Source organism: Escherichia sp. WS1450 (assembly GCF_046487395.1).
GTDB classification, from domain to species: Bacteria; Pseudomonadota; Gammaproteobacteria; order Enterobacterales; family Enterobacteriaceae; genus Escherichia; species Escherichia coli.
In genome coordinates, this window is the sequence record NZ_JBJQJO010000001.1 from 115,344 (window position 1) to 172,066 (window position 56,723).

The 56,723-nt window shown below is 50.5% G+C and carries 58 protein-coding genes (1 of these 58 only partly in view); 24 read left to right on the forward strand and 34 right to left on the reverse strand.

Features of this window, described 5'->3' with window-relative positions; translation table 11 throughout:
* Window positions 1-34: 34 nt before the first annotated feature.
* Window positions 35-1,132, reverse strand: a complete 1,098-nt coding sequence (gene nemA, locus ACJHYR_RS00580; protein ID WP_042028998.1) for an N-ethylmaleimide reductase — start codon at window positions 1,130-1,132, stop codon at window positions 35-37.
* A 36-nt stretch (window positions 1,133-1,168) separates the two neighbouring features.
* Window positions 1,169-1,768: a DNA-binding transcriptional regulator NemR gene (gene nemR, locus ACJHYR_RS00585; RefSeq protein ID WP_001032943.1), complete on the reverse strand. Its 600-nt coding sequence runs from the start codon at window positions 1,766-1,768 to the stop codon at window positions 1,169-1,171.
* 103 nt (window positions 1,769-1,871) lie between these two features.
* On the opposite strand from nemR, the gene ACJHYR_RS00590 reads away from it, so the two are divergent.
* The 3 genes from ACJHYR_RS00590 to sodC all read left to right on the forward strand — a co-directional run bounded on the left by ACJHYR_RS00590 (window position 1,872) and on the right by sodC (window position 3,658).
* The gene (locus ACJHYR_RS00590; RefSeq protein ID WP_000840481.1) at window positions 1,872-2,111 is read left to right on the forward strand and encodes a DUF1289 domain-containing protein; all 240 of its coding nucleotides are present in this window, start codon (window positions 1,872-1,874) and stop codon (window positions 2,109-2,111) included.
* Window positions 2,112-2,159: 48 nt separating this feature from the next.
* A complete protein-coding gene (locus tag ACJHYR_RS00595) occupies window positions 2,160-3,056 on the forward strand; it encodes an aldo/keto reductase family oxidoreductase (RefSeq protein WP_000250656.1) in 897 nt (298 codons plus the stop codon).
* Between the two features lie 80 nt (window positions 3,057-3,136).
* On the forward strand, window positions 3,137-3,658 hold the full coding sequence (sodC, locus tag ACJHYR_RS00600) for a superoxide dismutase [Cu-Zn] SodC (protein WP_001306106.1): 522 nt from the start codon (window positions 3,137-3,139) through the stop codon (window positions 3,656-3,658).
* On the opposite strand, the gene ACJHYR_RS00605 is transcribed toward sodC, so the two are convergent.
* The 3 genes from ACJHYR_RS00605 to ACJHYR_RS00615 are packed head-to-tail and all read right to left on the reverse strand — an operon-like array spanning window position 3,659 to window position 6,767.
* A complete protein-coding gene (locus ACJHYR_RS00605) occupies window positions 3,659-5,671 on the reverse strand; it encodes an FUSC family protein (protein ID WP_021564404.1) in 2,013 nt (670 codons plus the stop codon).
* Window positions 5,671-6,528: an HlyD family secretion protein gene (locus ACJHYR_RS00610; RefSeq protein WP_001300356.1), complete on the reverse strand. Its 858-nt coding sequence runs from the start codon at window positions 6,526-6,528 to the stop codon at window positions 5,671-5,673. The genes ACJHYR_RS00605 and ACJHYR_RS00610 overlap by 1 nt, the downstream gene beginning before the upstream one ends.
* A gap of 2 nt (window positions 6,529-6,530) precedes the next feature.
* The gene (locus ACJHYR_RS00615) at window positions 6,531-6,767 is read right to left on the reverse strand and encodes a DUF1656 domain-containing protein (protein WP_000670998.1); all 237 of its coding nucleotides are present in this window, start codon (window positions 6,765-6,767) and stop codon (window positions 6,531-6,533) included.
* 200 nt (window positions 6,768-6,967) lie between these two features.
* Between ACJHYR_RS00615 and slyA the strand changes: the two genes are divergently transcribed.
* Window positions 6,968-7,402 carry a transcriptional regulator SlyA gene (gene slyA / locus ACJHYR_RS00620; RefSeq protein WP_000445640.1) on the forward strand — a complete coding sequence of 145 codons (435 nt, stop codon included), beginning with the start codon at window positions 6,968-6,970 and terminating at the stop codon, window positions 7,400-7,402.
* Window positions 7,403-7,448: 46 nt separating this feature from the next.
* Here the strand turns inward: slyA and slyB are convergent, their stop codons facing one another.
* Complete coding sequence (gene slyB, locus ACJHYR_RS00625) at window positions 7,449-7,916, reverse strand: outer membrane lipoprotein SlyB (protein WP_059328071.1); 468 nt, start codon at window positions 7,914-7,916, stop codon at window positions 7,449-7,451.
* A gap of 273 nt (window positions 7,917-8,189) precedes the next feature.
* On the opposite strand from slyB, the gene anmK reads away from it, so the two are divergent.
* From anmK to pdxY, 5 genes are all read left to right on the forward strand, one after another.
* Window positions 8,190-9,299 (forward strand): anhydro-N-acetylmuramic acid kinase, encoded by a 1,110-nt coding sequence (gene anmK, locus ACJHYR_RS00630; RefSeq protein ID WP_000835077.1) that lies wholly within the window; start codon window positions 8,190-8,192, stop codon window positions 9,297-9,299.
* 97 nt (window positions 9,300-9,396) lie between these two features.
* Window positions 9,397-9,726, forward strand: a complete 330-nt coding sequence (mliC, locus tag ACJHYR_RS00635) for a C-type lysozyme inhibitor (RefSeq protein WP_000061974.1) — start codon at window positions 9,397-9,399, stop codon at window positions 9,724-9,726.
* A gap of 58 nt (window positions 9,727-9,784) precedes the next feature.
* A complete protein-coding gene (pdxH, locus tag ACJHYR_RS00640) occupies window positions 9,785-10,441 on the forward strand; it encodes a pyridoxamine 5'-phosphate oxidase (protein ID WP_001282319.1) in 657 nt (218 codons plus the stop codon).
* Between the two features lie 128 nt (window positions 10,442-10,569).
* A complete protein-coding gene (tyrS, locus tag ACJHYR_RS00645) occupies window positions 10,570-11,844 on the forward strand; it encodes a tyrosine--tRNA ligase (RefSeq protein ID WP_001295400.1) in 1,275 nt (424 codons plus the stop codon).
* 61 nt (window positions 11,845-11,905) lie between these two features.
* Window positions 11,906-12,766 (forward strand): pyridoxal kinase PdxY, encoded by an 861-nt coding sequence (pdxY, locus tag ACJHYR_RS00650; RefSeq protein ID WP_001302086.1) that lies wholly within the window; start codon window positions 11,906-11,908, stop codon window positions 12,764-12,766.
* A 43-nt stretch (window positions 12,767-12,809) separates the two neighbouring features.
* Here the strand turns inward: pdxY and gstA are convergent, their stop codons facing one another.
* From gstA to blr, 12 genes are all read right to left on the reverse strand, one after another.
* On the reverse strand, window positions 12,810-13,415 hold the full coding sequence (gene gstA / locus ACJHYR_RS00655) for a glutathione transferase GstA (RefSeq protein ID WP_000765742.1): 606 nt from the start codon (window positions 13,413-13,415) through the stop codon (window positions 12,810-12,812).
* Between the two features lie 105 nt (window positions 13,416-13,520).
* Window positions 13,521-15,023 (reverse strand): dipeptide/tripeptide permease DtpA, encoded by a 1,503-nt coding sequence (gene dtpA, locus ACJHYR_RS00660; protein WP_000100942.1) that lies wholly within the window; start codon window positions 15,021-15,023, stop codon window positions 13,521-13,523.
* A 610-nt stretch (window positions 15,024-15,633) separates the two neighbouring features.
* Window positions 15,634-16,269: an endonuclease III gene (gene nth / locus ACJHYR_RS00665; RefSeq protein ID WP_001587106.1), complete on the reverse strand. Its 636-nt coding sequence runs from the start codon at window positions 16,267-16,269 to the stop codon at window positions 15,634-15,636.
* Entirely contained in the window at window positions 16,269-16,964 is a 696-nt protein-coding gene (rsxE, locus tag ACJHYR_RS00670) for an electron transport complex subunit RsxE (protein ID WP_059328072.1), read from the reverse strand. Before rsxE ends, nth begins: the two co-directional genes overlap by 1 nt.
* Window positions 16,965-16,967: 3 nt before the next feature.
* Window positions 16,968-17,588: an electron transport complex subunit RsxG gene (gene rsxG / locus ACJHYR_RS00675; protein ID WP_000920788.1), complete on the reverse strand. Its 621-nt coding sequence runs from the start codon at window positions 17,586-17,588 to the stop codon at window positions 16,968-16,970.
* Window positions 17,589-17,591: 3 nt separating this feature from the next.
* The gene (rsxD, locus tag ACJHYR_RS00680) at window positions 17,592-18,650 is read right to left on the reverse strand and encodes an electron transport complex subunit RsxD (protein WP_410233034.1); all 1,059 of its coding nucleotides are present in this window, start codon (window positions 18,648-18,650) and stop codon (window positions 17,592-17,594) included.
* Entirely contained in the window at window positions 18,651-20,873 is a 2,223-nt protein-coding gene (rsxC, locus tag ACJHYR_RS00685) for an electron transport complex subunit RsxC (RefSeq protein ID WP_332214323.1), read from the reverse strand.
* Window positions 20,866-21,444 (reverse strand): electron transport complex subunit RsxB, encoded by a 579-nt coding sequence (gene rsxB, locus ACJHYR_RS00690; protein ID WP_000991806.1) that lies wholly within the window; start codon window positions 21,442-21,444, stop codon window positions 20,866-20,868. The genes rsxC and rsxB overlap by 8 nt, the downstream gene beginning before the upstream one ends.
* Entirely contained in the window at window positions 21,444-22,025 is a 582-nt protein-coding gene (gene rsxA / locus ACJHYR_RS00695; RefSeq protein WP_000133193.1) for an electron transport complex subunit RsxA, read from the reverse strand. The genes rsxB and rsxA overlap by 1 nt, the downstream gene beginning before the upstream one ends.
* A 76-nt stretch (window positions 22,026-22,101) precedes the next feature.
* The gene (locus tag ACJHYR_RS00700) at window positions 22,102-22,542 is read right to left on the reverse strand and encodes a DUF2569 domain-containing protein (protein ID WP_001587103.1); all 441 of its coding nucleotides are present in this window, start codon (window positions 22,540-22,542) and stop codon (window positions 22,102-22,104) included.
* A gap of 85 nt (window positions 22,543-22,627) precedes the next feature.
* Entirely contained in the window at window positions 22,628-22,843 is a 216-nt protein-coding gene (gene ydgT / locus ACJHYR_RS00705; protein ID WP_000217950.1) for a transcription modulator YdgT, read from the reverse strand.
* Window positions 22,844-23,115: 272 nt separating this feature from the next.
* Window positions 23,116-23,241: a division septum protein Blr gene (gene blr, locus ACJHYR_RS00710; RefSeq protein WP_001296096.1), complete on the reverse strand. Its 126-nt coding sequence runs from the start codon at window positions 23,239-23,241 to the stop codon at window positions 23,116-23,118.
* A gap of 242 nt (window positions 23,242-23,483) precedes the next feature.
* On the opposite strand from blr, the gene ACJHYR_RS00715 reads away from it, so the two are divergent.
* Window positions 23,484-24,524, forward strand: coding sequence for an oxidoreductase (locus ACJHYR_RS00715; protein ID WP_001587102.1), 1,041 nt, complete (start codon window positions 23,484-23,486; stop codon window positions 24,522-24,524).
* 35 nt (window positions 24,525-24,559) lie between these two features.
* Here ACJHYR_RS00715 and add read toward each other — a convergent pair whose 3' ends face one another.
* From add to malX, 3 genes are all read right to left on the reverse strand, one after another.
* The gene (gene add, locus ACJHYR_RS00720) at window positions 24,560-25,561 is read right to left on the reverse strand and encodes an adenosine deaminase (protein ID WP_000567475.1); all 1,002 of its coding nucleotides are present in this window, start codon (window positions 25,559-25,561) and stop codon (window positions 24,560-24,562) included.
* 103 nt (window positions 25,562-25,664) lie between these two features.
* On the reverse strand, window positions 25,665-26,837 hold the full coding sequence (malY, locus tag ACJHYR_RS00725) for a bifunctional maltose regulon transcriptional repressor/cystathionine beta-lyase MalY (protein ID WP_001599940.1): 1,173 nt from the start codon (window positions 26,835-26,837) through the stop codon (window positions 25,665-25,667).
* Window positions 26,838-26,846: 9 nt separating this feature from the next.
* The gene (gene malX, locus ACJHYR_RS00730) at window positions 26,847-28,439 is read right to left on the reverse strand and encodes a PTS maltose transporter subunit IICB (RefSeq protein ID WP_000125609.1); all 1,593 of its coding nucleotides are present in this window, start codon (window positions 28,437-28,439) and stop codon (window positions 26,847-26,849) included.
* 174 nt (window positions 28,440-28,613) lie between these two features.
* Here malX and malI point away from each other — a divergent pair, with 174 nt between their 5' ends.
* From malI to uidC, 6 genes are all read left to right on the forward strand, one after another.
* Window positions 28,614-29,642, forward strand: coding sequence for a mal regulon transcriptional regulator MalI (gene malI / locus ACJHYR_RS00735; RefSeq protein ID WP_072837382.1), 1,029 nt, complete (start codon window positions 28,614-28,616; stop codon window positions 29,640-29,642).
* A gap of 111 nt (window positions 29,643-29,753) precedes the next feature.
* Window positions 29,754-30,521: a 7-alpha-hydroxysteroid dehydrogenase gene (gene hdhA, locus ACJHYR_RS00740; protein WP_000483344.1), complete on the forward strand. Its 768-nt coding sequence runs from the start codon at window positions 29,754-29,756 to the stop codon at window positions 30,519-30,521.
* Between the two features lie 220 nt (window positions 30,522-30,741).
* The gene (uidR, locus tag ACJHYR_RS00745) at window positions 30,742-31,332 is read left to right on the forward strand and encodes a DNA-binding transcriptional regulator UidR (protein WP_000969092.1); all 591 of its coding nucleotides are present in this window, start codon (window positions 30,742-30,744) and stop codon (window positions 31,330-31,332) included.
* Between the two features lie 390 nt (window positions 31,333-31,722).
* The gene (gene uidA, locus ACJHYR_RS00750) at window positions 31,723-33,534 is read left to right on the forward strand and encodes a beta-glucuronidase (protein WP_000945913.1); all 1,812 of its coding nucleotides are present in this window, start codon (window positions 31,723-31,725) and stop codon (window positions 33,532-33,534) included.
* The gene (gene uidB, locus ACJHYR_RS00755; RefSeq protein WP_072837381.1) at window positions 33,531-34,904 is read left to right on the forward strand and encodes a glucuronide transporter; all 1,374 of its coding nucleotides are present in this window, start codon (window positions 33,531-33,533) and stop codon (window positions 34,902-34,904) included. Before uidA ends, uidB begins: the two co-directional genes overlap by 4 nt.
* A 38-nt stretch (window positions 34,905-34,942) precedes the next feature.
* Window positions 34,943-36,208 (forward strand): glucuronide uptake porin UidC, encoded by a 1,266-nt coding sequence (gene uidC / locus ACJHYR_RS00760; RefSeq protein WP_001590165.1) that lies wholly within the window; start codon window positions 34,943-34,945, stop codon window positions 36,206-36,208.
* 44 nt (window positions 36,209-36,252) lie between these two features.
* Here uidC and ACJHYR_RS00765 read toward each other — a convergent pair whose 3' ends face one another.
* Both ACJHYR_RS00765 and manA read right to left on the reverse strand, forming a co-directional pair.
* Complete coding sequence (locus tag ACJHYR_RS00765; protein ID WP_001043337.1) at window positions 36,253-37,761, reverse strand: YdgA family protein; 1,509 nt, start codon at window positions 37,759-37,761, stop codon at window positions 36,253-36,255.
* A gap of 100 nt (window positions 37,762-37,861) precedes the next feature.
* Window positions 37,862-39,037, reverse strand: a complete 1,176-nt coding sequence (gene manA / locus ACJHYR_RS00770; RefSeq protein WP_001170694.1) for a mannose-6-phosphate isomerase — start codon at window positions 39,035-39,037, stop codon at window positions 37,862-37,864.
* Between the two features lie 198 nt (window positions 39,038-39,235).
* On the opposite strand from manA, the gene fumB reads away from it, so the two are divergent.
* Window positions 39,236-40,882, forward strand: coding sequence for a class I fumarate hydratase (gene fumB / locus ACJHYR_RS00775; protein ID WP_000066642.1), 1,647 nt, complete (start codon window positions 39,236-39,238; stop codon window positions 40,880-40,882).
* Between the two features lie 142 nt (window positions 40,883-41,024).
* Complete coding sequence (fumC, locus tag ACJHYR_RS00780; protein ID WP_001099102.1) at window positions 41,025-42,428, forward strand: class II fumarate hydratase; 1,404 nt, start codon at window positions 41,025-41,027, stop codon at window positions 42,426-42,428.
* Here fumC and tus read toward each other — a convergent pair.
* The 3 genes from tus to rstA all read right to left on the reverse strand — a co-directional run bounded on the left by tus (window position 42,425) and on the right by rstA (window position 45,455).
* The gene (gene tus, locus ACJHYR_RS00785) at window positions 42,425-43,354 is read right to left on the reverse strand and encodes a DNA replication terminus site-binding protein (RefSeq protein WP_024211325.1); all 930 of its coding nucleotides are present in this window, start codon (window positions 43,352-43,354) and stop codon (window positions 42,425-42,427) included. The genes fumC and tus overlap by 4 nt on opposite strands.
* 76 nt (window positions 43,355-43,430) lie before the next feature.
* On the reverse strand, window positions 43,431-44,732 hold the full coding sequence (rstB, locus tag ACJHYR_RS00790) for a two-component system sensor histidine kinase RstB (protein WP_000732505.1): 1,302 nt from the start codon (window positions 44,730-44,732) through the stop codon (window positions 43,431-43,433).
* Between the two features lie 3 nt (window positions 44,733-44,735).
* Window positions 44,736-45,455 (reverse strand): two-component system response regulator RstA, encoded by a 720-nt coding sequence (gene rstA, locus ACJHYR_RS00795; protein ID WP_001092504.1) that lies wholly within the window; start codon window positions 45,453-45,455, stop codon window positions 44,736-44,738.
* 128 nt (window positions 45,456-45,583) lie between these two features.
* Between rstA and ACJHYR_RS00800 the strand changes: the two genes are divergently transcribed.
* A complete protein-coding gene (locus tag ACJHYR_RS00800; protein WP_000524861.1) occupies window positions 45,584-45,919 on the forward strand; it encodes a GlpM family protein in 336 nt (111 codons plus the stop codon).
* On the opposite strand, the gene folM is transcribed toward ACJHYR_RS00800, so the two are convergent.
* The 3 genes from folM to ydgH form a co-directional block, all read right to left on the reverse strand.
* Window positions 45,916-46,638 (reverse strand): dihydromonapterin reductase, encoded by a 723-nt coding sequence (folM, locus tag ACJHYR_RS00805; RefSeq protein ID WP_000520798.1) that lies wholly within the window; start codon window positions 46,636-46,638, stop codon window positions 45,916-45,918. The two genes, ACJHYR_RS00800 and folM, sit on opposite strands and share 4 nt — an antisense overlap.
* Before the next feature lie 36 nt (window positions 46,639-46,674).
* Window positions 46,675-48,057, reverse strand: coding sequence for an amino acid permease (locus ACJHYR_RS00810; RefSeq protein WP_000412379.1), 1,383 nt, complete (start codon window positions 48,055-48,057; stop codon window positions 46,675-46,677).
* Between the two features lie 185 nt (window positions 48,058-48,242).
* On the reverse strand, window positions 48,243-49,187 hold the full coding sequence (gene ydgH, locus ACJHYR_RS00815) for a DUF1471 family protein YdgH (protein WP_000769322.1): 945 nt from the start codon (window positions 49,185-49,187) through the stop codon (window positions 48,243-48,245).
* A 523-nt stretch (window positions 49,188-49,710) separates the two neighbouring features.
* On the opposite strand from ydgH, the gene pntA reads away from it, so the two are divergent.
* Window positions 49,711-51,243, forward strand: coding sequence for a Re/Si-specific NAD(P)(+) transhydrogenase subunit alpha (gene pntA, locus ACJHYR_RS00820; RefSeq protein WP_001520575.1), 1,533 nt, complete (start codon window positions 49,711-49,713; stop codon window positions 51,241-51,243).
* Between the two features lie 10 nt (window positions 51,244-51,253).
* Window positions 51,254-52,642 (forward strand): Re/Si-specific NAD(P)(+) transhydrogenase subunit beta, encoded by a 1,389-nt coding sequence (gene pntB, locus ACJHYR_RS00825; RefSeq protein WP_000014036.1) that lies wholly within the window; start codon window positions 51,254-51,256, stop codon window positions 52,640-52,642.
* 24 nt (window positions 52,643-52,666) lie between these two features.
* On the opposite strand, the gene tqsA is transcribed toward pntB, so the two are convergent.
* Window positions 52,667-53,701: an AI-2 transporter TqsA gene (gene tqsA, locus ACJHYR_RS00830; protein WP_059328076.1), complete on the reverse strand. Its 1,035-nt coding sequence runs from the start codon at window positions 53,699-53,701 to the stop codon at window positions 52,667-52,669.
* 411 nt (window positions 53,702-54,112) lie between these two features.
* On the opposite strand from tqsA, the gene mdtJ reads away from it, so the two are divergent.
* Both mdtJ and mdtI read left to right on the forward strand, forming a co-directional pair.
* Window positions 54,113-54,478, forward strand: a complete 366-nt coding sequence (gene mdtJ, locus ACJHYR_RS00835; protein ID WP_024242570.1) for a multidrug/spermidine efflux SMR transporter subunit MdtJ — start codon at window positions 54,113-54,115, stop codon at window positions 54,476-54,478.
* Window positions 54,465-54,794 (forward strand): multidrug/spermidine efflux SMR transporter subunit MdtI, encoded by a 330-nt coding sequence (gene mdtI, locus ACJHYR_RS00840; RefSeq protein ID WP_024242571.1) that lies wholly within the window; start codon window positions 54,465-54,467, stop codon window positions 54,792-54,794. The genes mdtJ and mdtI overlap by 14 nt, the downstream gene beginning before the upstream one ends.
* A 38-nt stretch (window positions 54,795-54,832) precedes the next feature.
* Here mdtI and ACJHYR_RS00845 read toward each other — a convergent pair whose 3' ends face one another.
* The 3 genes from ACJHYR_RS00845 to asr all read right to left on the reverse strand — a co-directional run bounded on the left by ACJHYR_RS00845 (window position 54,833) and on the right by asr (window position 56,238).
* Window positions 54,833-55,654: a trypsin-like serine peptidase gene (locus tag ACJHYR_RS00845; RefSeq protein ID WP_001260850.1), complete on the reverse strand. Its 822-nt coding sequence runs from the start codon at window positions 55,652-55,654 to the stop codon at window positions 54,833-54,835.
* A 99-nt stretch (window positions 55,655-55,753) separates the two neighbouring features.
* Window positions 55,754-55,837: a hypothetical protein gene (locus ACJHYR_RS00850; RefSeq protein WP_000233090.1), complete on the reverse strand. Its 84-nt coding sequence runs from the start codon at window positions 55,835-55,837 to the stop codon at window positions 55,754-55,756.
* A 92-nt stretch (window positions 55,838-55,929) separates the two neighbouring features.
* Window positions 55,930-56,238 carry an acid resistance repetitive basic protein Asr gene (gene asr / locus ACJHYR_RS00855; protein ID WP_001362115.1) on the reverse strand — a complete coding sequence of 103 codons (309 nt, stop codon included), beginning with the start codon at window positions 56,236-56,238 and terminating at the stop codon, window positions 55,930-55,932.
* A 270-nt stretch (window positions 56,239-56,508) separates the two neighbouring features.
* Here asr and ACJHYR_RS00860 point away from each other — a divergent pair, with 270 nt between their 5' ends.
* The gene (locus ACJHYR_RS00860; protein WP_001351109.1) at window positions 56,509-56,613 is read left to right on the forward strand and encodes a KPN_01571 family protein; all 105 of its coding nucleotides are present in this window, start codon (window positions 56,509-56,511) and stop codon (window positions 56,611-56,613) included.
* A gap of 48 nt (window positions 56,614-56,661) precedes the next feature.
* Here ACJHYR_RS00860 and ACJHYR_RS00865 read toward each other — a convergent pair whose 3' ends face one another.
* A protein-coding gene (locus ACJHYR_RS00865; protein WP_000091836.1) for an MFS transporter crosses the window boundary here: on the reverse strand, window positions 56,662-56,723 show its 3' portion. Its footprint extends 1,192 nt past the window's final position; the window shows 62 of its 1,254 coding nt (coding positions 1,193-1,254); its start codon lies off the right edge, out of view; it ends in the stop codon at window positions 56,662-56,664.

Here is a 56,723-nt window from a genome sequence, read left to right on the forward strand (position 1 = left end):
ATAGCGGCGGCTTTGCGCCGCTCGCAATGTTGGATTACAGCGTCGGGTAATCCGTGTAGCCTTCCGCACCGCCGCCATAGAAACTTTCAGCACGCTGTGGATTAAGCTCAGCTTTGCGCTGCAAGCGGGCGACCAGATCCGGGTTCGCAATCCAGTCACGACCAAATGCCACCGCATCAATTAACCCTTTGCCGATCAGCGTTTCGGCTTTTTCTACCGTGTATGCACCTGCGCCGATAATCGGACCGTGGAAACGGGCGCGTACTTTTTCGCGGAACGCATCAGTATACGGTTCACCCCCCGCCCAATCTGGTTCTGACATATGCAGATAAGCAATGCCGCGTTTACCCAGTTGTTCAATCAGATACAGTGCATCGGCTTCTTCATTCGGGCCGTTATCCGTGTTCTGGAAAGTACCGATTGGCGAAACGCGAATGCCAATGCGATCGGCCCCCCATTCTTCAATCCCTGCATCGACCACTTCCAGCACCAGTCGCGTGCGATTTTCCACACTGCCGCCGTACTGATCGGTACGATGGTTTGAAGAAGGAGAAAGGAACTGATGCAGCAAATAACCGTGAGCAGAGTGGAGCTCTACCAGATCAAAACCGGCTTCACGCGCGTTAGCAATGGCCTGACGGAAATCATTGACGATACCCGGAATCTCTTCCAGTTCAAGCGCACGCGGCATGGATGTTTCAACACGGATCGCCTGACCATTTTCATCGCGCAGAGAAGTACGTGTTCCCGCGCTAAGTGCGGAAGGCGCTACCGGTGCCTGACCGCCAGGTTGCAGGCTGGCGTGAGAAATGCGTCCGGTGTGCCACAGCTGTACGGCCATATGACCATTTTCAGCATGAACGCCAGCGGTAATTTTTTTCCATGCGGCAATTTGTTCCGGACTATGGATGCCAGGTGCACCAGCATACCCTTTTGCCTGGGCAGAAATTTGCGTGGCTTCGCTAATAATCAAACCGGCACTGGCACGTTGGCGATAGTATTCCGCCATCAACGGGGTAGGGATGTCACCCGGTTCAATACTGCGCAGACGCGTCAGCGGTGCCATAAAAATACGGTTTGCCGCCGTGATCGCGCCCACTTTCAGTGGGGAATACAGTTTTTCAGATGACATAAAGGCTCCCGGTCGTCTGGTGATAAAAAATGCCTGCTAAACGGCAGGCGTCGCAATAATGGTTTTTACATGTGCCAGCGCGTTTTCCAGTGGCTCGGAATTGCGCGAAATTTTGGCCTGCAGATTCGCACCCAGCCATAGTGCGTAAAGCACTTGTGCCTGTTGCAGCGGTTCGCCACAAAAGGTTAAACAATGGCTATCACGGCCATTTTCCAGCGCCTGCGAGAGCAGAACGATCACGCCGCGAGCGCCTTTATCCATCGCGCTACGCATATCTTCTGACAGATCACACACTTCGGCAGAGAGTTTTACTGTCAGGCAACCACTGATGGTTCCATGTTGGCAAAACTGGTTCAGTGTTTGCTGGTAATAAGCCAGTATGCGGTCGCGGTAGTTACCTTCGCCGGATTGCAGCAACTCAGTCAGTCGCTGGTGATATGCGGCGTAATGGCGCTCAAGCATGGCAACGCCAAACGCTTCTTTAGAGCGAAAGTAGTGATAGAAGGACCCTTTCGGCACTTCAGCGGTTTTTAGTAATTCGCTTAGCCCCATCCCGGTGAATCCACGTTGCAGGCAAAGTTGCTCGCCCGTCGCCAGGAGATGTTCGCGAGTATCATGTTCGGTGTGTTTGTTCATGCGTTGGAGTGTAGTAGACCAGTCGGTCTAGTGCAAGCAAAGTTGCTACTTTGGGCATTAACAGCTTCAATAATGGTAATAATCTTATTTTGAGGAGGGCGAAGTGGCGGAGCAATTAGAGTTCTTTCCCGTCCAGAGCCCGTGCCGGGGAATTTGCCAGTCTGACGAACGCGGGTTTTGTCGCGGCTGTTTTCGTAGTCGGGATGAGCGTTTTAACTGGAATAAAATGAGCGATGGCGAAAAACAAGAGGTGCTGCGCCTTTGTCGGCAGCGATTAATGCGCAAATTACGCGCAAATAAGCCAGCGTCATCAGACGAACCGGAGCAACCATCACTCTTTTGAGCCTAATCTTGCGTATACTCCTCTCATATCTGATAAGAGGAAGCGATTATGGTTCAGCGTATTACTATTGCGCCGCAAGGCCCGGAGTTTTCCCGTTTTGTGATGGGCTACTGGCGATTGATGGACTGGAATATGTCCGCCCGCCAGCTGGTCAGTTTTATTGAAGAGCATCTGGATCTCGGCGTGACCACCGTGGACCATGCTGATATTTATGGTGGCTATCAGTGCGAAGCGGCGTTTGGCGAGGCGCTGAAACTGGCTCCTCACCTGCGTGAACGGATGGAAATCGTCAGTAAATGCGGTATCGCGACGACCGCGCGTGAAGAAAACGTCATTGGTCATTACATCACTGACCGCGATCACATCATTAAGAGCGCCGAACAGTCGCTAATTAATCTCGCGACCGATCATCTGGATCTGCTGTTAATCCACCGACCAGACCCGTTAATGGATGCCGATGAAGTGGCGGACGCGTTTAAACATCTGCATCAGAGCGGCAAAGTGCGCCATTTTGGCGTATCCAACTTCACGCCCGCGCAATTTGCCCTGTTGCAATCACGCCTGCCGTTTACCCTTGCCACTAATCAGGTGGAAATATCCCCGGTACATCAGCCGTTACTGCTGGATGGCACGCTCGACCAACTGCAACAACTGCGTGTTCGTCCGATGGCGTGGTCCTGCCTTGGTGGTGGTCGTCTGTTTAATGATGATTATTTCCAGCCGCTGCGTGATGAACTGGCTGTGGTGGCGGAGGAGTTAAACGCGGGCTCGATTGAACAGGTGGTTTACGCCTGGGTATTACGTTTACCGTCGCAGCCGCTGCCAATTATCGGCTCAGGTAAAATTGAGCGCGTACGGGCAGCTGTCGAAGCAGAAACACTGAAAATGACCCGTCAACAATGGTTTCGTATCCGTAAAGCGGCACTGGGTTACGACGTACCGTAAGCACTTTTAGGAATAGCCGCCGTTCAAAAATGTGTCACTAGTTTACACTTATTCAGGAATGCACAATGAACGGAGGTCCTATGAAACGTTTTAGTCTGGCCATTCTGGCGCTGGTTGTTGCGACCGGCGCACAAGCTGCCAGTGAAAAAGTCGAGATGAACCTCGTCACGTCGCAAGGGGTTGGGCAGTCAATTGGTAGCGTTACCATTACTGAAACCGATAAAGGTCTGGAGTTTTCGCCCGATCTGAAAGCATTACCTCCCGGTGAACATGGCTTCCATATTCATGCCAAAGGAAGCTGCCAGCCAGCCACCAAAGATGGCAAAGCCAGCGCCGCGGAATCCGCAGGCGGGCATCTTGATCCACAAAATACCGGTAAACATGAAGGGCCAGAAGGTGCCGGGCATTTAGGCGATCTGCCTGCACTGGTCGTCAATAATGACGGCAAAGCCACCGATGCCGTCATCGCGCCTCGTCTGAAATCACTGGATGAAATCAAAGACAAGGCGTTGATGGTCCACGTTGGCGGCGATAGTATGTCCGATCAACCTAAACCGCTGGGTGGTGGCGGTGAACGCTATGCCTGTGGTGTGATTAAGTAATTAAGAGGCCAGCGTACCTTGCGGCGGTGCTTGCTCAAGTTGCGAAAGCGAGCAGTACAGCCGCCAGACAATTGCCGCCAGCTCACGGGCGGCAGGTTGATGATGACGGGCAAGGCTGTCGCAAATCCGCTGTAATTCTTCAAGTGTGGCCGCCAGTGATTTTTGCTGAACGCCACGCTCACTCATCACTCCCCGCAACAGTGAAATACAGTTATCCCGTACTCGCGATAACGGATCGGAACGCGATTCCCAGTCGCGCAATTGCCAGACAACATGAGAACAGTTCAGCAGCACCACACCCCAGCGTAATAACCAACGGCGAGCCAGCGCATCCTGGCTGTTACTCAACTGACTGACGTGATGATAAGTGAGCGATTCAAATTCGCTTTCACTCAGTGTTGGATGGCGGCTTAGCTGATCGACAAAATCCCGGCGCAGCGCGCGAATATGACGACGGCTTTTACGAGCATCCGACCCTGGACGCAAAATGGCGAACGCTAACCACGCCAACGCGACGCCAACGATTTTTGCCAAATTATCGTTAAGAAAATCAGCAAAATCATACACCGGGGGATTAGTGACAGCGATAAACGAACCCATAAAAACAATCAGTTGCCCCCACAGTGCGGCAAATTTGGGCATCTGCAATTTAAGAAGCTGCATTGTCGCCAGCAGTGGAAAGAGAAACAGTAAAAATTGCCACAGATCGCTAATCTGGACCATCAGGCCAAATTTGACCACAAAGCTGAATAGCGAAAGTAACACCAGCGTGCGCATCAGCAGTGACAACGACTTAAACGGTGCTGCGACGGCGGAGTAGAGTACGCAGCTAATTGCTGCCAGCGTTAATGCATTGGCACCGGCATCCCATTGCGATGCAATACTCCATGCGCCAATCATCATCAACGTACAAAATGTACGCAGTCCGCTCCACATAGCTTCGGCGTTATCGGTATGACGAGCCAGGCCGGATGTCCGTGGGAGTCTGGTATGATCATCCACACCGCTTTGCAGACGATGTAATTCCTGACTACTTTGCAGATAAAGGCGGCAAAAATAACGTAGTCGCTGCCAGAAGGCGACGTGCCGGTAGTCGGCGACGTTGGTCGGGCGTAGCGGGGCGATAATACGTGCGACGGTGTAAACATCTGTTTGCGAACTGGCGAGCGCCGTTAGCAACTGTTCGAGAATTTCTCGCGAGGCACCTGGCGGTGAGGGCCAGTTGAGCAACATACGTCGCAGGCTGGAGATGACACTGGTCATACGTAATTGCTGGTGGAGCAGCGCATTAAGGCGTGCGTTTTGCTGGCGAAAACGATAGTGGCTCCAGAAAGCCTGGATACGGAGCAAATTCATGGTCAGTATCTGTCCAATCACCCCCTCATGTGCTGCACGAATGGCATCGGTTGTTTCAGGCTGCCAGAGTAAACTGGCATGTTCCAGTAATCGGGCGTGCATGTTTTTCAATGCGGTTAAAAGGGCAGTAGCATCGGAACTGCTCGGCAGGATCATCATCATCATGCCGCCGCACAAAATACCGACAATCACCTCGCAAACGCGCGCCTGAGCGATATCCCACAGCTGGCTGGCCTCAGTAATATTAACCATCGGAAAGGCGATGATGGCAGCCGTGTAGCCCGCCAGTTGAAATGCATACGCGACATTATTCGTGAAGTGCGCACAGGCCCAGGTACAAAAGCCAAGCCACGCCGCCATGCTCAAAAGAAAAAACCACGGCTCATTGAGCGTATGTCCGGCAAGAAGCAGTGCCGCAATGGCTCCGAGCAAACTGCCAGCGATGCGTCCGAGGCTTTTGCTGATGACACCGCCAACGGTGGGAAAGCTAACCACGGCAGCCGAGGTCATCGCCCAATAGGGTTCATCCAGATTTAAATAATAGGCAACCGTCAGCGCCAGACACATGGCAATGGTATTGCGTAACGCATAACGCCATTGCGCCAGCGTGGCCCTGAACCAGGGCAAATTGCGCAAGGACCATGACGATGCGTTCATTATTGACCTACGGCAATGCTACAGGTGGTGCCCGACACCAGCGTGACATCGCCTGGGACTTTATCCAGCGCAAAGCGGACGGGAACGCGTTGGGCGAGGCGAACCCAGGGGACGTTAGGTTTCACATCCGGAATAAGGCTTGAGTCACTTTCAACGCTCTGATCATAAATCGCCCGACCGATACTGGAAACGTGACCCTGTAACGTTTTGTTATCACTATAGAGGGTTATTTGTGCTGGTGCACCTTCGCGGATATGGCGCAACTTGGTTTCTTCAAAATAACCAATGACGTAAAACGAGTGGCTATCGACAAGAGCAAACAGCGGTTTCCCGGTGTCAGCGTAATCGCCGATGCGGGTAGTAAGATTAGTCACCCATCCGCTCACCGGGGCGCGAATTTCCGTTTGCGCCAGTTGCCATTGTGCCTGTTTCAGCGTCGCCTGTGCGGCATCAACACTGGCCTGCATCGCTTTAACATTGAGGTTAGCGGTATCGAGTTCTTCGGCAGAAATAAAGTTTTGTGAGAGATGACGACGACGATTCGCTTCGTTATTGGCTTTTGCGAGGTCAGATTGCGCTTTCGCCAGCTGAGCCTGCGCGTTCAGCTCGGCGATCTGAAAGGGCGTTTTATCGATCGTGAGCAGAAGATCCCCCGCGTTAACCAGCTGGTTGTCTTTTATATTCAGCTCAACAATACGTCCCGACACCTGAGGGGTGATAGAAACCTGTTCTGCGCGTATTTTCCCGTCGCGTGTCCACGGAGATTGCATGTAATAATTCCACAGCCACCATCCGGCAAGAACCGCAACTACCGCTACAATGATTGTTGAGAAATACTTAATTGTTTTAATTGACATAGTTACCACGCAATCAGTATTGCCAGGGCAAGGCAAACGCAAATCGCAAACAGCGATAAATCCATTAACAAGGGATGCCAGATGTCACCGGCGTAGATCCAGCCACGAAGCAGGCGGTGTACGACAAGCCAGATGACGAATCCAAACGCGAAGGCTTTGAAAAACGGAGGAAAGTAGACGGACGCACCGAACACCAGATCTTGTAAGGGCAATCCTGTTGCATTGAGCATAAACTTCACAAAGTAGATTCCTTTACGACCGAATATATTGCGTTAGATTAATAAATATTCTTTAAGTGCGAAAAATTTACGCGCAATTTCTGAAAAATATGTCTGACGGTAACCAAATGCAGCAATACATTTGTTTTAGCAATACAATTGCTGCACACTATTCTAAAAGCCGCATAATATCTTAGCAAGCTAATTATAAGGAGATGAAATTGGAATCGCCACTAGGTTCTGATCTGGCACGGTTGGTGCGCATATGGCGTGCTCTGATAGACCATCGCCTGAAACCGCTGGAGTTAACACAAACCCATTGGGTTACGTTACACAATATCCATCAGTTACCTCCAGACCAGTCGCAAATTCAACTGGCAAAAGCGATTGGCATCGAGCAGCCATCACTGGTCCGTACTCTGGACCAACTGGAAGAAAAAGGGTTAATTTCGCGTCAAACTTGTGCCAGCGATCGTCGGGCTAAACGTATTAAACTGACGGAAAAGGCAGAGCCGCTGATCAGCGAAATGGAAGCTGTTATTAACAAAACCCGCGCGGAAATTTTACATGGCATCTCCGCAGAGGAACTGGAACAACTGATTAAGCTCATCGCAAAACTTGAGCATAATATCATTGAGTTACAGGCCAAAGGGTGAAATGAAGGAGGCGTGTGGTCAGTAACCTGACCACACGCAAACTTATTTAGCGCGGGGAAACGGTCACCTGACTGCCATTGCTGGCCAGTACGACACGTTGGCCCGGAGAGAAACGAGTGTTGCCTTGTTTCTGTACCACCATGATGGTATTACCATCGTCTTTACGAATTTCCAGCTCGACACCCTGCGTTTTGTTCATTGCACTCTGTACGCCCTGACCGGCTACGCCACCTGCAACAGCGCCTGCTGCAGTAGCCAGAGAACGCCCGGTTCCGCCACCAACAGTATTCCCCAGGAAACCACCAAGAACAGCACCGCCAATTGCGCCGATAACGTTGGAATCATCACCGCCCTGAATCTGTACCGGACGTACGTTAACGATGGTGCCATAGCTGACATTCTGTACTTGTTTCGCTTCAGAAGCGGTATAAACATCCCCTGACAGGGTGTCGTTATTAACACAACCGACAAGAGACAGACCTACCATTGAAACAACCAATAAGCGTTTAATCATTGAAAAATCTCCTGTTCACCATGAAACGCCACGCAAGCATCCCTCATGGTCAAAGTATATGGCATATGTGAATCCATGGTTACATGTTCTACCAAATATGAGCAAATCATAATGAAAGTAGGATCAACCAATTATAAACAAAACATTCATGATGATTATTGATTTGAAGATAATGTTTTACTACCAACGGTAAAAATCGGTCATTCCGCATAGTATTCACGAAAAGTTTATGTTTGAGTGGTGCGCAAACGTCAGATTGAAAAAGGATGAACTATGAAATCGGGCCGCTTTATTGGCGTTATGTCAGGCACCAGCCTTGATGGTGTTGATGTTGTGTTGGCGACAATTGATGAACACCGGGTCGCACAGCTGGCAAGTTTGAGCTGGCCGATCCCGGTGTCTCTGAAACAGGCTGTACTGGATATTTGCCAGGGCCAGCAGCTTACACTTTCGCAGTTTGGACAACTTGATACTCAACTCGGGCGACTTTTTGCTGATGCGGTCAATGCCTTGCTTAAGGAACAAAACCTGCAGGCGAGAGATATCGTTGCGATCGGCTGTCACGGTCAAACCGTCTGGCATGAACCGACGGGCGTGGCACCACACACTTTACAGATTGGCGATAACAATCAAATTGTGGCACGCACCGGAATTACGGTTGTCGGTGATTTTCGCCGTCGCGATATTGCCTTGGGAGGACAAGGCGCACCGCTGGTACCTGCGTTCCATCATGCGCTGCTGGCTCACCCAACCGAGCGACGAATGGTGCTCAATATTGGTGGCATCGCCAATCTGTCACTGCTCATTCCTGGGCAGCCGGTAGGGGGCTACGATACCGGTCCTGGTAACATGCTGATGGATGCCTGGATCTGGCGTCAGGCAGGTAAACCTTACGATAAAGATGCCGAGTGGGCACGGGCGGGTAAAGTCATTCTCCCACTGCTGCAAAATATGCTTAGCGACCCGTATTTCTCGCAACCTGCACCGAAAAGTACCGGACGCGAATACTTTAACTACGGCTGGCTGGAGCGCCATTTGCGCCATTTTCCGGGTGTTGATCCCCGAGATGTACAGGCGACACTGGCAGAACTCACCGCCGTGACCATTTCTGAACAAGTTTTGTTGAGCGGTGGCTGCGAACGATTGATGGTATGTGGTGGAGGAAGTCGTAATCCGCTACTCATGGCGCGTCTGGCGGCATTACTGCCAGGCACAGAAGTCACCACCACCGATGCCGTTGGCATTAGTGGCGATGACATGGAAGCATTGGCTTTCGCCTGGCTTGCCTGGCGGACGCTGGCGGGATTACCAGGAAATCTGCCTTCCGTCACTGGCGCAAGCCAGGAGACGGTACTCGGGGCTATTTTCCCCGCTAACCCGTGATATCAGAGTTAACTGAATTTTTCTTACCGCGTCTGCCGTTACACTTGGAACGTTAGGGAGGGCGTATTGCCCTCCAGACCAGGAAAGTCTTCGGGATATGTCTATGAAAAAACTGTTACTGATCTGTTTGCCGGTCCTTCTCACCGGCTGTAGCGCGTTCAATCAACTGGTTGAGCGCATGCAAACCGATACGCTGGAATACCAGTGTGATGAAAAACCGTTGACGGTCAAACTGAATAATCCGCGCCAGGAAGTCAGTTTTGTTTACGATAATCAACTACTGCATCTCAAACAGGGCATTTCTGCGTCTGGTGCACGTTACACCGACGGGATCTATGTTTTCTGGTCGAAAGGCGAGGAAGCGACTGTCTATAAACGCGACCGCATCGTCTTGAATAACTGTCAGTTACAAAATCCACAGCGTTGAGATTTTTCCAGGGGCGGCGCACAATAGCGTCACCCACTGACAATCCGTAAAGAAAACCATGTCTGATAACGACGAATTGCAGCAAATCGCGCATCTGCGCCGTGAATACACCAAAGGCGGATTACGCCGCCGCGATCTTCCCGCCGATCCATTAACCCTTTTTGAACGCTGGCTCTCTCAGGCGTGTGAAGCCAAACTGGCGGACCCTACCGCGATGGTGGTCGCTACCGTGGATGAACATGGTCAGCCTTATCAGCGCATCGTTTTACTCAAACATTACGACGAAAAAGGCATGGTGTTTTACACCAACCTCGGCAGCCGTAAAGCACATCAAATCGAAAATAATCCGCGCGTTAGCCTGCTGTTCCCGTGGCATACCCTTGAGCGCCAGGTGATGGTGATCGGTAAAGCGGAACGACTTTCGACTCTCGAAGTGATGAAATATTTTCATAGCCGCCCGCGTGATAGCCAGATTGGTGCATGGGTTTCGAAGCAGTCCAGTCGCATTTCTGCCCGCGGTATCCTTGAAAGTAAATTCCTGGAGCTGAAGCAGAAGTTTCAACAGGGCGAAGTGCCATTGCCGAGTTTTTGGGGCGGTTTTCGCGTCAGCCTTGAACAGATTGAGTTCTGGCAGGGCGGTGAGCATCGCCTGCATGACCGCTTTTTGTACCAGCGTGAAAATGATGCGTGGAAGATTGATCGTCTTGCCCCCTGAAAAGATGCAAAAATCTTGCTTTAATCGCTGGTACTCCTGATTCTGGCACTTTATTCTATGTCTCTTTCGCATCTGGCGAAAAGTCGTGTACCGGCAAAGGTGCAGTCGTTATATACATGGAGATTTTGATGGCAAGCAGTAACTTGATTAAACAATTGCAAGAGCGGGGGCTGGTAGCCCAGGTGACGGACGAGGAAGCGTTAGCAGAGCGACTGGCGCAAGGCCCGATCGCGCTCTATTGCGGCTTCGATCCTACCGCTGACAGCTTGCATTTGGGGCATCTTGTTCCATTGTTATGCCTGAAACGCTTCCAGCAGGCGGGCCACAAGCCGGTTGCGCTGGTAGGCGGCGCGACGGGTCTGATTGGCGACCCGAGCTTCAAAGCTGCTGAGCGTAAGCTGAACACCGAAGAAACTGTTCAGGAATGGGTGGACAAAATCCGCAAGCAGGTTGCCCCGTTCCTCGATTTCGACTGTGGAGAAAACTCTGCTATCGCGGCGAACAACTATGACTGGTTCGGCAATATGAATGTGCTGACCTTCCTGCGCGATATTGGCAAACACTTCTCCGTTAACCAGATGATCAACAAAGAAGCGGTTAAGCAGCGTCTCAACCGTGAAGATCAGGGGATTTCGTTCACTGAGTTTTCCTACAACCTGTTGCAGGGTTATGACTTCGCCTGTCTGAACAAACAGTACGGTGTGGTGCTGCAAATTGGTGGTTCTGACCAGTGGGGTAACATCACTTCTGGTATCGACCTGACCCGTCGTCTGCATCAGAATCAGGTGTTTGGCCTGACCGTTCCGCTGATCACCAAAGCAGACGGCACCAAATTTGGTAAAACTGAAGGCGGCGCAGTCTGGTTGGATCCGAAGAAAACCAGCCCGTACAAATTCTACCAGTTCTGGATCAACACTGCGGATGCCGACGTTTACCGCTTCCTGAAGTTCTTCACCTTTATGAGCATTGAAGAGATCAACGCCCTGGAAGAAGAAGATAAAAACAGCGGTAAAGCACCGCGCGCCCAGTATGTACTGGCGGAGCAGGTGACTCGTCTGGTTCACGGTGAAGAAGGTTTACAGGCGGCAAAACGTATTACCGAATGCCTGTTCAGCGGTTCCTTGAGTGCGCTGAGTGAAGCGGACTTCGAACAGCTGGCGCAGGACGGCGTACCGATGGTTGAGATGGAAAAGGGCGCAGACCTGATGCAGGCGCTGGTCGATTCTGAACTGCAACCTTCCCGTGGTCAGGCGCGTAAAACCATCGCCTCCAATGCCATCACCATTAACGGTGAAAAACAGTCCGATCCTGAATACTTCTTTAAAGAAGAAGATCGTCTGTTTGGTCGTTTTACCTTACTGCGTCGCGGCAAAAAGAATTACTGTCTGATTTGCTGGAAATAATGCATTAAGTGGAAAGGGGGAGTGAGAAATCACTCCCCCTGGTTTTTATACAGGGAACATGATGAAAAATATTCTCGCTATCCAGTCTCACGTTGTTTATGGTCATGCGGGTAACAGTGCGGCAGAGTTTCCGATGCGCCGCCTGGGCGCGAACGTCTGGCCGCTGAACACCGTTCAATTTTCTAATCACACTCAATACGGCAAATGGACTGGCTGCGTGATGCCGCCCAGCCATTTAACCGAAATTGTGCAAGGCATTGCCGCCATTGATAAATTACACACCTGTGATGCCGTATTAAGTGGCTATCTGGGTTCGGCGGAGCAGGGGGAACATATCCTCGGTATCGTTCGTCAGGTGAAAGCAGCGAATCCGCAGGCGAAATATTTTTGCGATCCGGTAATGGGTCATCCGGAAAAAGGCTGTATCGTTGCACCGGGTGTCGCAGAGTTTCATGTGCGGCACGGTTTGCCTGCCAGCGATATCATTGCGCCGAATCTGGTTGAGCTGGAGATACTCTGTGAGCATCCGGTAAATAACGTCGAAGAAGCGGTTCTGGCAGCGCGTGAACTCATTGCGCAAGGGCCACAAATTGTGTTGGTTAAACACCTGGCGCGGGCTGGCTACAGCCGTGACCGTTTTGAAATGCTGCTGGTTACCGCCGATGAAGCCTGGCATATCAGCCGTCCGCTGGTGGATTTTGGTATGCGCCAGCCGGTAGGTGTTGGTGATGTGACGAGCGGTTTACTGCTGGTGAAACTGCTTCAGGGGGCAACGCTGCAGGAGGCCCTGGAACATGTGACCGCTGCAGTATACGAAATCATGGTGACCACCAAAGCAATGCAGGAATATGAGCTGCAAGTGGTTGCTGCTCAGGATCGTATTGCCAAACCAGAACATTATTTCAGCGCAACAAAGCTCTGAAATATCTCATTTCGGCCCACAACGACCTGTGGGCCGATGGCTATTACTTTAAGCCTTCCGCTGACAGCGCGTCTTGTACTTCCGGACGTTCAGCCATACGTTGCATAAATGCCGCAATGTGCTCTAACCCTTCCAGATTCAGTTTCACCGCGTATGCCCAGCGCAGAACCGTAAACAGATAGGCATCAGCAATTGTAAATCGTTGCCCGCAGATCCAGTGCTCATCCTTCAGAGCATCGTTCACATATTGCAGTTTCTTCTCCAGCTGCGCGCGAACTGTTGGTTTGTACTCTTCCGGTGTATCAGGGCGAAACAGAGGTGTGAAGCCTTTATGCAGCTCGGTGGCGATGTAATTCAGCCATTCGATGGTTTTATAGCGGGAAATACTGTTTACCGGTGCCAGCAACTGGCGGTCGGGGACGCTGTCGGCAAGATACTGCATAATTGCTACGCCTTCCGTCAACAAAGTACCATCGTCCAGCAGCAATGCAGGCACCTGTCCCTTAGGGTTAACGGCAAAGTAATCGTCACCGTTTTCGAGACGTTTTTTCATTAAATCCACACTGACGAGCGTAAAATCCTTTCCGCTCTCACGCAGGGTGATATGGGAAGCGAGAGAGCAGGCGCCCGGTTTGTAGAACAATTTCATCGGTAACTCCTTTTGTCTGTGGTTTAAAGTATGGTAGTGCGTTGCTGAACAAAAAAAAAGCCGCTAACGAAAAGTTAGCGGCTTGTAAAAAAGTTTCCCTGAATTTTACGCTACAGCAGCTTTCGCCGCTTTGTCTGCAGCGTCATCCTGCGTCATGCGGTGCAGTTTCGGCGCGGTCAGCAGCATCAGTACTGCAATAACGGCAGTAGCGACACCAATCTGCAAGAATACGCGACCATAGACTTCCAGTGACATCAGCGGATCGGTAACGTTATCCGGCACCGCCATCATACCCGCAACATAACCACCAATCAGGTTTGCACCGGCAGTGGTCAGGAACCAGCTACCCATAATGAAGCCCATCAGACGCTGCGGAACGAGTTGAGCAACCATTGCCAGACCCAGACCAGAGATCATAAGTTCCCCGATACTCTGCAGGCCATAGCTTGCGACCAGCCAGCTTACAGACACGATACCTGCGTCAGACGCGAATTTTGCACCCAGCGGCAGAATCAGGAACGCACCAGAACACATCACCATACCGATTGCAAACTTAGTTGGCATCGGCAGGGTATCGCCCATCTTGTTATAGATAGCGGCCAGAATCGGGCTACCAATGATGATCCAGAACGGGTTCAGTGCCTGATACTGCTCAGGTTCTACGGCCAGGCCCAGAATGGTGTGTTCAACGTTACGAATCGCAAAGAAGTTCAGTGACGTTGGCATCTGGCTGTACAGCACGAAGAAGATAATGGCTTCGAGCATCAGGATGAAGGCAACGATCATTTTACGACGCGCAGCACCTTTCATCGCGAAGGCTTCTTTACCGAAGATAACCACGATACCAAAGGCAACAACGCCCAGCGCCATACGCGCAACTTCCTGATTGTGCAGCAGCCAGGTGGCGATAGCGATCAGTGCCACAACACCAATAATGGTCAGCAGCAGGTTACGGTAGTTGATAGGCTCGAAGTCTGGTTTTGAACCGTACTGCTTAACCCAGCGTTGGCAGAAGGCGAAGTTAACGATAGTGATCAGCAGGCCTACAACGCTCAACGCAAACGCAACACTCCAGCCGTATTTCGCGGCCAGCCACGGGGTGGCGATCATAGAGAAGAAAGAGCCGATGTTGACGGACATGTAGTACATGGTGAATGCACCGTCCAGACGCGGGTCGTTTTTCTCATAGCATGTAGAAAGCAGAGAAGACGGGTTAGCTTTAAACAGGCCGTTACCGACCGCAATAGCCGCCATACCCATATAAACGATACCGGCGTCGTGACCAGACCAGGCAACCAGAGCATAACCAATCGCCAGCACAATAGCGCCAAGCATAATTACGCGTTTAGTACCCAGTACCTTGTCACCTAACCAGCCGCCGATAGCGACCAGACCATAAACCAGGGCACTAAAGGAAGAGAAAAGGGTGATTGAATCCGCTTCAGACATACCCAGTTGTTTAACCAGGTAAACAGCCATAATTCCTTGTAGGCCGTAATAACCAAAACGTTCCCATAACTCAATCGAGAAGATGAGATAGAACGCCTTCGGTTGTTTGAAAGCGTTCAAACTGACGCTTTCAGTTGGTTTTTGGTTTGCAGTGGACACTTTTACCTCTTTTTTTACATCCCATATTAACGGGGGTGCTTTCTCGCGTTATGCCTAAAAAACATACGCGCAATTGTTATAGTGGGAGGGGAAACGGCAGGTAATGTTCACTATCTTGCACTTTCAGACAAGTCCTTTGTAATAATCTGTTACATATAACTGAGGCGGGGAATTCAACCATTCCGGGAAATGTTATCCAGCGTTAAATTTTTCAAAAAACGTAACGGCAGATTTTTTCACTACCCTGAGAGGGGGATGATGGCTTAACGGCGATATGTTCTGATATTTAGCGTTTTTCCTAGTGAGATAGTCCAGTTTCTGAAAAATAGCCAGTGTAATGTTTTGTAGGTCAATATTTGTTGCGTGTGTAAATTTAAATGATTTTAACCTAGTTCTTGCAATGTTTTTACATTGCCACAGCATCGTGATCTTGATCACGAATGAATAGAAAATTTCGCTATTAAAAAAACAATTAACCTGCATTTTTGGTTATCCGCAAACGGATTACCTGATGATAACGCTAAGCAATGGCATCATTGACGTTAAAAAGATGTTTTAAAAGAGGATAAAGAAAGGTTATGAATGGGGTAATCGGTGTTACCCCTTTTCTTCAGATGTCAACTTTCTCTTTGTATTCACAAAGATCTTCAATAATACAAGAGCCACAGCGAGGCTTGCGGGCAATACAGGTATAACGCCCGTGCAGGATCAACCAATGGTGGCAGTCGATTTTAAACTCTGCCGGAACCACTTTCAGTAGCTTTTCTTCTACCTGTTCGACGTTTTTCCCCGGCGCAAATTGAGTACGATTACAAACGCGGAAAATGTGCGTGTCGACAGCAATAGTCGGCCAGCCGAATGCAGTGTTTAATACGACGTTGGCTGTTTTACGACCTACACCAGGCAGGGCTTCAAGCGCAGCACGATCTTCCGGAACCTCGCCATTATGCTGTTCCAGTAAGATACGGCAGGTTTTGATGATATTTTCTGCTTTGCTGTTATAAAGCCCAATGGTTTTGATATAGGTTTTCACCCCTTCGACGCCCAGTTCAAGCATCGCTGCAGGTGTATTAGCCACCGGGTAGAGTTTCGCCGTCGCCTTATTAACACTGACATCGGTCGCCTGAGCGGAAAGCAGTACGGCAATCAGCAATTCAAAAGGCGAACTGAAATTAAGCTCGGTGGTGGGATGAGGATTGTTCTCACGCAGGCGAGTGAGGATCTCCAGGCGTTTTGCTTTGTTCATCAGACATTCCCTGTTTCACCGTTTGGCAATGCACGTTCGGCAGCTGCTTCAGTATGGCGCTTTTTCATTCTTTCATCAATCAGGTATTTTCCTGCCAGCATCAGTCCCAGGCCAATAAATGCACCTGGTGGCAGCATCGCCAGCAGGAAAGGGGAGTCGGTGTGGAAAATTTCCACGCGTAATACTTTTGCCCAGCTACCTAACAGCGCATCTGCACCGTCAAACAACGTGCCATTGCCGATTATTTCGCGTAGTGAACCCAGCACGAACATGGCGCAGGTTGCGCCCATACCAATTGAAAAGCCGTCCAGTGCCGAAAGCGCCGGACCTTTTTTGGCGGCGAAGGCTTCAGCGCGGCCCACAACGATACAGTTAGTGACAATCAGCGGAATAAAAATCCCTAATGATTGATACAGGCCAAAGGCGTAGGCGTTGATCAGCATCTGTACAGCGCTGACCACCGAGGCGATGATCATCACGTAAATGGGAATGCGGATCTCGGCTGGCGTCCAGTGACGCAGCGTCGAAATGGTCAGGTTGGTCAGCGTCAGTACCAGCGTAGTCGCAAGTCCTAAACCCAGGGCGTTGGTGGCAGTGGACGTGACCGCCAATAGCGGACAGAGGCCGAGCAACTGGACCAGCGCAGAGTTGTTTTTCCACAACCCCTGAACAATAACGTCTTTAATTTCGCTCACGCTTTATTCTCCACAGGCAGGAAGTTGAGAAAGTTGTGCCGGTAACGTCTGAGCGTACAATCCGGCGCGTTTTACCGCATTTACCACCGCGCGCGGAGTAATCGTCGCGCCGGTGAACTGGTCGAAATTACCACCATCTTTCTTCACCGCCCAGTGCGCATCATCCGCACCACTGATTTTTTTACCCGCAAAATGGGTGATCCAGTCAGAAAGGCGCAGTTCGATTTTATCGCCAAGCCCTGGCGTTTCGTGGTGCTCTGTCACGCGCGTGCCTAGTACCGTGCCGTTAAAATCGGCTCCCACCAGCAGCTGAATTGCACCAGAATAGCCATCTGGCGCGGTTGCTTCCAGAACGGCGGCTACAGGTTTGTCATCCTGTTTGGCGATGTAAACCCGATGCTCACCTTTACCTAACTCTGGCGCAGTGACCAGATAGCAACTCTGTGCCAGCGCATTGTTATAGCGTTCGGCTGGCAGCACCTGATCAAATAACGCCTTTTGTTGCAGACTGGCCTGTTCAGCAATTGTCGTTTTGGTCATCTGGTTGATGGCCGCAGTTAACCCTGTAGAACCCGCTGCAAATAGTGCCAGTGTAATGCCGTGTTTTCGGATAGTTTTCAGCATGGTTTACCCTTTGCGATGGCCGTAGACGTGCGGACGCGTGTAGTAATCGATCAGAGGAACCGTGATGTTCGCCAGCAGGACGGCAAAAGCCACGCCGTCAGGATAGCCGCCGAAACTGCGGATCAACCAGACTAATAAACCCGCCAGCGCGCCGAAAATAAGACGACCACGATTGGTCGTAGAAGCAGTAACCGGGTCAGTCAAAATAAAGAATGCGCCGAGCATAGTCGCACCAGACAGCAGATGAATTTGCGGTGATGCCAGTGTTTCTGGTGAGAACAACCAGCCCAACGTTGCGCATAACGCCAGCGTTACTAAGAAGCTGAGGGGAATATGCCAGCGAATCGCTTTCTGCCATAGCAACCACACGCCGCCAGCCAGCCAGGCGAGATTTACCCATTGCCAACCAGCGCCCGCCAGAATACCGCTGTAGATCGGATATTGCATAATCTGTTCAACCGAATGACCGGCACGGACAGAGGTTTTAAATGTATCCAGCGGTGTCGCCTGACTAATGCCATCAATACCTAAGCGTAGCGTGTTCATATCACCACCACTGGTGGTATGTCCGCTGAAAATAACCTGTATGGCGTCGATAAAACCAGGGATGTTGACCGCAATTTCATGTGGCGGTAACCAGCTGGTCATCTGCACCGGGAAGGAGATCAGTAAGACCACATAACCAATCATTGCCGGATTAAACGGGTTTTGCCCCAGACCGCCATACAACTGTTTAGCGATGATCACCGCAAACACCGTACCCAGCACGACCATCCACCATGGCGCGAGGGGGGGAATACTTACCGCCAGCAATAAGCCTGTCAGCAATGCTGAGTTATCTTTCAACGTTGCGGCTACCGACTGCTTGCGTAGTTTGAGTACGAGAGCTTCGGCTAACAGAGCACTGACCGACGCCAACAGGATCTGAACGAGAGTACCCCAACCAAAAAACCACAGTTGCGCTGCGATTCCTGGCACGGCTGCGAGCAACACCAACAGCATAATGCGCGATGTCTGGCGCTGGTTATGGGTATAAGGGGAGCTAGCTATTCTGAATACCATTTAGTCCTCGTTTACAACCTTTTGCTGGGCGGCTTTTTTGGCCTGAACGCGGGCAATAGCCGCGGCAACTGCCGCTTTGCGCGGATCAACCTGTTCTTCTGGTTCTGCGTTAGCCTGTTGCTGTTCCAGCTTGCGTGCTTTGGCGCGTGCAATAGCCGCTTCGACGGCCGCTTTGCGCGGATCGACCTGTTCTTCTGGTTCTGCGTTAGCCTGTTGCTGTTCCAGCTTGCGCGCTTTGGCACGGGCAATAGCGGCTTCGACGGCAGCTTTGCGCGGATCGACCTGTTGTTCTGGCTCGGCATTAGCCTGTTGCTGTTCCAGCTTGCGTGCTTTGGCACGGGCAATAGCGGCTTCGACGGCGGCTTTGCGCGGATCGACCTGTTGTTCTGGCTCTGCGTTAGCCTGTTGCTGTTCCAGCTTGCGTGCTTTGGCACGGGCAATAGCGGCTTCGACGGCGGCTTTGCGCGGATCGACCTGTTCTTCTGGCTCTGCGTTAGCCTGTTGCTGTTCCAGCTTGCGCGCTTTGGCGCGGGCGATAGCGGCTTCAACGGCAGTTTTACGTGGATCAGCAACGGTTGCTGCGTCGTTAGTTTGCTGCAGTTCTGCCTGTTTCGCTCTGGCTTGCGCTTTACGGGCTTCCCGTGCTGCAATAATTGCACTGTTATCCGGGCGTTCGCCCGCTTTAATCACAATAGGCTGTGTAGCCTGGGCCTGTTTCTCTTTCACCCGCGCCAGAGCGGCAGCAATCGCATCTTTATCTTTGGCTGCAGGTTGAACGGCTGCGCTCTTATGTCGTTCAAGGCGAGCCGCTTTTTCGCGCTCAAGGCGAGCCTGGCGCGCTTCGAAACGCGCTTTGGCTTCTGCGGCGCGCTTTTCTTCCTGACGAATAGCCGCAATTTCAGCTTTTTCCTGACGGAAATATTGCACCAGGGGAATATTGCTCGGGCAAACCCACGCGCAAGCCCCACATTCAATGCAGTCGGCAATGTTATGCGTGGTGGCTTTATCGTGTTGCTGACCTTTGCTGAACCAGTACAACTGTTGCGGCAAAAGATCCGCAGGGCAGGCGTCAGCACAGGCGCTACACCGGATGCAGCTTTGTTCTTCCTGTGATTCGCCAAGTTCATTGGCAGAGGGAGCTAACAGACAGTTGGTAATCTTTACGACCGGGACATCCAGCCATGGCAAGGTAAAGCCCATTAACGGGCCGCCCATAATCACCATTTGATCGGCAGGGGGGCAGAATCCGGCATCATTCAATAAATGACGCACTGGCGTACCCAGCCGTGCCCAGACGTTGCCCGGGCGTGCGATTGCTTCGCCAGTCAGGGTCACGACACGCTCGGTAATCGGTTCGCCATCAATAACGGCACGTTTCACTGCATAAGCAGTGCCGACGTTTTGCATTAATACGCCGATATCGGATGAACGCCCGCCATGTGGAACCTGCTTCCCGGTCAGAATGTAGGTTAATTGTTTAGCGCCGCCAGAAGGATATTTGGTTGGAATCACCCGCAGAGAAATATCGTGAGAGTTCGCCAGCACCGCGCGCAGCATGGAAATCGCCTGCGGTTTGTTATCTTCAATGCCGATAAGAATTTCGCGTGGCTGCAGAATATGCGCAAGAATGCGAATACCCTCTACGACCTGAGCCGCGCAATCCTGCATCAAACGGTCATCGGCGGTAATGTACGGCTCGCACTCAGCAGCGTTGATAATCAACGTTTCAATCTTATCTCCGCCGCCCTGCAATTTAACGCCTGTCGGGAATCCCGCACCACCCAGCCCGGCAACACCAAACTGATGAATACGCTCGATTAACTCTTCGCGACTGCGAGAGCGATAATCGTCCCAGCCGTCGCGCGGGATCCAGCAGTCTTCGCCATCGGCATCAATAATCACGCTTAATTCAGCTAAAGCTGAAGGATGAGCCGTAGAGTGGGGCGCAATAGCCGTAACGGTACCCGAGGTGGGCGCGTGAACTGGCAGCATTTTGCCGCGTCCACGGGTAAGCGGCTGGCCGCGCAGTACTTTATCGCCGACGCTAACGCACAACTCACCTTCAGCGCCAATATGTTGTTTCAGTGGTATGACAAAACGCTGCGCCAGTGGTACCTGGCGCAGGGGCGTACCGTTGGACTGGGTTTTCATCTCCGGTGGATGGATGCCGCCGTTGAAATCCCAGATTTTATTTTTTCTGAATGCAGAGAATAACTTAAGCATGGTGTTCCACGGGAATGATACGCACGGGAATGGTGTTCAGATCCCATTTCCAGGAGTCAGGTGTTTCTGCAACCGGTTGCAACGAGATGCAGTGCGTCGGGCACGGATCAACACATAAATTGCAGCCCGTACAGAGATCACTCATTACCGTATGCATGGCGCGGGTAGCACCAACGATGGCGTCTACCGGACACGCCTGAATACATTTAGTGCAGCCAATACAGTTATTTTCATCAATAAACGCCACCATCCGCGCAGGCGTTAGCTCTTGCGCTTCGCCATCCAGCGGCTGTGGCTCGACATTAAGCAACTCAGCAATTTTTAGCATCACAGCTTCGCCACCTGGGGCGCAGCGGTTAATTTTTTCACCGTTACAGCTGATGGCTTCCGCGTAGGGGCGACAGCCGGGATAACCGCACTGACCACACTGGCTCTGCGGTAAGATTTCGTCAATTTTCTCAACGACCGGATCGTCTTCCACCGCAAAACGGCGGGAGGCATAACCCAGAATGGCGCCAAACGCCAGGCCCAGCAGGCTCACGGCGGCAACGGCAATCCAGATAGCATTCATTACAACTTCACCAAACCACTAAAGCCCATAAAGGCCAGAGACATAAGACCTGCGGTAATTAACGCAATGGCATTACCGCGAAAAGGTGCCGGGACATCAGCCACAGCAAGGCGTTCGCGGATGGCGGCGAAAAGCACCATCACCAGCGAGAAACCGACAGCGGCGGAAAAACCGTACAGCGCCGACTGCAAGAAATTGTGCCCGAGATTGATATTCAGCAACGCCACGCCGAGCACTGCACAGTTGGTGGTGATAAGCGGCAAAAAAATCCCCAGCAGACGGTAAAGCACCGGGCTGGTTTTGCGCACCACCATCTCGGTGAACTGCACAACCACAGCAATCACCAGAATAAACGCCAGGGTGCGCAGGTAAATCAGATTAAGCGGGATCAAAATCCACGTATCGATAAGCCAGGCGCAAATAGACGCCAGCGTCATCACAAACGTTGTAGCCAGCCCCATGCCCATCGCGGTTTCCAGCTTTTTGGAAACCCCCATAAACGGACAGAGACCGAGAAACTTGACCAGTACAAAGTTATTGACCAGTACAGTTCCGACAAACAGTAACAGGTAGTCAGTCATTTTTCGGCCTGAAATAAAAAAGCCGCCTATTATCCGTTAATCCAGAGCAGGCGACAACAGGTTAACTGTAAGGTTATTACGGATTCACAAACGTCGCTTTCACCCGCGACGAGCGTTTAAAATAGGGGACGATCAATGCGGTTGCCAACAAAGTAAACAGTAACTGGCGAACGGCTATGACATCTTCCACGGGTGAAAAAGCGAACGCTTTTACTGCCAGCAATACGGAAATAAGCAGCCAGATAATATAGTGTTTAGGAACACAACGCCGACGTTTAAAGAAAGCGATGGTCAACCACAGTGTGTAATACCACATGGCGATAGCGGTAATAAAAGAAACGCCCCATAAGATTTGTGTCGTCAGTGCTTGTTCGCCGAGCGTTTGAAATGTTTGCGGAGAAGATAACGCAGCGGTATACAGCAACAACGCCAGCGTCGTACTTAACAGAGCGACTAAAAGCCAGGCCAATGGGCCAAGCAACCAGCCTCCAATACGTTGTGGCGTTGTGGTGGTCATAGGTTCTCCAGAATAGCGACGCAAACAGGCAAATCTAATTTTAGGGGCGTTATTATAAGGCTTTTATAACCGATCGCTACTTTCTTTATTGGACATAGTGCCAGACGGACTTCGGTACCTGGCCGAGGTCAAACAAACGCCCGCCAGAAACCAGCTCTGCGCGACGGTGATCGGCAGCACGATACATATTGATCAGTTCCTGATCGTCCGTCAGGGTGTAATTAAGATGGTCGTAGAGTTTTTCCAAACTTTCGAGTGAACTGATTTTGCGAAATTTTAATAAGTAGTCCTGAACAGTCATAAAAGGTCCATAAAATAATTAATACCAAAGGGGTAGGTATTATTAGTGATGATAAAATTTCACCAAAAGTGAACGCTTGTGTTATTACAATAATAAGAATGCGCTGATGGCAAATATTCAGGGATGAAAAACTGCTCTGAAAAGAGTAACGCGCTTTACTATCTCTGACAATCACCAACAACATCGAACAAGATAATAAATTCCTGGTTTAATATCCGACAAGTGAAAACATGCACCCGGACGGGCAGCATGTCGCTCTACAAGCGCAGAGCTTACTTGTGTTGTACCGTAGTACTCTGTTCAGGTGGCTGATAGTTGTCAATGTGACTCGCCACGCCAAGAAGAATGACTGAAACGACAAGAACGATCCAACCTGTTAATTCAATAAGACGATTCATTACAGCCCACATCTCTGTTGATTGATCCATTAACTTCAGGGGGTAAATGTTACTTAGCAATAATAGCTCCAGCAAGATTTTTACTGAGGTTTTTGCGATATTTAGCTTTTGTCGTTGGAAAATTCGCTATTTTTTTGACTTAAGTTAAACAACATCCCTTATTGCTGGCAGGTTATTAAACTGTTGAGCGAGGGTAAAGGATAGTGTCAAATAGCCATCATACTTCAATGAGAGGCAATGACATGAGCGACAACATCCGTGTTGGGTTGATTGGGTATGGTTATGCGAGCAAAACCTTCCATGCGCCCCTGATTGCGGGCACGCCCGGGCTGGAACTGGCGGTAATCTCCAGCAGCGATGAAACAAAAGTAAAAGCCGACTGGCCAACGGTTACGGTTGTCTCTGAGCCGAAGCATCTGTTTAACGATCCCAACATAGACCTGATTGTCATCCCTACACCCAACGATACCCATTTCCCGTTAGCCAAAGCGGTGCTTGAGGCGGGTAAACATGTGGTCGTTGATAAACCCTTTACCGTGACACTGTCACAAGCGCGAGAGCTGGAAGCGCTGGCAAAAAGCCTGGGGCGTGTGCTGTCTGTATTCCATAACCGTCGCTGGGATAGCGATTTCCTGACGCTAAAAGGTTTGCTCGCGGAAGGCGTACTGGGTGAAGTTGCTTACTTTGAGTCTCATTTTGACCGTTTCCGTCCGCAGGTGCGCGATCGTTGGCGTGAACAGGGCGGCCCTGGCAGCGGTATCTGGTACGATTTAGCACCGCACCTTCTTGATCAGGCCATTACGCTATTTGGTTTACCGGTTAGCATGACGGTAGATTTGGCACAGTTACGGCCCGGAGCGCAGTCGACCGATTATTTCCACGCCATCTTGTCCTATCCGCAGCGGCGAGTCATTTTACACGGCACCATGCTGGCAGCCGCTGAGTCAGCACGTTATATCGTGCATGGATCCCGAGGCAGTTATGTGAAATATGGCCTCGATCCACAGGAAGAACGTCTGAAAAATGGCGAGCGTCTGCCGCAGGAAGACTGGGGCTACGATATGCGTGATGGCGTACTTACCCGCGTGGAAGGTGAGGAACGTGTCGAAGAAACGCTGTTGACAGTACCAGGGAATTATCCGGCTTACTATGCGGCTATTCGTGATGCGTTAAATGGCGATGGTGAAAATCCGGTTCCGGCAAGTCAGGCAATCCAGGTAATGGAGTTGATTGAGCTGGGCATCGAATCCGCCAAACATCGCGCGACGCTGTGCCTTGCGTGAAAAGAGGATGGTGCAATTAGCACCATCCATTTTTGTTACTTCGCAGCGACTTTTTCTCGCAGTGCGCGTTTTTCCTCTGCGCTGAGGAAAGCCATTTCCAGACCATTAATCTGCGCCTGGCGGATTTGCTCGCGGGATAACCCAGCAGCCGGCGCGGCAACGGTATATTCGTGAATGATATCCACTCCCTGTACGCCGGGATCGTCAGTGTTAATGCTGGCACGAATGCCATGCTCAAGGAACGTTTTCAGCGGATGTGCCGCCAGCTCTGCCACGGTGCTGGTCTGAATATTGGAGGTCAGACAGGATTCAATACCAATTTGCTGCTCGGCGAGAAAATCCATCAGCGCCCGATCTTCAATGGCTTTTACGCCATGTCCAATACGTTCCGCCCCCAGTTCACGAATCGCCTGCCAGATGCTTTCCGGCCCGGCAGCTTCGCCTGCATGGACGGTAATATGCCAGCCCGCATCACGCGCGCGGTTGAAGTGAGAAAGGAACAGACTTCCCGGGAAACCAAGTTCATCACCGGCTAAATCAAGTGCGGTAATCTGGTCACGATGGGCTAAAAAGGCCTCCAGCTCTTGCTGACAGGCAGCTTCACCGAAGGTCCGGCTCATAATGCCGATAAGCTTCGCCTGCACACCAAAGGTACGGCAACCTTCACATACGCCATCGATCACCGCTTCGACAACACCCGCTACAGGCAGCTGATGAGCCATTGCCATGTAGCCCGGTGAAAAACGCAGCTCGACATAGTGCAGGCCGTTACGGGATGCATCTTCAATGTTTTCAAATGCCACGCGGCGACAGGCATCAAGAGAGGCGAGAACTTTAACGCCCCAGTCAAGTTTGGTCAGAAAGCTCACCAGATCGGGTTCGTTGGCAATGACCTGAACGTGGGGAATCAGTGTTGCCAGGGATTGTGCAGGAAGCGAGATATTATACTGGCGGCCAAGTTCAAGAATGGTCTGGGGACGAATGTTGCCATCAAGGTGGCGATGGATATCAGTTAATGGCAGGGTGGTATCAATCATGGTCGCACTCTTTTTCTGGATATAAAAGTGCGCACCATTATAAAAACAAAGCAGGGTAAAAATCCACGATTGCGCAACGATTTTTTACGTTGCGCAATTGGGGTTAGCGAACAGCGCGGATGGCGTTAATTAATCCAGCCACACCTTTTTCCAGTTTCGAACGCGGGCACCCGGCATTGAGACGGACAAAACCACGACCTTCTTCACCGTAGGTATACCCCGGCATGATCGCGACCTTCTCTTGCTCGATAAGCGCTTTTTGCAACGCGTTGTCGTCAATATTCAACGGACGTAGATCAATCCAGGCCAGATAAGTGGATTGCGGGATCTGCCAGTTGAGTTCAGGGAACGCGGCGTTCATTTTATCTGCGATATACGTCAGGTTATCTTTCAGATAGACGCGTAAGGCATCCAGCCACGGCGCGCCTTGCTGATAGGCGGCGATATGGGCAGTTAACGCCAGTACCGAAGGGGAAGAAAGGCCATCACGTCCTTTCAGTGCCGATAAATAGGCATCACGGCTGCTGCTATTTTCTATAATCCCGTAAGCACCGGTCAGGGCGGGAATATTGAAACTTTTCGATCCCGACGTTAGCAATGCCCAGTCTCCGCGCGCCACATTACTCCAGGGAATATGCGGCTGCTCGCCCCAAACCATATCCATATGGATTTCATCGGAAATAACCCGCACACCATGACGCTCGCACAGGTCAGCCATGATCTCCAGTTCATCGCACGTCCACACTTTCCCGGTAGGATTCTGTGGGCTACACAGGAGCATAATTTTACATTCTGGTTTCGCCAACACGGCTTCCAGCTTGCCCATATCGCAAAACCAGCCGTCAGCCCGCTTCTCTAAAGCGACGGGCATTACAGTGCGCTGGTTACCTTCAATGGCCTTGTAAAATGCGTCATAGGCGGGTGTGTGGATCACCACGCCTTCACCTTTTTCAGACCACTGACGAATCAGTTCCGAGACCATGTAGATAACAGAAGGGCCATACACCACCGACTGCGTATCAATTGCGGTGTAATGCTGGGTGGAAAACCAGTGGGCAATAGCCGCGAGAAACTCATCGTTTTTCCAGCGGCTGTAGCCAAACACGCCGTGCATCAGGCGCTGGTTCAGCGCCTCGATAATGCAGGGGGCAGTGGCAAAATCCATGTCTGAAATCGTGAACGGTAACAGGTCAGCAGTGCCGAAACGGTCAGCGACATAATCCCACTGCGTACACCATGTGCCATGACGATCCACGACCTTTGAAAAATCGAACATATCTTATCCTTATGCCTGGACAGTATGCATCAGACCGGCCATTTCATCTTTTACTGACTGAACTTGTGGCCCGATAACAACCTGCAGGTTATGTTGATTAAGTTGTACTACGCCAATTGCCCGATTGTCCTTCAGTGCCTGCACATTAACAAGCGACATATCTTTCACAGACAAACGCAGACGGGTAATGCAGTTATCGAGGCTGACAATATTGTCGGCACCGCCTAAGGCTTCGAGGATTGCCGGAACGTTGTAACCTGATTTACCCGGCGCACCGGCAACGGCTTTTTCGATTGAGCTGGCAACTTCGCTATCGCGCCCCGGGGTTTTCAGATTGAAGCGGGTGATAGCGAAACGGAAGATGACGTAGTAAACGACAAACCAGATTGCCGCCACCACTGGCACCATGTACCACTTGGTTGACAGACCATGCAAAATACCGAACACCACGAAGTCGATGATATTGCCGTCGGTATTACCGATGGTGACGCCGAGCACAGACATGACGGTGAAGCCGAGGCCGGTTAACAGCGCGTGGATGACATACAGAACTGGCGCTACGAAAAGGAACAGGAATTCCAGCGGTTCGGTCGTGCCGCCAACGACACAGGCGATCAGGCCAGAAATAAGCAGACCTTTAATTTTATGGCGATTTTCCGGGCGCGCGCAGTGATACATAGCTAACGCTGCACCTGGCAGGCCGCCGAGAAACGCAGGCATTTTACCTTGCGAAAGGAAACGCGTGGCGCTTTCAGAAAAACCGTGAGTGGTCGGGCAACTCAATTGCGCCTGGAAGATGGTCAGTGCGCCGCTGACGGTTTGACCGCAGACTTCCTGCGTGCCGCCTGCGTCGGTAAAGCGAATTAATGCCACCAGAATGTGATGCAGACCAAACGGCAACAGCAGACGTTCACCGGTACCAAACAGCATCGGTCCGAAATCACCCGCGCTGTTGATCATATGGCCTAAGCCGCTAATACCCATGGCGAAAATCGGCCAGACTAATGGAATCACCAGACCGACAAGGCCCATCACCAGCGAGGAGATGATTGGTACGAAGCGCGTACCGCCGAAGAATGCCAGCGCATCCGGCAGGCGGATATTATGGAATCGCTCATGCAGCATCCAGACGATAATACCGGCGATCACCGCACCGAGGATCCCGGTATCGATCGACTGGATCCCAAGAATGCTCTGTATGTTATTGGCTTTCAGAACGGCGGCGTCTGTGGTTGGCAGAATGCCTTTATTGGTTAACCAGAAGTTTACCGCGAGGTTCATTACCGCATAACCGACGAAGCCAGCGAACGCCGCTACGCCTTTGTTTTCGCGTGCCAGGCCCAGCGGGATGGCGATACAGAACATGACTGGCAGGAAACTAAAAGCAAACGAGCCAATCTTACTCATCCAGGTAAAGATAGCCTGCAACACGGGGTTGCCCAGGACCGGGATTAGGGTGATGACATCGTGGCTACTAAGGGAACTACCAATGCCGAGCATAATGCCGCAGAACGACAATAATGCCACGGGTAACATGAAGGTTTTGCCTAACTGCTGGAAGAACTCCCACAGCGTGACTTTCGGTGCTGTTTTCGCCGTCATAAAACGACTCCTCGTAGAGAACAATCTGGATTCAGTAAATTGCGCGAGAAGATAAAACGTTTTATCAAATTTTAGTGAGGCATAAATCACATTACGCAACGATAATAGCGGGTATAAGATAAATAAAAGGTAAAACGTTTTATCTGTCACATAATCAGGGAGTAGGTCATCTGCATGGCTACCGCCAAAAAAATAACCATTCATGATGTTGCGCTGGCTGCGGGCGTGTCGGTAAGTACCGTTTCGCTGGTGCTAAGTGGCAAAGGGCGAATCTCTACCGCCACAGGAGAACGCGTTAACGCCGCCATTGAAGAGCTGGGATTTGTGCGCAATCGTCAGGCGTCGGCGCTGCGCGGCGGGCAAAGCGGCGTCATTGGTTTGATCGTCCGTGATTTATCTGCGCCGTTTTACGCCGAATTAACGGCCGGATTGACGGAAGCTCTGGAAGCGCAGGGACGGATGGTTTTTTTGCTTCACGGCGGTAAAGACGGCGAGCAGCTGGCACAGCGGTTTTCACTGTTACTGAATCAGGGTGTCGATGGTGTGGTAATTGCCGGGGCTGCAGGAAGCAGCGATGACCTGCGACGGATGGCAGAAGAAAAAGCTATCCCGGTGATTTTCGCTTCCCGTGCCAGTTATCTTGATGATGTTGATACGGTTCGCCCGGACAACATGCAGGCTGCACAGTTGTTGACGGAGCATCTCATTCGCAATGGGCATCAGCGTATCGCCTGGCTGGGAGGGCAAAGTTCCTCATTAACCCGGGCAGAACGGGTGGGGGGCTATTGTGCAACTCTACTAAAATTTGGCCTGCCGTTTCACAGCGATTGGGTGTTGGAGTGCTCTTCCAGCCAGAAGCAAGCCGCGGAATCTATCACGGCGCTTTTACGTCATAACCCGACCATCAGTGCTGTGGTTTGCTATAACGAAACTATTGCGATGGGGGCATGGTTTGGTTTGCTGAAAGCAGGGCGGCAAAGCGGGGAAAGCGGAGTCGATCGTTACTTTGAACAACAGGTTTCGTTGGCGGCATTTACCGATGCAACGCCAACCACACTTGATGATATACCTGTTACCTGGGCCAGCACGCCAGCGCGGGAACTTGGTACCACACTTGCGGATCGCATGATGCAAAAAATCACTCGTGAAGAGGCGCATTCACGCAATCTTATTATTCCCGCCCGGCTCATTGCGCCGAAATAATCCTCTCTTTATCTGCTATACCTGGTAGTGTCCTTTCCTCAAGGTTAATGATAAAAAATGTGGCACACAGGCGGTGCCTTTTATTTTTACTGAAGTTCACAGGAGGTTTATGTGTTTAATTCTGACAACCTGAGACTCGACGGAAAATGTGCCATCATCACAGGTGCCGGTGCAGGTATTGGTAAAGAAATTGCCATTACATTCGCGACAGCTGGCGCATCTGTGGTGGTCAGTGATATTAACGCCGACGCAGCTAACCATGTTGTAGATGAAATTCAACAACTGGGTGGTCAGGCATTTGCCTGCTGTTGTGATATTACTTCCGAACAGGAACTCTCTGCACTGGCAGACTTTGCCGTCAGTAAGCTGGGTAAAGTTGATATCCTGGTTAACAACGCCGGTGGCGGTGGTCCTAAACCGTTTGATATGCCAATGGCAGATTTTCGCCGCGCTTATGAACTGAATGTATTTTCTTTTTTCCATCTGTCACAACTTGTTGCGCCAGAAATGGAAAAAAATGGCGGTGGCGTTATTCTGACCATTACTTCTATGGCGGCAGAAAATAAAAATATAAACATGACCTCCTATGCATCATCTAAAGCTGCGGCCAGTCATCTGGTCAGAAACATGGCGTTTGACCTGGGTGAAAAAAATATTCGGGTGAATGGCATTGCGCCGGGGGCAATATTAACCGATGCCCTGAAATCCGTTATTACACCTGAAATTGAACAAAAAATGTTACAGCACACACCGATTAGACGTCTGGGCCAACCGCAAGATATTGCTAACGCGGCGCTGTTCCTTTGCTCGCCTGCAGCCAGCTGGGTAAGCGGACAAATTCTCACCGTCTCCGGTGGTGGGGTACAGGAGCTCAATTAATACACTAACGGACCGGTAAACAACCGTGCGTGTTGTTTACCGGGATAAACTCATCAACGTCTCAGCTAAATAACTGGCAGCCAAATCACGGCTATTGGTTAACCAATTTCCGAGTAAAAAGTATACGAATAGAGTGTGCCTTCGCACTATTCAACAGCAATGATAGGCGCTCACCTGACAACGCGGTAAACTAGTTATTCACGCTAACTATAATGGTTTTATGATGGATAACATGCAGACTGAAGCACAACCGACACGGACCCGGATCCTCAATGCTGCCAGAGAGATTTTTTCAGAAAATGGATTTCACAGTGCCTCGATGAAAGCCATCTGTAAATCTTGCGCCATTAGTCCCGGGACGCTCTATCACCATTTCATCTCCAAAGAAGCCCTGATTCAGGCGATTATCTTACAGGACCAGGAGAGGGCGCTGGCCCGTTTCCGGGAACCGATTGAAGGGATTCATTTCGTTGACTATATGGTCGAGTCTATTGTCTCTCTCACCCATGAAGCCTTTGGACAACGGGCGCTGGTGGTCGAAATTATGGCGGAAGGGATGCGTAACCCACAGGTCGCCGCCATGCTTAAAAATAAACATATGACGATCACGGAATTTGTTGCCCAGCGGATGCGTGATGCCCAGCAAAAAGGCGAAATAAGCCCAGACATCAACACGGCAATGACTTCACGTTTACTGCTGGATCTGACCTACGGTGTACTGGCCGATATCGAAGCGGAAGATCTGGCGCGTGAAGCGTCGTTTGCTCAGGGATTACGCGCGATGATTGGCGGTATCTTAACCGCATCCTGATCCTCTCTCTCTTTCCGCGGGCTGGTGACAACTGAGCCCGCGTTTCATATCGTAATTTCTCTGTGCAAAAATCATCCTTCCCGGGTTCGGAGAATTCCCCCCAAAATATTCACTGTAGCCATATGTCATGAGAGTTTATCGTTCCCAATACGCTCGAACGAACGTTCGGTTGCTTATTTTGTGTCTTATGTCAACGCCGTTTTAAAGATTAATGCGATCTATATCACGCTGTGGGTATTGCAGTTTTTGGTTTTTTGATCGCGGTGTCAGTTCTTTTTATTTCCATTTCTCTTCCATGGGTTTCTCACAGATAACTGTGTGCAACACAGAATTGGTTAACTAATCAGATTAAAGGTTGACCAGTATTTTTATCTTAATGAGGAGTCCCTTATGTTACGTCCTGTAGAAACCCCAACCCGTGAAATCAAAAAACTCGACGGCCTGTGGGCATTCAGTCTGGATCGCGAAAACTGTGGAATTGATCAGCGTTGGTGGGAAAGCGCGTTACAAGAAAGCCGGGCAATTGCTGTGCCGGGCAGTTTTAACGATCAGTTCGCCGATGCAGATATTCGTAATTATGTGGGCAACGTCTGGTATCAGCGCGAAGTCTTTATACCGAAAGGTTGGGCGGGCCAGCGTATCGTGCTGCGTTTCGATGCGGTCACTCATTACGGCAAAGTGTGGGTAAATAATCAGGAAGTGATGGAGCATCAGGGCGGCTATACGCCATTTGAAGCCGATGTCACGCCGTATGTTATTGCCGGGAAAAGTGTACGTATCACCGTTTGTGTGAACAATGAACTGAACTGGCAGACTATCCCGCCGGGAATGGTGATTACCGATGAAAACGGCAAGAAAAAGCAGTCTTACTTCCATGATTTCTTTAACTATGCCGGGATCCATCGCAGCGTAATGCTCTACACCACGCCGAACACCTGGGTGGACGATATCACCGTGGTGACGCATGTCGCGCAAGACTGTAACCACGCGTCTGTTGACTGGCAGGTGGTGGCCAATGGTGATGTCAGCGTTGAACTGCGTGATGCGGATCAACAGGTGGTTGCAACTGGACAAGGCACCAGCGGGACTTTGCAAGTGGTGAATCCGCACCTCTGGCAACCGGGTGAAGGTTATCTCTATGAACTGTGCGTCACAGCCAAAAGCCAGACAGAGTGTGATATCTACCCGCTGCGCGTCGGCATCCGGTCAGTGGCAGTGAAGGGCGAGCAATTCCTGATTAACCACAAACCGTTCTATTTTACTGGCTTTGGTCGTCATGAAGATGCGGATTTGCGTGGCAAAGGATTCGATAACGTGCTGATGGTGCACGATCACGCATTAATGGACTGGATTGGGGCCAACTCCTACCGTACCTCGCATTACCCTTACGCTGAAGAGATGCTCGACTGGGCAGATGAACATGGCATCGTGGTGATTGATGAAACTGCAGCTGTAGGCTTTAACCTCTCTTTAGGCATTGGTTTCGAAGCGGGCAACAAGCCGAAAGAACTGTACAGCGAAGAGGCAGTCAACGGGGAAACTCAGCAGGCGCACTTACAGGCGATTAAAGAGCTGATTGCGCGTGACAAAAACCACCCAAGCGTGGTGATGTGGAGTATTGCCAACGAACCGGATACCCGTCCGCAAGGTGCACGAGAATATTTCGCGCCACTGGCGGAAGCAACGCGTAAACTCGACCCGACGCGTCCGATCACCTGCGTCAATGTAATGTTCTGCGACGCTCACACCGATACCATCAGCGATCTCTTTGATGTGCTGTGCCTGAACCGTTATTACGGTTGGTATGTCCAAAGCGGCGATTTGGAAACGGCAGAGAAGGTACTGGAAAAAGAACTTCTGGCCTGGCAGGAGAAACTGCATCAGCCGATTATCATCACCGAATACGGCGTGGATACGTTAGCCGGGCTGCACTCAATGTACACCGACATGTGGAGTGAAGAGTATCAGTGTGCATGGCTGGATATGTATCACCGCGTCTTTGATCGCGTCAGCGCCGTCGTCGGTGAACAGGTATGGAATTTCGCAGATTTTGCGACCTCACAAGGCATATTGCGCGTTGGCGGTAACAAGAAAGGGATCTTCACCCGCGACCGCAAACCGAAGTCGGCGGCTTTTCTGCTGCAAAAACGCTGGACTGGCATGAACTTCGGTGAAAAACCGCAGCAGGGAGGCAAACAATGAATCAACAACTCTCCTGGCGCACCATCGTCGGCTACAGCCTCGGTGACGTCGCCAATAACTTCGCCTTCGCAATGGGGGCGCTCTTCCTGTTGAGTTACTACACCGACGTCGCTGGCGTCGGTGCCGCTGCGGCGGGCACCATGCTGTTACTGGTGCGGGTATTCGATGCCTTCGCCGACGTCTTTGCCGGACGAGTGGTGGACAGTGTGAATACCCGCTGGGGAAAATTCCGCCCGTTTTTACTCTTCGGTACTGCGCCGTTAATGATCTTCAGTGTGCTGGTATTCTGGGTGCCGACCGACTGGAGCCATAGCAGCAAAGTTGTGTATGCATATTTGACCTACATGGGCCTCGGGCTTTGCTACAGCCTGGTGAATATTCCTTATGGTTCACTTGCTACCGCAATGACCCAACAACCACAATCCCGCGCCCGTCTGGGCGCGGCTCGCGGGATTGCCGCTTCATTGACCTTTGTCTGTCTGGCATTTCTGATAGGACCGAGCATTAAGAACTCCAGTCCGGAAGAGATGGTGTCGGTATACCATTTCTGGACGATTGTGCTGGCGATTGCCGGAATGGTGCTTTACTTCATCTGCTTCAAATCGACACGTGAGAATGTGGTACGTATCGTGGCGCAGCCGTCATTGAAGATCAGTCTGCAAACCCTGAAACGGAATCGCCCGCTGTTTATGTTGTGCATCGGTGCGCTGTGTGTGCTGATTTCGACCTTCGCGGTTAGCGCCTCGTCGTTGTTCTACGTGCGCTATGTGTTAAATGATACCGGGCTGTTTACTGTGCTGGTACTGGTGCAAAACCTGGTCGGTACTGTGGCATCGGCACCGCTGGTGCCGGGGATGGTCGCGAGGATCGGTAAAAAGAATACCTTCCTGATTGGCGCTTTGCTGGGAACCTGCGGTTATCTGCTGTTCTTTTGGGTTTCGGTCTGGTCACTGCCGGTGGCGTTGGTTGCGTTGGCCATCGCTTCAATTGGTCAGGGCGTTACCATGACCGTGATGTGGGCACTGGAAGCTGATACTGTAGAATACGGTGAATACCTGACCGGCGTGCGAATAGAAGTGCTCACCTATTCACTATTCTCATTTACCCGTAAATGCGGTCAGGCAATCGGAGGTTCAATTCCTGCCTTTATTTTGGGATTAAGCGGATATATTGCCAATCAGGTGCAAACGCCGGAAGTTATTATGGGCATCCGCACATCAATTGCCTTAGTACCTTGCGGATTTATGCTGCTGGCATTCGTCATTATCTGGTTTTATCCGCTCACGGATAAAAAATTCAAAGAAATCGTGGTTGAAATTGATAATCGTAAAAAAATGCAGCAGCAATTAATCCGCGATATCACTAATTAATATTCAATAAAAATAATCAGAACATCAAAGGTGCAACTATGAGAAAAATAGTGGCCATGGCCGTTATTTGCCTGACGGCTGCCTCTGGCCTTACCTCTGCTTACGCGGCGCAACTGGCTGACGATGAAGCGGGACTACGCATCAGACTGAAAAACGAATTGCGCAGGGCTGATAAGCCCAGTGCTGGCGCGGGAAGAGATATTTACGCATGGGTACAGGGAGGATTGCTCGATTTCAATAGTGGTTATTATTCCAATATTATTGGCGTTGAAGGCGGAGCGTATTATGTTTATAAATTAGGTGCTCGTGCTGATATGAGTACCCGGTGGTATCTTGATGGTGATAAAAGTTTTGGCTTTGCCCTGGGGGCAGTAAAAATAAAACCCAGTGAAAATAGCCTGCTTAAATTAGGTCGCTTCGGGACGGATTATAGTTATGGTAGCTTACCTTATCGTATTCCGTTAATGGCTGGCAGTTCGCAACGTACATTACCGACAGTTTCTGAAGGAGCATTAGGTTATTGGGCTTTAACGCCAAATATTGATCTGTGGGGAATGTGGCGTTCACGAGTATTTTTATGGACCGATTCAACAACCGGTATTCGTGATGAAGGGGTGTATAACAGCCAGACGGGAAAATACGATAAACATCGCGCACGTTCTTTTTTAGCCGCCAGTTGGCATGATGATACCAGTCGCTATTCTCTGGGGGCATCGGTACAGAAAGATGTTTCCAATCAGATACAAAGTATTCTCGAGAAAAGCATATCGCTCGACCCGAATTATACGTTGAAAGGGGAGTTGCTCGGCTTTTACGCGCAACTCGAAGGTTTAAGTCGTAATACCAGCCAGCCCAATGAAACGGCGTTGGTTAGTGGACAATTGACCTGGAATGCGCCGTGGGGAAGCGTATTTGGCAGTGGTGGTTATTTGCGCCATGCAATGAATGGTGCCGTGGTGGATACCGACATTGGCTATCCCTTTTCATTAAGTCTTGATCGTAACCGTGAAGGAATGCAGTCCTGGCAATTGGGCGTCAACTATCGTTTAACTCCGCAATTTACACTGACATTTGCACCGATTGTGACTCGCGGCTATGAATCCAGTAAACGAGATGTGCGGATTGAAGGCGCGGGTATCTTAGGTGGTATGAACTATCGGGTCAGCGAAGGGCCGTTACAAGGGATGAATTTCTTTCTTGCTGCCGATAAAGGGCGGGAAAAGCGCGATGGCAGTACACTGGGCGATCACCTGAATTACTGGGATGTGAAAATGAGTATTCAGTATGACTTTATGCTGAAGTAAGAAAAAACGCCGGAGAGAAAAATCTCCGGCATTTTGGGTGTGAATTACTGCTGCGGAATAGCGGGTACAGCCGGAACGTTTAATGCCGGCATCGCAAACATCCCCACGAAATCTTCCAGTGGCATTTTCTGCCCGTTTAACGTGATCTGACCGTTAGCATATTGCAGGCTGGTGGTGATGGTATTGTCCTGCAAGGTGGTCAGACGGAACATCTGCCCCATTGCTGACGCACCTTCAACTTGCTGTTTCGCCAGTTTTTTCGCTTGATCTTCCTGATAACCTTCCAGCTTCGCTACCTGAGTCATAAACTCAGTTGCCATATCCACCGGAATGGTCAGTTTCGCATCCAGAGATTTAACCGAGCGGTCTACTTCCTGCGCCAGCGTTTGCGGCGCTTCTTTAGTCGTTGCCGGATCTTTCAGGAACAGCGACAGATTCAGCGCACTTTCACCCTGACTGTTTTTCCAGCTTAGCGGCGCGATAGTAATCACCGGATCGCCTTTCAACATCAGCGGCAGGGCGCTAAAGAAGGCTTCCGTCACTTTCTCCTGATAAAGTTCGGGATTGTTGGCAATTTCTGGCTGTGCCAGCAGCGCCTGAGTTTGCGCGTTATATTGCTGGCTAAACTGATGCCAGGCTTCACCATCAATTTGGCCGACTTTTAGAGTCAGCTTGCCACTGCCCAGATCCTGATTCTGTACCTTCAGGCTGTTTAGCGAGTAATCCAGTTGGCTATTGATCGTTTTACCGTCATTGACCAGATCCGATTTACCGCTGATCTCCATGCCTTCCAGCAGTGCCAGTTCTTTGCCTTCCACTGAAATGGTCATTTTTTCCAGTGACAGTTTTTGGTTTCCTACGCGCTCACCAAAACTTGCCAGCGTGCTGGAACCGTCGGTTTTCAGATTATTAAAGGTCAACTGCACTTTCTGGTTGTATTCGTTAACTGCGTCTATCCGACCACTTTGCGCCTCCCCGGAAAGGGAGATAGCTTTGCCGTCTCTGTCTGCATTTAACTGGAACTCGCCGCCGCTAAAGGCGACTTTTTCATCCTTTTGCTCGTAATTCAGTGGCTTGAGCGAAATATCGGAACTGGAATCTCCGCTGTAACCAATGCGGGAGTTAATCTCAAAAGGCGTTTCACCTTTTGCCATATCAAACAGTGGCTTGCTAACTTCGTTATTAACCAGCGTGGTTTGAATTGATGCCATCGACGGGATCAGGTTCAGTTTTTTTAGCTGGGCAAGGGGGAAGGGACCATGATCAACCGATTCGTTGAAGATGACGCTCTGACCGCTTTTAATCCACGGATTTTCTTTCCCGGCAATGGGTTTCACCAACAGTTGCAGCTGACTGCTGAATACGCCGCGATGATAGTTTTGATAACTCACTTCCAGGTTGGATTCAGGAGCGGTCAGTTTGAGTTGCGCGTTCGCCTGCGCGACCATGTCTTCGAGATGGGTTTCAATCTTCTTGCCTGTATACCATGCGCCGCCTGTCCAGACTACGCCTAGCGCAACAATGACGCCTACCGCTACCAGCGATTTATTCATAATGATTATCCATAAAATGAAATCAGGCGGACTGGCCGCCTGAAGGTGTTATAAGCCTTTAATAAGCTTAGCAAGAGATGTTAATTTTTTCAGTAAGCTCTTACAGCTTGTTGTAAACACGCGCTAAACGACCGTGGCCTTTGACAGTCACCGGTGATTCGTTGGCGGCAATAAACGCTGATTCACCCGGTTTAAGCTGTAACTGCTGAGAACCTTTACACAGCGTTGCATCGCCTTCGACGCAGAACAAAATGGCGGCACTCTGCTGGCTAATGGTGGTTTCTTTATCACTAAGGTCATGCAGCGAGAAGGCAAAATCATCCACAGGAATCGGGAAGTCCAGTTCTGCATCTTGTTTCACCGGCTGGGTCAACAACTGGTTAGCCGGTTTGGCTTCGAACTTCACATTGGCAACCAGTTCCGGAATATCAATATATTTAGGCGTCAGACCCGCACGCAGCACATTATCGGAGTTCGCCATCACTTCCAGCGCCACGCCTTGCAGGTAAGCGTGCGGCGTTTCAGCGAACAGGAACATCGCTTCGCCAGGATTCAATTTCACCACATTCAGCAACAGCGGGGAGAACAGACCGCTGTCATCCGGGTAAAATTCAGAAATTAAACGAATCGTTTGCCACGGTTCACCCTGCTGACTGTCGAGCGCCGATTTTAAAATCGCCAGCGCGCGGGATTTTTCTTCCCCCTGCATATTCAGCAGGCTGGCGAACAGTTCGCTTAAACGTTCGGCATCAGGCTGTTGTAAAAAGTGAGCAATCGCCGGATGTGCACCGGCGACCGGCTGGAGTAGGGAGACAATCTCGGAAAATTCACGAAACGCGTTCATCGCAAGGAAAGGCGTCAGCGCAAAAACCAGCTCCGGCTTGTGGTTAGGATCTTTATAGTTACGCTCGGCGGCATCCATCGGAATACCTGCGGCATTTTCTTTGGCAAAACCGATTTCAGAATTGCGTTTGTTTGGATGAACCTGAATGGAGAGCGGCTGTGCTGCGCATAATACTTTGAACAGGAAAGGCAGTTCGCCAAAGCGTTTGGCAACGGCCTCTCCGAGCAGAGTCGATTTATTACTCTCAATCACATCACGCAGTGAAACGATATCTCCGGCGGCATTCTGCACTCGTGAACTGCTTTTTGGATGTGCGCCCATCCACAGCTCGGCCATCGGCTGGCTGGACGGATTTTCCATACCATAAAGTTCAGTCAACGCCGTTTTGCTGCCCCAGGCATAGTTTTGCACTGAGTTAATGAGTTTTTGCATGATCAATCCCTGTTTTAATGTGGAAATTAATCCCGCTATTAAAGCAAGAATCCTACGGGAAGTAACCTGGAGCCGCAAAAAGTCGTACTAGTCTCAGTTTTTGTTAAAAAAGTGTGTAGGATATTGTTACTCGCTTTTAACAGGGCAACGGAACACCCGCCCAGAGCATAACCAAACCAGGCAGTAAGTGAGAGAACAATGTCAAACAAACCCTTTCATTATCAGGCTCCTTTTCCACTCAAAAAAGATGATACTGAGTATTACCTGCTAACCAGCGAACACGTTAGCGTATCTGAATTTGAAGGGCAGGAGATTTTGAAAGTCGCACCCGAAGCGTTAACTTTGTTGGCGCGTCAGGCGTTTCATGATGCGTCATTTATGCTGCGTCCGGCTCACCAACAACAGGTGGCCGACATTCTGCGTGACCCAGAAGCCAGCGAAAATGATAAATATGTGGCGCTGCAATTCCTGCGCAACTCCGACATCGCGGCGAAAGGCGTTCTGCCAACCTGTCAGGATACCGGCACCGCGATTATTGTTGGTAAAAAAGGGCAGCGTGTATGGACCGGTGGCGGTGATGAAGCGGCGCTGGCACGCGGTGTCTATAACACTTATATCGAAGATAATCTGCGCTACTCGCAAAACGCGCCGCTGGATATGTATAAAGAGGTGAATACTGGCACCAATCTACCAGCGCAGATCGATCTTTATGCCGTTGATGGCGACGAGTACAAATTCCTCTGTATCGCCAAAGGTGGCGGTTCGGCAAACAAGACGTATCTCTATCAGGAAACCAAAGCGTTACTAACGCCGGGGAAACTGAAAAATTACCTGGTTGAGAAGATGCGCACGCTGGGTACGGCGGCCTGTCCTCCGTATCATATTGCGTTCGTTATTGGTGGAACTTCTGCAGAAACGAACCTTAAAACGGTGAAACTGGCTTCCGCTAAATACTATGATGAACTGCCAACGGAAGGGAATGAGCACGGACAGGCGTTCCGCGATGTGGAACTGGAAAAAGAATTGCTGATCGAAGCGCAAAATCTTGGTCTGGGTGCGCAGTTTGGCGGTAAATACTTCGCTCACGACATCCGCGTGATTCGCCTGCCACGTCACGGCGCATCCTGCCCGGTCGGTATGGGCGTCTCCTGCTCTGCTGACCGTAATATCAAAGCGAAGATCAACCGTCAGGGGATTTGGATCGAAAAACTGGAACATAATCCAGGCAAATATATCCCGGAAGAGCTGCGCAAAGCGGGAGAAGGCGAAGCGGTGCGCGTTGACCTTAACCGTCCGATGAAAGAGATCCTCTCACAGTTGTCGCAGTATCCCGTTTCTACACGCTTATCGCTTAACGGCACGATTATCGTTGGTCGTGATATTGCTCACGCCAAACTGAAAGAGCGGATGGATAACGGTGAAGGGCTGCCGCAGTACATTAAAGATCATCCGATTTACTACGCGGGTCCGGCCAAAACGCCGGAAGGTTATGCTTCCGGTTCTCTTGGCCCAACGACCGCCGGCCGGATGGATTCTTATGTCGATCAACTGCAAGCGCAGGGCGGAAGTATGATCATGCTGGCGAAAGGCAACCGCAGCCAGCAGGTGACGGATGCCTGTAAAAAACACGGCGGCTTCTACCTTGGCAGTATCGGTGGTCCGGCCGCTGTATTGGCGCAGGGTAGTATTAAGAGCCTGGAATGTGTTGAATATCCGGAACTGGGAATGGAAGCCATCTGGAAAATTGAAGTGGAAGATTTCCCGGCATTTATCCTTGTGGATGATAAAGGAAATGACTTCTTCCAGCAGATACAACTCACACAGTGCACCCGCTGTGTGAAATAAACAGAGCCGCCCTTCGGGGCGGTTTTTTTACATGGCACGAAAGACCAAACATTTGTTATCAAATAGTAAATAATGAGTGAGCTAAAAGTTGCTTAACGAAAGCAAAACAGAAAGAAAAAATTAATCAGGTGAGGAGCAGGCCATGAATACAGTACGCAGCGAAAAAGATTCGATGGGGGCGATTGATGTCCCGGCAGATAAGCTGTGGGGCGCACAAACTCAACGCTCGCTGGAGCATTTCCGCATTTCGACGGAGAAAATGCCCACCTCACTGATTCATGCGCTGGCGCTAACCAAGCGCGCAGCGGCAAAAGTTAATGAAGATTTAGGCTTGTTGTCTGAAGAGAAAGCGAGCGCCATTCGGCAGGCGGCGGATGAAGTACTGGCAGGACAGCATGACGACGAATTCCCATTGGCTATCTGGCAGACCGGCTCCGGCACGCAAAGTAATATGAACATGAACGAAGTGCTGGCTAACCGGGCCAGTGAATTACTTGGCGGCGTGCGCGGGATGGAGCGTAAAGTTCATCCTAACGACGACGTGAACAAAAGCCAAAGTTCCAATGATGTCTTTCCGACGGCGATGCACGTTGCGGCGCTGCTGGCGCTGCGCAAGCAACTCATTCCACAACTTAAAACCCTGACCCAGACGCTGAGTGAAAAATCGCGCGCATTTGCCGATATCGTCAAAATCGGTCGAACCCACTTGCAGGATGCCACGCCGCTAACACTGGGGCAGGAGATTTCCGGCTGGGTAGCGATGCTGGAGCATAATCTCAAACATATTGAATACAGCCTGCCTCACGTAGCGGAACTGGCTCTGGGCGGTACAGCGGTGGGTACTGGACTAAATACCCATCCGGAGTATGCGCGTCGCGTAGCAGATGAACTGGCAGTCATTACCTGTGCACCGTTTGTTACCGCGCCGAACAAATTTGAAGCGCTGGCGACCTGTGATGCCCTGGTTCAGGCGCACGGCGCGTTGAAAGGGTTGGCTGCGTCACTGATGAAAATTGCCAATGATGTCCGCTGGCTGGCCTCAGGCCCGCGCTGCGGAATTGGTGAAATCTCAATCCCGGAAAATGAGCCGGGCAGCTCAATCATGCCGGGGAAAGTGAACCCAACACAGTGTGAGGCATTAACCATGCTCTGCTGTCAGGTGATGGGGAACGACGTGGCGATCAACATGGGGGGCGCTTCCGGTAACTTTGAACTGAACGTCTTCCGTCCAATGGTGATCCACAATTTCCTGCAATCGGTGCGCTTGCTGGCAGATGGCATGGAAAGTTTTAACAAACACTGCGCAGTGGGTATTGAACCGAATCGTGAGCGAATCAATCAATTACTCAATGAATCGCTGATGCTGGTGACTGCGCTTAACACCCACATTGGTTATGACAAAGCCGCCGAGATCGCCAAAAAAGCGCATAAAGAAGGGCTGACCTTAAAAGCTGCGGCCCTTGCGCTGGGGTATCTTAGCGAAGCCGAGTTTGACAGCTGGGTACGGCCAGAACAGATGGTCGGCAGTATGAAAGCAGGGCGTTAATCTGCAACGTACAGGTGCAGCCGGGGAATGATCAAACGAAGCGGCTGCGCCTGTGGTTTATAACGGTGTTGCACATTGTCGGCATCGTAATTTAATAACTCCCCAACGTCGGGCACGCTCGCGCCATTATCCCGATTAATCAGCGCAATAAGCGGTGTAGGGCAAGCGTATTGTACTTGTTTTTGATCTCCCTTGTACCAGACGCGGGCAATCGGCTGCACCTTCACCGGACGTTTGATTTTTAACTTCGCGTCCTGTGGCAGGGTAGCAATATCCTGATACTCTCTCTCCAGTTTTCTTTGCCACTCCTCGCGCGTCCACGGTGCGACACTGCGCGGTGATTTCAGGCTTTTTTCCAGCTGTGCAAGGACTTCATCACGATGCAAATTCTTAATGATATGTTTATTGGCCCAGCCAAAACGTAAAGTGGCGGGGTCGTGCAGAACAGTGAGCGTTCGGTAAGCATTAAGGGTGATCAGCCCCGGCAAATGACGATGCACCCATTCAAAACGCGCCGCTGTGGGGAGTTCTGACTCAACCGTGACGATATGCTCGAACGTAGTCTTGAGTTGATTGATGCGCTGAATATGACTGACCAACGCTGCTTGCGAAAGGTTATCGACCTGGTAACACAACACGCCAGGTAGACGAACAGCGGCCTTGCTGCTGCGATTTTCGGACTGTTGTTGAATAAATAAATGGCGGAAATGACGTAACGCCAGCGACTGCGCGTCGTTGCCGAGATGTTGCTTTACCTCAATACGATTAAGCGGATTATGCTCATCCTCTTTTTTTACCTCCGGCAAAGAGAACACGCGGGCAACCAGCAATTTGTGCTGTTCTAGCTCAGCGGCAAATGCAGCCAGTTCTTGTTCCATCTGGCGAAAGGTAGTGTTGAGTCGGTCTACGAGATCGTAACGCGCCATAATATTAACCACTTTAGTTACAACATACTTTATTTTATAGCACAGTATCGACAGCCTGACCACCGTGCGCATAGTGTCAGGCAGAGGTAAATTGCGGGATGTTATGCCATAACGGCCAGCTAAACGAGAAGCGGGCACCACCCAGTTCGCTGGTGTCACAATTAACCGTACCGCCCATTGCCAGTGCTATAGAGTGGACAATTGCCAGCCCCAGCCCGCAGCCGCCGGTTGAGCGATCCCGGCTGGGATCGAGTCGAACAAAAGGTTCAAAGATATGTTCGCGGTTTTCTGGGGCAATCCCTGGGCCATCATCCTCAACAATTAATGTCGCTCTATTCCCCGACAGTAGCAGGCTGGTTTCAACCGTTGAGTGACAGTAGCGCAGGGCGTTATTGAGCAAATTATCCAGCACGCGCTCCATTAAGCGCATATCCAACGCCGCATAATGGCCTTGCGCGAGCGTTTTTATCCGTACCGTTTTATCGGGCGTTACTGCCTGAATATCTGCCAGATGCGTTGACAGCCACAACGGCAGGTCTGGTTCGCTAAGATGAAGCTCATTTTGTGGGCGATCGAGTCGGGCATAAGTCAGCAGCTCTTCAATTAAAGCTTCAAGTTGACTGATATCGCGATTCAACGCCTGGGATTCGGCGGCGCTCAGGTTATCGCTCATCTCCAGTCGATAACGCAGGCGCACTAACGGTGTTCGCAGTTCATGAGCGATACCGTCAATAAGCTGTTTTTTGCTGGCAATCAAGGCGTTGATATTGTCCGCCATCTGGTTAAATGCGACACCAAGTCGTTCAAAGCTTGAACCCTCATCAAAGTGGATACGCTCATTGAGATGCCCATCGCCAAATCGTTGCGCCGCTGCTTCCAGTTTTAACATATCCTGCCAGTGCGGACGCATCCAGATAAACACCGGAAAGGCGAGGGAAATGGCAATAAAAGCGATCAGGGCGATATCCAGTAATCGCATCTGATGGAGGTAATAAAGATAAGGAACAGGACCAACTGCCAGCACGTAGTGGCTGCGCGGGATGCGTTGCAAAAACGTGTACTGATCGTCCAGGGCGACAATTTCGCCGCCACGCAGTCGGTGCATGGAAATATCATCAAGATGGTATTTACTCAGTGGCTCGACACGCAGATCGAAAGAGAGATTTAAATCCATCTCTTTCAGCGTCTTACCCCAGTCGTGTGGGGGGATCTCACGCAATTCGCTGCGCATCAGATACAGCGAACTGTTCATCAAATCATCCAGCGACTGTTTGCCCGCGCGTTCGGCGGTAAATTTGTACACCAGCCCAACCAGCAGAGACATCACAAGGAAGCAGACAAACAATAACAGGTAAAACTGGATAAACAGTTTTTTCATCGCTTATTCCCATGCATGAGGCGCAAAAAGATAGCCTTTGTTACGCACAGTTTTAATGCGATAAGGTTCTGCGGCGTTATCGAGCAGTTTTTTTCTTAACCGCGAAATAGCCACGTCCACGCTACGATCCAGTCCGTCATAACTGACGCCACGTAAATTTTTCAGCAATGCATCGCGGTCCATGATTTGCCCAGCATGGGTAGCTAATTCCCACAATAATTCGAAATCAGCTGTCGAGAGCGAGATTTCAGTGTTAGCCAGGGTGACTACGCGGTTGATAGGATCGATGGTCAACGTGCCGAAATGCAGGGCTTTGTAGGGAGTCAGAGACGTTTCCTGAAGACCTTTGCTCAGTGTGGCTTGCTCATTCTGACGCAAATGCAAACGTAAACGCGCTAACAAAACAGCAGGGGGCGTCGTTTTGAGAATATAGTCGCAGGCTCCCATTTCCAGTGCCAGGATGTGGTTCATATCGCTATCGAGAGAGGTTAGAAGAACAATTGGTCCGGACCACTTTGCGCGTAAATCACGACAAATGGTCATGCCGTCCTTGCCTGGTAGCATGATGTCGAGTAACACCAAATCCGGATTTTCTCGCAGAATAGTTTCTTCGGCCTGGTCGCCGCGCGGCTCTACGGTAACCTGCATATCATGTTTTGCCAGGTACGCGGCAATCAGTGAACCGACTTCCGCATCATCTTCCACAAATACGATAGTGTTCATATTATTCACGGTAGATATAAAAACGTCACAATACACCGCGCTGTTTTTACTTACTATCAATCGTTTCTAAACAAGTTTTCATCAGGTATTCTACTGATGACTTGTTATGGAAGTGTTAAGGTAAAAAGATGGGGCTGGTAATCAAAGCCGCGCTCGGTGCGCTGGTAGTGCTGTTGATTGGTGTTTTAGCAAAAACGAAAAATTATTATATCGCCGGGCTGATCCCACTTTTCCCGACCTTTGCGCTCATCGCGCATTATATTGTTGCCAGCGAACGCGGCATTGAAGCCTTACGCGCAACCATCATTTTTAGCATGTGGTCGATTATTCCCTATTTTGTTTACCTGGCGTCGCTGTGGTATTTCACCGGAATGATGCGCTTGCCCGCCGCTTTTGTTGGTTCTGTTGCGTGTTGGGGGATAAGCGCATGGGTGTTGATTATATGCTGGATAAAGCTGCATTAACGCAGATGACGACCGCCATCAAGAGGGAAACTGCGTCCGGTGACAAAGCAGCTGGTAAGTAAGTAATCGACCAGGTCGATCACTTCTTTCTCGCCAGGCGCGGTTTTCATCAGTGATTTATTCAGCGCCTGTTGTCGATATTCGGCATCATCATGTTCATTAAACAGGATCAGCGATGGCGCAATAGAATTCACTTTCACTTCCGGTGCCAGCTTGCGGGCAAACGAGCGAGTCATATTATCCAGTGCCGCTTTGCTTGCAGCATAGGCAATATGTTTGTCGCTACCGCGCTCCACCACATAATCGGTAAAGTGAATGATATCGCTGGAGGCGTGTCCGTGCCCACGCAGTAATCTTTCTAGCGCATGGTTGAGCAGGTATGGGGTATTAACGTGGATCTGCATCATGCAAGCCAGTACGTCGGACAGTGGCGCACCCGGTTTTTCCGCCATCCACGCGCTGGCGTTATGCAAAATAGCACGCAGACCATGGGTACTTTTTAGTACTTCATCGGCAAACGCCATCACACCGTCGTTGGTCGAAAAATCAGCCTGAATACACTGCGCACCTGCCTTAATTAGTCCATCAATGGCTGGATAGTGCGTCCGATAGCTGACAATCACCGGTTGCTTTTGATTAATGAAATGCCAGGCGAGTGCGAGGCCGATGCGACGACCTCCGCCAGTAATTAATATTGGCAAGGGCTGGGTTTTACCCATCGTTATCTCCTTTGCTATCCAACGATGGGATGAACGTTATCCCACCAGCATCCAGGTCGCCGGAACTGAGGCAATTAACAGCATGCCAATCAGCACCATTTCCTGACGGTTCAGTACATTATCATGTGTATGCGTTTTACGCGCATACAGGAAAACCAGCAGCCCCGGCGCATACAGAACAACGGATAACAGCAAGTGCATTGGACCAGAGGCGTACAATAACCATAAGCCATAAATGCAGGCACCGACACCTACCGCTTTATGCAGTGGACGGGTTGCGATTTTCAGCAAGAACGCGCCGACCAGGAAATAGGGCACCAGAATCATTTCTGAGGCGATGGTCAGCAATGTGTTGTAATCGGAACCGGTCAGCCAGATGAGCACCAGACAAATTTGCACGCAGATGTTGGTCAGCCACAGTGAAGCGGATGGCGCAGCTTGTGCGTTCTGGCGCGCAAAAATGCGCGGGAATGCTTTATGAGTGGCGGCAAGGAACGGAACTTCTGCTGCCATGATGGTCCAGCTTAAGTACGCGCCGCAAACGGAAACGATCAAACCGGCAGCGATGATGATTTCGCCCCACGGTCCCATCATTTCCACCATCAGACCGGCCATTGACGGGTTACGAATTTCAGCCAGTTCAGGACGTGCCACCACGCCCAGCGAAAGCAGCGTTACCAGCAAATAAACGCCCAGAGCGGAGAGAACCGCCAGCAGTGTCGCTTTGCCAACATCACGCTTATTACGCGCACGCGCAGAAACAACCACGGCACCTTCCACACCAATGAAAACCCACAGGGTGATCAGCATGGTGTTTTTCACCTGTTCCCAAACGGGTACGCCAAGTGCAAGTCCGGTGAAGTCGAGCTTGAAGGTATCCAGTTTGAACATCATCATCGCCAACACAACAAACAGACCCAGCGGCAACAGTTTTGCCAGTGTTGCCACCAGGTTAATGCTGGCAGCGGTTTGCACCCCGCGCAGGATCAAAAAGTGAACAATCCACAATAAAGCCGATGCACCGACGATCGATTGCCAGGTATTACCATCGCCAAACAGGCGCAATTCCGGCGTGTCCGTAAAAAAGCTTAACGCGGAAAAAACGATCACCAGATAGGAGACGTTGGCGATGACCGCGCACAGCCAGTATCCCCATGCGGAACAAAAGCCGATTAGCTCGCCAAACCCTTCGCGGGCATAGGTAAAGATACCGCCGTCAAGTTCGGGACGAATGCGCGTGAGGATCAGCATGGCAAAGGCCAGCAATAAAATGCCAGCGCCAGTAATGCCCCAGCCGATGAGCAGTGCTGCCGGGCTGGCAACTGCTGCCATATTTTGCGGCAGACTGAAAACACCCGCGCCCAGCATTGAGCTTAATACCAGCGCGGTGAGTGCGCTCAGTCCCAGTTTCTTTTCCATCGATATCCAGTGATTAAAACGTGATAAGAAGAATAAATATTAGGGCAAAACGCATAAAAATGGAGTTTGCCACTGAAGCGCGGGATTTTACGAAGAGATGTGTCTGCATGCAATGGTCGCGGGGAAATTTGTGACTAAAAATGCGAAAGGCGGCATCAAGCCGCCTTATAGGAGTAACTGAATAGTTATTTATACAGATCTGCGCTGACGGTCAGGTTATTACCACGTTCCTGCCACTGGCGGGTGATGTGGTAATATTTAGCACCTTTCTTCGCGGCACGTTTCGCAACCTGATAGGAGACTTCAGTCATGTTGCCGTAGTTGCCAGAGAATTTGATGCTGTCGAACGGGACCATCATCGCTGCGGTCGCTTTGTTCAGTTCTTCGACTTTAGTGCCATCCGGGAGCGTGACGGTGTAACGCCCGCCTTTTGATGACTGGGTTTCAAAGAAGCGACCGACTTCAGAACTTGGTGATGCGGTAGTCGCAACACCCGGGATCTCAACTTTCTTCGCGGCTTCGCCACCGGCAGCCAGAGCTGCACGTCCTGCTTCGGAATCTGCCGGGATCACATCCGGGCTCTGGACGATACGTTTCTTAGCATCTTTTTTATAGATGAATGCAGTAATACGCTGGTTGCCGCCCTGGTTGGCATCGATTTGACGAACAATGTAGAAAGAGTAGGCACCTTTCGCTTTTGCTGCTTTGGTGATGGCATCATTGACTTCTGGCTGGCTACGATAAAAGCCCTGGACGGTGACCGTGTCAAACGGTTCAATCAGAACAGCCTGATCTTTCGGCAGTTCGACAACACCGTTAATTACGCGATTACTTGTTTCTTCTGCTTTTTCAGCATCGGCTTTATAGAGGTCAGCGACCACACGCCAGTTACCGCTGTTACCAAAATCAGAAGTGTCGACAACATAAAAAGAGGCGGCACCTTCTTTATCTGCGCGACGAGAAACGGCTTTCACCGCTTCGCCAATAGCATTAAAACGACCGGTAACCACTACACGGTCAAAAGGTTTAACCGCTGCCGCTTGCTCCGGTGTCAGTTCTGTTGCTGCGTTAACGGAGAATGCCGTAGCAGAAAGCAGTGCCGACGCCAGGAGGGTGTTCTTAAGCTTCATAAAAATAATCCTTCGCCTTGCGCAAACCAGGTACTGGTATTGTTATTAACGAGAAACGTGGCTGATTATTGCATTTAAACGGTGTAACTGTCTGCGTCATTTTTCATATCACATTCCTTAAGCCAATTTTAATCCTGCTCAAATGACCGTCTATGCTTAAAAAACAGCCGTATCAGCATCAATACTACTGAAGCAACTGAATTGTATAAGTTAATTTAATGTTAAGTAGTGATTCGTACCGGGGCGATGTCTCGTTTTACCTGACCGTCGAAGACAATTATCAGTCTTTATCCGGTGTTCTAAGGTGTTTATCCCACTATCACGGCTGAATCGTTAATATTTTGCGAGTTCACGCCGAAATACTGATTTTTGGCGCTAGATCACAGGCATAATTTTCAGTACGTTATAGGGCGTTTGTTACTAATTTATTTTAACGGAGTAACATTTAGCTCGTACATGAGCGGCTTGTGTGGCTCCTGACACAGGCAAACCATCATCAATAAAACCGATGGAAGGGAATATCATGCGAATTGGCATACCAAGAGAACGGTTAACCAATGAAACCCGTGTTGCAGCAACGCCAAAAACAGTGGAACAGCTGCTGAAACTGGGTTTTACCGTCGCGGTAGAGAGCGGCGCGGGTCAACTGGCAAGTTTTGACGATAAAGCGTTTGTGCAAGCGGGCGCTGAAATTGTAGAAGGGAATAGCGTCTGGCAGTCAGAGATCATTCTGAAGGTCAATGCGCCGTTAGATGATGAAATTGCGTTACTGAATCCTGGGACAACGCTGGTGAGTTTTATCTGGCCTGCGCAGAATCCTGAATTAATGCAAAAACTTGCGGAACGTAACGTGACCGTGATGGCGATGGACTCTGTGCCGCGTATCTCACGCGCACAATCGCTGGACGCACTAAGCTCGATGGCGAACATCGCCGGTTATCGCGCCATTGTTGAAGCGGCACATGAATTTGGGCGCTTCTTTACCGGGCAAATTACTGCGGCCGGGAAAGTGCCACCGGCAAAAGTGATGGTGATTGGTGCGGGTGTTGCAGGTCTGGCCGCCATTGGCGCAGCAAACAGTCTCGGCGCGATTGTGCGTGCATTCGACACCCGCCCGGAAGTGAAAGAACAAGTTCAAAGTATGGGCGCGGAATTCCTCGAGCTGGATTTTAAAGAGGAAGCGGGCAGCGGCGATGGCTATGCCAAAGTGATGTCGGACGCGTTCATCAAAGCGGAAATGGAACTCTTTGCCGCCCAGGCAAAAGAGGTCGATATCATTGTCACCACCGCGCTTATTCCAGGCAAACCAGCGCCGAAGCTAATTACCCGTGAAATGGTTGACTCCATGAAGGCGGGCAGTGTGATTGTCGACCTGGCAGCCCAAAACGGCGGCAACTGTGAATACACCGTGCCGGGTGAAATCTTCACTACGGAAAATGGTGTCAAAGTGATTGGTTATACCGATCTTCCGAGCCGTCTGCCGACGCAATCCTCACAGCTTTACGGCACTAACCTCGTTAATCTGCTGAAACTGTTGTGCAAAGAGAAAGACGGCAACATCACTGTTGATTTTGATGATGTGGTGATTCGCGGCGTGACCGTGATCCGTGCGGGCGAAATTACCTGGCCGGCACCGCCGATTCAGGTATCAGCTCAGCCGCAGGCGGCACAAAAAGCGGCACCGGAAGTGAAAACTGAGGAAAAATGTGCCTGCTCACCGTGGCGTAAATACGCGTTGATGGCGCTGGCAATCATCCTTTTCGGCTGGTTGGCAAGCGTTGCGCCGAAAGAGTTTCTTGGGCACTTCACCGTTTTTGCGCTGGCCTGTGTTGTCGGTTATTACGTGGTGTGGAATGTATCGCACGCGCTGCATACACCGTTGATGTCGGTCACCAACGCGATTTCAGGGATTATTGTTGTCGGAGCACTGTTGCAGATTGGCCAGGGCGGCTGGGTTAGCTTCCTTAGTTTTATCGCGGTGCTTATAGCCAGCATTAATATTTTCGGTGGCTTCACCGTGACTCAGCGCATGCTGAAAATGTTCCGCAAAAATTAAGGGGTAACATATGTCTGGAGGATTAGTTACAGCTGCATACATTGTTGCCGCGATCCTGTTTATCTTCAGTCTGGCCGGTCTTTCGAAACATGAAACGTCTCGCCAGGGTAACAACTTCGGTATCGCCGGGATGGCGATTGCGTTAATCGCAACCATTTTTGGACCGGATACGGGTAATGTTGGCTGGATCTTGCTGGCGATGGTCATTGGTGGGGCAATTGGTATCCGGCTGGCGAAGAAAGTTGAAATGACCGAAATGCCAGAACTGGTGGCGATCCTGCATAGCTTCGTGGGTCTGGCGGCAGTGCTGGTTGGCTTTAACAGCTATCTGCATCATGACGCGGGAATGGCACCGATTCTGGTCAATATTCACCTAACGGAAGTGTTCCTCGGTATCTTCATCGGGGCGGTAACGTTCACGGGTTCGGTGGTGGCGTTCGGCAAACTGTGTGGCAAAATTTCGTCTAAACCGTTGATGCTGCCAAACCGTCACAAAATGAACCTGGCAGCTCTGGTCGTTTCCTTCCTGCTGCTGATTGTATTTGTTCGCACGGACAGCGTCGGCCTGCAAGTGCTGGCATTGCTGATAATGACCGCCATTGCGTTGGTATTCGGCTGGCATTTAGTCGCCTCCATCGGTGGTGCAGATATGCCAGTGGTGGTGTCGATGCTGAACTCGTACTCCGGCTGGGCGGCTGCGGCTGCGGGCTTTATGCTCAGCAACGACCTGCTGATTGTGACCGGTGCGCTGGTCGGTTCTTCGGGGGCTATCCTTTCTTACATTATGTGTAAGGCGATGAACCGTTCTTTTATCAGCGTTATTGCGGGTGGTTTCGGCACCGACGGCTCTTCTACTGGCGATGATCAGGAAGTGGGCGAGCACCGCGAAATCACCGCAGAAGAGACAGCGGAACTGCTGAAAAACTCCCATTCAGTGATCATTACTCCGGGGTACGGCATGGCAGTCGCGCAGGCGCAATATCCTGTCGCTGAAATTACCGAGAAACTGCGCGCTCGTGGTATCAACGTGCGTTTCGGTATCCACCCGGTTGCGGGGCGTTTGCCTGGACATATGAACGTATTGCTGGCTGAAGCAAAAGTACCGTATGACATCGTGCTGGAAATGGACGAGATCAACGATGACTTTGCTGATACCGATACCGTACTGGTGATTGGTGCTAACGATACGGTTAACCCGGCGGCGCAGGATGATCCGAAGAGTCCGATTGCTGGTATGCCTGTGCTGGAAGTGTGGAAAGCGCAGAACGTGATTGTCTTTAAACGTTCGATGAACACTGGCTATGCTGGTGTGCAAAACCCGCTGTTCTTCAAGGAAAACACCCACATGCTGTTTGGTGACGCCAAAGCCAGCGTGGATGCAATCCTGAAAGCTCTGTAACCCTGACGGCCTCTGCGGAGGCCGTCACTCTTTATTGAGATCGCTTAACAGAACGGCGATGCTTTGACCTCCCGCTGTTTGTTCAAGCGCAATTTTGACAATAATTGTCAACGGCACGGAAAGCAGCATACCCACCGGTCCTAACAACCATCCCCAAAAAATCAACGACAAAAATACCACCAATGTGGAAAGCCCCAGCCCACGCCCCATGATGCGTGGCTCCAGAATATTGCCGAAGACCAGATTAATCAGCAGATATCCCGCCAGCACCAGCAACGCTTCGTAGAAGCCATTAAACACCAGTACCTGAGCGATAGGGGGGATTGCCGCGAGAACTGAACCAATATTAGGGATGTAATTAAGCGCAAAGGCCAGCAATCCCCAGACAAAAGCGAAGCGAACATCGAGTGCGGCGAGCATCGCCCAGGCGACCAGGCCGGTGATGATGCTGATGGCTGTTTTCAGCACCAGATAATGAGAAACACTGTCAATCGCACGCTGAATCGCCGCCATCCCTTCAACCGGACGCGCCATCATTTGCTGAAATTTTCCGGGCAATTGTGGCACTTCGAGCAGCATAAACAGCACCGTCAGCAGCAATAAAGATATTGATGACATGGCATTAGATAACTGCGTCAATAAGTTGGTGAGCAACGTCATCGCCGCGTTCGGATCAATGTAATGCGCCAGTTGGTCAACTGAGACATCAATCCCTACGCGTTGCAACAACGGTTCAATCGCTTGCAGCGGCGTCATAATAGAGTTGCGATATTGCGGTAACGTCCGCGTCAACTCGTTGAGCGCGGAACCCAGATAAGCTAACAGCAACACCATCGCCATCACGATGATGGTCATCAAAATCGACACCGCCAGTACACGCGGCACTCGCCAGCGGACCATGTGTTGCACCAGCGGGTTAAGAATAACAGCAATAAATAATGCGAGAATAAACGGCACGATGATCTCGGCGGCAAAACGGATACCGCAGAGAATAATGACCAGCATTCCCAACATAATGACGATTTTTAGGCCATTGAGCGTGATGATCGGCTTTGCCATGCTTGTCCCCGTTTTTTCTTCCTTTGCTAATAATAATGTCTTTTTCGCTCCGTCATCATAACGAAAATCAAACCGCTCAGGTAAAGAAGTGAAAATATTTTGAGTTAATTCTTAAGCTATGATACAAATCAGGCGTGTTCAACTACCGAGGACAATTATCATCCGCGATGACGAGAAGCAACACTGCGGATAATTGTAATATTATGGACAATTTGTTCAGGACGTTATTTTCTACATTTACCCATCTTCGTACCTCATCCACTATCTTGCTCGTAGGTGAGCAGCACTGGCGCAACGCGCTTTAGTCCTTTCTTCTGCCAAAGCTTGCGCTAAGCGCGGGGCTTGACCACTTTACTTTGGTTTCGCTGAATTAAGCGAAAATTAAAATAATTCTCTTGCAGGAGAAGGACAATGTATATTTATTGGATTTTATTAGGTCTGGCTATTGCTACAGAAATTACCGGTACGCTGTCCATGAAATGGGCGAGCGTCAGTGAGGGAAATGGCGGCTTTATTTTAATGCTGGTGATGATTTCTCTGTCGTATATATTTCTCTCTTTCGCCGTTAAAAAGATCGCCTTAGGCGTGGCTTATGCGCTGTGGGAAGGTATCGGTATTTTATTTATTACCTTGTTTAGTGTTTTGTTATTCGACGAAAGTTTATCGCTGATGAAAATTGCCGGGTTAACCACCCTGGTCGCCGGGATTGTATTGATCAAATCAGGTACCCGTAAAGCGCGTAAACCTGAACTGGAGGTGAACCATGACGCAGTTTGAATGGGTTCACGCCGCCTGGCTGGCATTGGCAATCGTGCTGGAAATCGTTGCTAACGTCTTTTTGAAATTTTCTGACGGCTTTCGTCGCAAAATATTTGGCTTGCTCTCCCTGGCGGCGGTGCTGGCTGCCTTTAGTGCGCTTTCTCAGGCCGTTAAAGGGATCGACTTGTCTGTCGCTTATGCATTGTGGGGCGGGTTTGGTATTGCCGCCACGTTAGCCGCAGGTTGGATCTTGTTTGGTCAACGGTTAAATCGTAAAGGCTGGATTGGCCTGGTCTTGCTGTTGGCTGGAATGATCATGGTGAAACTTGCCTGATGAACACGCTGCCCGCGCTGTCGGGCAGCGTTTGAACATTATTTTTGCGACAGTTGATCCAGCCTGTCGCGAAAACCGGTAACAGAAATGGCCCGGTTATCGGCGCGCCAGCGATCTTTCGCGGCAGGAGCCGAACTTTGCACCCCAATTAATTGCCAGCCGTCATCGGTATGCAACATCAGAGGCGAACCGCTGTCACCCGGCAAGGTATCGCACTGATGCGACATCACCGACGTTTGCGCCCAGCCAGTCACTTCACAGTTTTGATGACTGTACAACGTATCGAGATGATCTTCAGGGTATCCCGCCTGAGTCACTTTACGACCTGCCGCTTTTAATGCGGCGGTAAGCGCGGCTTTATCTCCCTCAAATAACGGCAATGGTGTAATGCCAGAAGGGGGATTACGCAGCACAATCAAGCCGAAGTCCCATGGTGCAGCTGCGGGAGGAACAATCCAACCATCCCCATCTGCTTTTAACCGCTTTCCCAGTGTCGGATCAACGCGGCCTTCTATGTCGTGGATCTCATAGCGCCAAAGACCTTTATTTGACACGAAACGCAGCGCTACCGCTTTATCGGCTTTACCCTTTGGCGGCGTCAATAAACAGTGTCCTGCCGTTAATGCCAGATTGGGTGCAATCAGCGTCGCCGTACATAAATTGCCGCTGGCCGTTTCCAGTTGGCCAACCGCATCCCACGGTGATTGGGTCGTGTCATTCACTGGCACACGATCATCATGACCAAAAAACAGGGTGCTGACCTCATCGTTTGCCGATTTGGCAACGTCTGGTTTATCTGCAAACACAAAAGCAGACGTCAAACTAATTGCACCCAACACTACAGCAATGGTTGTACGCATATCACACTCTGGTGGGTAATTATGTTTATTAAAAGCAAACCCTCATAAATACTATAGACGGGACGGGATGAAAGTGGGAGTAAAATCAGATAACTACGATCAGGAAAGATAAAAACGGGCGGCAATCAGTGCGCATAAAATAAGGATGATAAGAATGAACTCAAAGCGATAACGGCCCACCATACTACCCTCCGCTAAAGGCGGTGCTAAACGTTATCCGCTTAGCACCGTAATTTTCAGGCGCGAGGGGGCGCGCCAGCATTACTATTGATAACTTACGCTGCGGGTTGTGCAGCAGGTTTTGCCGGTTGCTGATGGCTGTGTTTCTTGGCGTGTTTCTTCGCTGCCTGCGCTTTTTGTTCAGGAGCTTTCTGTTCAGCTTTGGCATTTTTATGATGCTTTTTAGCCGCCTGCGCTTTCTGGGCAGGTGCTGCTTTATGCTGTTTTTTATGATGTGTGGTTTTCGCAGGCGCTGCTTTGGTGGTCGTCGCAGTCGGAGCAGGTGTGGTCGCAGTCTCTGCAGCAAAGGCAGCAGAAGACAGACCCATAGCAGCGGCAACAACCAGAGCTAATACTTTTTTCATTGTCATACCCTCAATTTGTTTTTTCATTTAACCCCACTGCGGGGCCGTTGAAATAACTATATCCCTGGGAATGGCAGACTTCCGTGAGTGGTTGGTTTCAGCGTGTAACGATATGTACAAACGCTGAATAAATTACAGCGTTGATAATAACGTATTGTGACTTAAGGGAAATTTAGCTACCAATAATAGTAGTCTTGATCAGGTTAACTATTTTACTACTTACAAAGCGGTAGAATAACTGCGCATCAGTAATAAATGACACACAGCAAAATGAATCCGTTTATTTGGGTACTTATAATCCTGATGACACTAGATGCGCTGCGGGAATTGGCTGGCGCTTCGTCTATTTTAGGATGGCTATTAACGTTGGTTTGAGCAGGCAATAAGTCCGGATGGGTATTTACCGCAGTCCGGACTTATTTTTCAGGCGTGCAGACGACGATGCAAACGCGTCCCGACCAGCAGAGCAATGACCAGCATCAGAG

What these genes read in the sequence shown, in the direction of transcription:
- nemR (WP_001032943.1), bottom strand. Translation starts at nt 1,768, where the DNA reads ATGAACAAACACACCGAACATGATACTCGCGAACATCTCCTGGCGACG.
- tyrS (WP_001295400.1), top strand. Translation starts at nt 10,570, where the DNA reads ATGGCAAGCAGTAACTTGATTAAACAATTGCAAGAGCGGGGGCTGGTA.
- ACJHYR_RS00850 (WP_000233090.1), bottom strand. Translation starts at nt 55,837, where the DNA reads ATGGTGGGCCGTTATCGCTTTGAGTTCATTCTTATCATCCTTATTTTA.
- uidA (WP_000945913.1), top strand. Translation starts at nt 31,723, where the DNA reads ATGTTACGTCCTGTAGAAACCCCAACCCGTGAAATCAAAAAACTCGAC.
- ACJHYR_RS00605 (WP_021564404.1), bottom strand. Translation starts at nt 5,671, where the DNA reads ATGAACGCATCGTCATGGTCCTTGCGCAATTTGCCCTGGTTCAGGGCC.
- ACJHYR_RS00765 (WP_001043337.1), bottom strand. Translation starts at nt 37,761, where the DNA reads ATGAATAAATCGCTGGTAGCGGTAGGCGTCATTGTTGCGCTAGGCGTA.
- rsxC (WP_332214323.1), bottom strand. Translation starts at nt 20,873, where the DNA reads ATGCTTAAGTTATTCTCTGCATTCAGAAAAAATAAAATCTGGGATTTC.
- nemA (WP_042028998.1), bottom strand. Translation starts at nt 1,132, where the DNA reads ATGTCATCTGAAAAACTGTATTCCCCACTGAAAGTGGGCGCGATCACG.
- tqsA (WP_059328076.1), bottom strand. Translation starts at nt 53,701, where the DNA reads ATGGCAAAGCCGATCATCACGCTCAATGGCCTAAAAATCGTCATTATG.
- rstB (WP_000732505.1), bottom strand. Translation starts at nt 44,732, where the DNA reads ATGAAAAAACTGTTTATCCAGTTTTACCTGTTATTGTTTGTCTGCTTC.
- pdxY (WP_001302086.1), top strand. Translation starts at nt 11,906, where the DNA reads ATGAAAAATATTCTCGCTATCCAGTCTCACGTTGTTTATGGTCATGCG.
- ACJHYR_RS00800 (WP_000524861.1), top strand. Translation starts at nt 45,584, where the DNA reads ATGGGGCTGGTAATCAAAGCCGCGCTCGGTGCGCTGGTAGTGCTGTTG.
- malY (WP_001599940.1), bottom strand. Translation starts at nt 26,837, where the DNA reads ATGTTCGATTTTTCAAAGGTCGTGGATCGTCATGGCACATGGTGTACG.
- pntA (WP_001520575.1), top strand. Translation starts at nt 49,711, where the DNA reads ATGCGAATTGGCATACCAAGAGAACGGTTAACCAATGAAACCCGTGTT.
- ACJHYR_RS00610 (WP_001300356.1), bottom strand. Translation starts at nt 6,528, where the DNA reads ATGTCAATTAAAACAATTAAGTATTTCTCAACAATCATTGTAGCGGTA.
- blr (WP_001296096.1), bottom strand. Translation starts at nt 23,241, where the DNA reads ATGAATCGTCTTATTGAATTAACAGGTTGGATCGTTCTTGTCGTTTCA.
- rsxB (WP_000991806.1), bottom strand. Translation starts at nt 21,444, where the DNA reads ATGAATGCTATCTGGATTGCCGTTGCCGCCGTGAGCCTGCTGGGCCTG.
- nth (WP_001587106.1), bottom strand. Translation starts at nt 16,269, where the DNA reads ATGAACAAAGCAAAACGCCTGGAGATCCTCACTCGCCTGCGTGAGAAC.
- ACJHYR_RS00595 (WP_000250656.1), top strand. Translation starts at nt 2,160, where the DNA reads ATGGTTCAGCGTATTACTATTGCGCCGCAAGGCCCGGAGTTTTCCCGT.
- ydgT (WP_000217950.1), bottom strand. Translation starts at nt 22,843, where the DNA reads ATGACTGTTCAGGACTACTTATTAAAATTTCGCAAAATCAGTTCACTC.
- rsxD (WP_410233034.1), bottom strand. Translation starts at nt 18,650, where the DNA reads ATGGTATTCAGAATAGCTAGCTCCCCTTATACCCATAACCAGCGCCAG.
- ACJHYR_RS00810 (WP_000412379.1), bottom strand. Translation starts at nt 48,057, where the DNA reads ATGGAAAAGAAACTGGGACTGAGCGCACTCACCGCGCTGGTATTAAGC.
- gstA (WP_000765742.1), bottom strand. Translation starts at nt 13,415, where the DNA reads ATGAAATTGTTCTACAAACCGGGCGCCTGCTCTCTCGCTTCCCATATC.
- mdtI (WP_024242571.1), top strand. Translation starts at nt 54,465, where the DNA reads ATGACGCAGTTTGAATGGGTTCACGCCGCCTGGCTGGCATTGGCAATC.
- rsxA (WP_000133193.1), bottom strand. Translation starts at nt 22,025, where the DNA reads ATGACTGACTACCTGTTACTGTTTGTCGGAACTGTACTGGTCAATAAC.
- malI (WP_072837382.1), top strand. Translation starts at nt 28,614, where the DNA reads ATGGCTACCGCCAAAAAAATAACCATTCATGATGTTGCGCTGGCTGCG.
- mliC (WP_000061974.1), top strand. Translation starts at nt 9,397, where the DNA reads ATGTCTATGAAAAAACTGTTACTGATCTGTTTGCCGGTCCTTCTCACC.
- ydgH (WP_000769322.1), bottom strand. Translation starts at nt 49,187, where the DNA reads ATGAAGCTTAAGAACACCCTCCTGGCGTCGGCACTGCTTTCTGCTACG.
- add (WP_000567475.1), bottom strand. Translation starts at nt 25,561, where the DNA reads ATGATTGATACCACCCTGCCATTAACTGATATCCATCGCCACCTTGAT.
- asr (WP_001362115.1), bottom strand. Translation starts at nt 56,238, where the DNA reads ATGAAAAAAGTATTAGCTCTGGTTGTTGCCGCTGCTATGGGTCTGTCT.
- sodC (WP_001306106.1), top strand. Translation starts at nt 3,137, where the DNA reads ATGAAACGTTTTAGTCTGGCCATTCTGGCGCTGGTTGTTGCGACCGGC.
- slyB (WP_059328071.1), bottom strand. Translation starts at nt 7,916, where the DNA reads ATGATTAAACGCTTATTGGTTGTTTCAATGGTAGGTCTGTCTCTTGTC.
- anmK (WP_000835077.1), top strand. Translation starts at nt 8,190, where the DNA reads ATGAAATCGGGCCGCTTTATTGGCGTTATGTCAGGCACCAGCCTTGAT.
- fumB (WP_000066642.1), top strand. Translation starts at nt 39,236, where the DNA reads ATGTCAAACAAACCCTTTCATTATCAGGCTCCTTTTCCACTCAAAAAA.
- pntB (WP_000014036.1), top strand. Translation starts at nt 51,254, where the DNA reads ATGTCTGGAGGATTAGTTACAGCTGCATACATTGTTGCCGCGATCCTG.
- mdtJ (WP_024242570.1), top strand. Translation starts at nt 54,113, where the DNA reads ATGTATATTTATTGGATTTTATTAGGTCTGGCTATTGCTACAGAAATT.
- pdxH (WP_001282319.1), top strand. Translation starts at nt 9,785, where the DNA reads ATGTCTGATAACGACGAATTGCAGCAAATCGCGCATCTGCGCCGTGAA.
- fumC (WP_001099102.1), top strand. Translation starts at nt 41,025, where the DNA reads ATGAATACAGTACGCAGCGAAAAAGATTCGATGGGGGCGATTGATGTC.
- uidC (WP_001590165.1), top strand. Translation starts at nt 34,943, where the DNA reads ATGAGAAAAATAGTGGCCATGGCCGTTATTTGCCTGACGGCTGCCTCT.
- rstA (WP_001092504.1), bottom strand. Translation starts at nt 45,455, where the DNA reads ATGAACACTATCGTATTTGTGGAAGATGATGCGGAAGTCGGTTCACTG.
- ACJHYR_RS00700 (WP_001587103.1), bottom strand. Translation starts at nt 22,542, where the DNA reads ATGACCACCACAACGCCACAACGTATTGGAGGCTGGTTGCTTGGCCCA.
- ACJHYR_RS00845 (WP_001260850.1), bottom strand. Translation starts at nt 55,654, where the DNA reads ATGCGTACAACCATTGCTGTAGTGTTGGGTGCAATTAGTTTGACGTCT.
- folM (WP_000520798.1), bottom strand. Translation starts at nt 46,638, where the DNA reads ATGGGTAAAACCCAGCCCTTGCCAATATTAATTACTGGCGGAGGTCGT.
- manA (WP_001170694.1), bottom strand. Translation starts at nt 39,037, where the DNA reads ATGCAAAAACTCATTAACTCAGTGCAAAACTATGCCTGGGGCAGCAAA.
- tus (WP_024211325.1), bottom strand. Translation starts at nt 43,354, where the DNA reads ATGGCGCGTTACGATCTCGTAGACCGACTCAACACTACCTTTCGCCAG.
- uidR (WP_000969092.1), top strand. Translation starts at nt 30,742, where the DNA reads ATGATGGATAACATGCAGACTGAAGCACAACCGACACGGACCCGGATC.
- ACJHYR_RS00715 (WP_001587102.1), top strand. Translation starts at nt 23,484, where the DNA reads ATGAGCGACAACATCCGTGTTGGGTTGATTGGGTATGGTTATGCGAGC.
- uidB (WP_072837381.1), top strand. Translation starts at nt 33,531, where the DNA reads ATGAATCAACAACTCTCCTGGCGCACCATCGTCGGCTACAGCCTCGGT.
- malX (WP_000125609.1), bottom strand. Translation starts at nt 28,439, where the DNA reads ATGACGGCGAAAACAGCACCGAAAGTCACGCTGTGGGAGTTCTTCCAG.
- ACJHYR_RS00860 (WP_001351109.1), top strand. Translation starts at nt 56,509, where the DNA reads ATGAATCCGTTTATTTGGGTACTTATAATCCTGATGACACTAGATGCG.
- rsxG (WP_000920788.1), bottom strand. Translation starts at nt 17,588, where the DNA reads ATGCTGAAAACTATCCGAAAACACGGCATTACACTGGCACTATTTGCA.